The organism is Streptomyces sp. NRRL S-378 (genome assembly GCF_000720645.1).
Lineage (GTDB): Bacteria > Actinomycetota > Actinomycetes > Streptomycetales > Streptomycetaceae > Streptomyces.
In genome coordinates this window covers 56,214-113,884 of sequence record NZ_JOBX01000006.1, presented here as the reverse complement: position 1 = coordinate 113,884, position 57,671 = coordinate 56,214, and the positions used below count along the sequence as shown (strand labels likewise).

At 72.2% G+C, this 57,671-nt stretch carries 46 protein-coding genes and 3 pseudogenes (2 of these 49 cut by a window edge); 24 read left to right on the top strand and 25 right to left on the bottom strand.

Translation table 11 applies throughout. The features are described from left to right. Positions 1-963, top strand: partial view of a sulfite oxidase gene (locus tag IH80_RS0106240; RefSeq protein WP_030958367.1) — the 3' portion only. The gene continues 159 nt to the left of window position 1, outside the view; 963 of the gene's 1,122 nt are visible here — the last part of the coding sequence; its start codon lies beyond the left edge, outside the window; the stop codon is at positions 961-963. Between the two features lie 88 nt (positions 964-1,051). Here IH80_RS0106240 and IH80_RS0106235 read toward each other — a convergent pair whose 3' ends face one another. Further along, positions 1,052-1,516, bottom strand: a complete 465-nt coding sequence (locus tag IH80_RS0106235) for a phospholipase (protein WP_030958365.1) — start codon at positions 1,514-1,516, stop codon at positions 1,052-1,054. A 239-nt stretch (positions 1,517-1,755) separates the two neighbouring features. Between IH80_RS0106235 and IH80_RS0106230 the strand changes: the two genes are divergently transcribed. Continuing rightward, positions 1,756-2,238: a hypothetical protein gene (locus IH80_RS0106230; protein ID WP_030958363.1), complete on the top strand. Its 483-nt coding sequence runs from the start codon at positions 1,756-1,758 to the stop codon at positions 2,236-2,238. Here the strand turns inward: IH80_RS0106230 and IH80_RS0106225 are convergent. Further along, a complete protein-coding gene (locus IH80_RS0106225) occupies positions 2,235-3,008 on the bottom strand; it encodes an alpha/beta fold hydrolase (RefSeq protein WP_030958362.1) in 774 nt (257 codons plus the stop codon). The two genes, IH80_RS0106230 and IH80_RS0106225, sit on opposite strands and share 4 nt — an antisense overlap. 145 nt (positions 3,009-3,153) lie before the next feature. Between IH80_RS0106225 and IH80_RS0106220 the strand changes: the two genes are divergently transcribed. From IH80_RS0106220 to IH80_RS0106195, 6 genes and pseudogenes are all read left to right on the top strand, one after another. Then, entirely contained in the window at positions 3,154-3,567 is a 414-nt protein-coding gene (locus IH80_RS0106220; RefSeq protein ID WP_030958357.1) for a GNAT family N-acetyltransferase, read from the top strand. A gap of 194 nt (positions 3,568-3,761) precedes the next feature. Then, positions 3,762-4,042: pseudogene (locus IH80_RS0106215) on the top strand (serine/threonine protein kinase); the annotation flags it as partial. 163 nt (positions 4,043-4,205) lie between these two features. Then, complete coding sequence (locus IH80_RS0106210; protein WP_078906352.1) at positions 4,206-5,483, top strand: S8 family peptidase; 1,278 nt, start codon at positions 4,206-4,208, stop codon at positions 5,481-5,483. 311 nt (positions 5,484-5,794) lie between these two features. Continuing rightward, complete coding sequence (locus IH80_RS0106205) at positions 5,795-7,090, top strand: hypothetical protein (RefSeq protein ID WP_234432141.1); 1,296 nt, start codon at positions 5,795-5,797, stop codon at positions 7,088-7,090. Between the two features lie 114 nt (positions 7,091-7,204). Next, positions 7,205-8,257 carry a WxL protein peptidoglycan domain-containing protein gene (locus IH80_RS0106200; protein ID WP_030958351.1) on the top strand — a complete coding sequence of 351 codons (1,053 nt, stop codon included), beginning with the start codon at positions 7,205-7,207 and terminating at the stop codon, positions 8,255-8,257. Between the two features lie 59 nt (positions 8,258-8,316). Then, the gene (locus IH80_RS0106195) at positions 8,317-9,489 is read left to right on the top strand and encodes a hypothetical protein (protein ID WP_030958349.1); all 1,173 of its coding nucleotides are present in this window, start codon (positions 8,317-8,319) and stop codon (positions 9,487-9,489) included. Between the two features lie 169 nt (positions 9,490-9,658). On the opposite strand, the gene IH80_RS0106190 is transcribed toward IH80_RS0106195, so the two are convergent. Genes IH80_RS0106190 through iolC form a run of 4 tightly spaced genes read right to left on the bottom strand, consistent with a single transcriptional unit; the run spans position 9,659 to position 14,879 of the window. Beyond that, positions 9,659-11,158 carry a CoA-acylating methylmalonate-semialdehyde dehydrogenase gene (locus tag IH80_RS0106190; protein WP_030958348.1) on the bottom strand — a complete coding sequence of 500 codons (1,500 nt, stop codon included), beginning with the start codon at positions 11,156-11,158 and terminating at the stop codon, positions 9,659-9,661. Positions 11,159-11,171: 13 nt separating this feature from the next. Next, entirely contained in the window at positions 11,172-13,055 is a 1,884-nt protein-coding gene (gene iolD / locus IH80_RS0106185; protein ID WP_030958347.1) for a 3D-(3,5/4)-trihydroxycyclohexane-1,2-dione acylhydrolase (decyclizing), read from the bottom strand. Beyond that, positions 13,052-13,906, bottom strand: coding sequence for a 5-deoxy-glucuronate isomerase (gene iolB / locus IH80_RS0106180; RefSeq protein WP_030958346.1), 855 nt, complete (start codon positions 13,904-13,906; stop codon positions 13,052-13,054). The genes iolD and iolB overlap by 4 nt, the downstream gene beginning before the upstream one ends. A gap of 7 nt (positions 13,907-13,913) precedes the next feature. Next, positions 13,914-14,879, bottom strand: a complete 966-nt coding sequence (gene iolC, locus IH80_RS0106175; RefSeq protein ID WP_037879018.1) for a 5-dehydro-2-deoxygluconokinase — start codon at positions 14,877-14,879, stop codon at positions 13,914-13,916. 41 nt (positions 14,880-14,920) lie between these two features. Between iolC and IH80_RS0106170 the strand changes: the two genes are divergently transcribed. The 5 genes from IH80_RS0106170 (at position 14,921) to IH80_RS0106150 (ending at position 20,078) form a co-directional block, all read left to right on the top strand. Then, positions 14,921-15,835 carry a sugar phosphate isomerase/epimerase family protein gene (locus IH80_RS0106170; RefSeq protein ID WP_030958342.1) on the top strand — a complete coding sequence of 305 codons (915 nt, stop codon included), beginning with the start codon at positions 14,921-14,923 and terminating at the stop codon, positions 15,833-15,835. Between the two features lie 20 nt (positions 15,836-15,855). Next, entirely contained in the window at positions 15,856-16,869 is a 1,014-nt protein-coding gene (locus IH80_RS0106165; protein ID WP_030958340.1) for a Gfo/Idh/MocA family protein, read from the top strand. Between the two features lie 242 nt (positions 16,870-17,111). Continuing rightward, positions 17,112-17,312, top strand: coding sequence for a helix-turn-helix transcriptional regulator (locus IH80_RS0106160; RefSeq protein ID WP_030958339.1), 201 nt, complete (start codon positions 17,112-17,114; stop codon positions 17,310-17,312). 140 nt (positions 17,313-17,452) lie between these two features. Next, on the top strand, positions 17,453-17,686 hold the full coding sequence (locus tag IH80_RS0106155) for a heavy-metal-associated domain-containing protein (protein ID WP_030958338.1): 234 nt from the start codon (positions 17,453-17,455) through the stop codon (positions 17,684-17,686). A 115-nt stretch (positions 17,687-17,801) separates the two neighbouring features. Further along, on the top strand, positions 17,802-20,078 hold the full coding sequence (locus IH80_RS0106150) for a heavy metal translocating P-type ATPase (protein WP_030958337.1): 2,277 nt from the start codon (positions 17,802-17,804) through the stop codon (positions 20,076-20,078). A gap of 381 nt (positions 20,079-20,459) precedes the next feature. Here the strand turns inward: IH80_RS0106150 and IH80_RS0106145 are convergent, their stop codons facing one another. Further along, positions 20,460-21,749, bottom strand: coding sequence for a citrate synthase (locus IH80_RS0106145; RefSeq protein WP_030958335.1), 1,290 nt, complete (start codon positions 21,747-21,749; stop codon positions 20,460-20,462). A 182-nt stretch (positions 21,750-21,931) separates the two neighbouring features. Continuing rightward, entirely contained in the window at positions 21,932-24,187 is a 2,256-nt protein-coding gene (locus IH80_RS0106140) for an ATP-dependent RecD-like DNA helicase (RefSeq protein WP_030958333.1), read from the bottom strand. Between the two features lie 279 nt (positions 24,188-24,466). Between IH80_RS0106140 and IH80_RS44550 the strand changes: the two genes are divergently transcribed. Then, positions 24,467-24,625 carry a hypothetical protein gene (locus IH80_RS44550; protein ID WP_158943295.1) on the top strand — a complete coding sequence of 53 codons (159 nt, stop codon included), beginning with the start codon at positions 24,467-24,469 and terminating at the stop codon, positions 24,623-24,625. Positions 24,626-24,759: 134 nt separating this feature from the next. Then, positions 24,760-25,257 (top strand): annotated as a pseudogene (locus IH80_RS38935) (GNAT family N-acetyltransferase); the annotation flags it as partial. Here IH80_RS38935 and IH80_RS0106130 read toward each other — a convergent pair. Further along, positions 25,208-26,134, bottom strand: coding sequence for an EamA family transporter (locus IH80_RS0106130; protein ID WP_037879016.1), 927 nt, complete (start codon positions 26,132-26,134; stop codon positions 25,208-25,210). The pseudogene IH80_RS38935 and the gene IH80_RS0106130 sit on opposite strands and share 50 nt — an antisense overlap. An 89-nt stretch (positions 26,135-26,223) precedes the next feature. On the opposite strand from IH80_RS0106130, the gene IH80_RS0106125 reads away from it, so the two are divergent. Further along, positions 26,224-27,123 carry a LysR family transcriptional regulator gene (locus tag IH80_RS0106125; protein ID WP_030958328.1) on the top strand — a complete coding sequence of 300 codons (900 nt, stop codon included), beginning with the start codon at positions 26,224-26,226 and terminating at the stop codon, positions 27,121-27,123. Between the two features lie 203 nt (positions 27,124-27,326). Then, positions 27,327-29,144 (top strand): glycoside hydrolase family 3 protein, encoded by a 1,818-nt coding sequence (locus IH80_RS0106120; RefSeq protein WP_030958327.1) that lies wholly within the window; start codon positions 27,327-27,329, stop codon positions 29,142-29,144. Between the two features lie 70 nt (positions 29,145-29,214). Here the strand turns inward: IH80_RS0106120 and IH80_RS0106115 are convergent, their stop codons facing one another. Continuing rightward, complete coding sequence (locus tag IH80_RS0106115) at positions 29,215-30,648, bottom strand: S28 family serine protease (RefSeq protein ID WP_030958326.1); 1,434 nt, start codon at positions 30,646-30,648, stop codon at positions 29,215-29,217. An 84-nt stretch (positions 30,649-30,732) separates the two neighbouring features. Further along, complete coding sequence (locus IH80_RS0106110; protein WP_030958324.1) at positions 30,733-31,134, bottom strand: hypothetical protein; 402 nt, start codon at positions 31,132-31,134, stop codon at positions 30,733-30,735. Positions 31,135-31,376: 242 nt separating this feature from the next. Here IH80_RS0106110 and IH80_RS0106105 point away from each other — a divergent pair, with 242 nt between their 5' ends. Further along, positions 31,377-31,931 (top strand): EF-hand domain-containing protein, encoded by a 555-nt coding sequence (locus IH80_RS0106105; RefSeq protein ID WP_030958322.1) that lies wholly within the window; start codon positions 31,377-31,379, stop codon positions 31,929-31,931. Between the two features lie 21 nt (positions 31,932-31,952). Here the strand turns inward: IH80_RS0106105 and IH80_RS0106100 are convergent, their stop codons facing one another. The 3 genes from IH80_RS0106100 to speB form a co-directional block, all read right to left on the bottom strand. Beyond that, the gene (locus IH80_RS0106100; protein WP_030958321.1) at positions 31,953-35,807 is read right to left on the bottom strand and encodes an ABC transporter ATP-binding protein; all 3,855 of its coding nucleotides are present in this window, start codon (positions 35,805-35,807) and stop codon (positions 31,953-31,955) included. A gap of 200 nt (positions 35,808-36,007) precedes the next feature. Continuing rightward, positions 36,008-37,693, bottom strand: coding sequence for a thiamine pyrophosphate-binding protein (locus IH80_RS0106095; protein WP_030958320.1), 1,686 nt, complete (start codon positions 37,691-37,693; stop codon positions 36,008-36,010). An 18-nt stretch (positions 37,694-37,711) separates the two neighbouring features. Next, on the bottom strand, positions 37,712-38,674 hold the full coding sequence (speB, locus tag IH80_RS0106090; protein ID WP_030655465.1) for an agmatinase: 963 nt from the start codon (positions 38,672-38,674) through the stop codon (positions 37,712-37,714). Positions 38,675-38,790: 116 nt separating this feature from the next. Here speB and IH80_RS0106085 point away from each other — a divergent pair, with 116 nt between their 5' ends. Continuing rightward, positions 38,791-40,191, top strand: coding sequence for a PucR family transcriptional regulator (locus tag IH80_RS0106085; protein WP_037879014.1), 1,401 nt, complete (start codon positions 38,791-38,793; stop codon positions 40,189-40,191). Here the strand turns inward: IH80_RS0106085 and IH80_RS0106080 are convergent. From IH80_RS0106080 to IH80_RS38930, 4 genes are all read right to left on the bottom strand, one after another. Then, entirely contained in the window at positions 40,188-40,970 is a 783-nt protein-coding gene (locus tag IH80_RS0106080; protein ID WP_030958318.1) for a M48 family metallopeptidase, read from the bottom strand. The genes IH80_RS0106085 and IH80_RS0106080 overlap by 4 nt on opposite strands. Positions 40,971-40,975: 5 nt before the next feature. After that, positions 40,976-44,527: a type I restriction endonuclease subunit R gene (locus tag IH80_RS0106075; RefSeq protein ID WP_030958316.1), complete on the bottom strand. Its 3,552-nt coding sequence runs from the start codon at positions 44,525-44,527 to the stop codon at positions 40,976-40,978. Positions 44,528-44,656: 129 nt separating this feature from the next. Next, a complete protein-coding gene (locus IH80_RS0106070; protein WP_030958314.1) occupies positions 44,657-44,977 on the bottom strand; it encodes a hypothetical protein in 321 nt (106 codons plus the stop codon). Beyond that, on the bottom strand, positions 44,977-45,201 hold the full coding sequence (locus IH80_RS38930) for a hypothetical protein (protein WP_030958312.1): 225 nt from the start codon (positions 45,199-45,201) through the stop codon (positions 44,977-44,979). The genes IH80_RS0106070 and IH80_RS38930 overlap by 1 nt, the downstream gene beginning before the upstream one ends. Before the next feature lie 206 nt (positions 45,202-45,407). Between IH80_RS38930 and IH80_RS0106060 the strand changes: the two genes are divergently transcribed. Next, positions 45,408-46,202 carry a helix-turn-helix domain-containing protein gene (locus tag IH80_RS0106060; RefSeq protein ID WP_030958310.1) on the top strand — a complete coding sequence of 265 codons (795 nt, stop codon included), beginning with the start codon at positions 45,408-45,410 and terminating at the stop codon, positions 46,200-46,202. After that, positions 46,195-46,416, top strand: coding sequence for a DUF397 domain-containing protein (locus tag IH80_RS41865; protein WP_078906347.1), 222 nt, complete (start codon positions 46,195-46,197; stop codon positions 46,414-46,416). The genes IH80_RS0106060 and IH80_RS41865 overlap by 8 nt, the downstream gene beginning before the upstream one ends. 48 nt (positions 46,417-46,464) lie before the next feature. Here the strand turns inward: IH80_RS41865 and IH80_RS40625 are convergent, their stop codons facing one another. The 4 genes from IH80_RS40625 to IH80_RS0106035 all read right to left on the bottom strand — a co-directional run bounded on the left by IH80_RS40625 (position 46,465) and on the right by IH80_RS0106035 (position 52,304). After that, positions 46,465-47,670, bottom strand: a complete 1,206-nt coding sequence (locus IH80_RS40625; protein WP_158943293.1) for a hypothetical protein — start codon at positions 47,668-47,670, stop codon at positions 46,465-46,467. Next, positions 47,660-50,257: a type I restriction-modification system subunit M gene (locus tag IH80_RS0106045; protein WP_030958308.1), complete on the bottom strand. Its 2,598-nt coding sequence runs from the start codon at positions 50,255-50,257 to the stop codon at positions 47,660-47,662. Before IH80_RS0106045 ends, IH80_RS40625 begins: the two co-directional genes overlap by 11 nt. A 95-nt stretch (positions 50,258-50,352) precedes the next feature. After that, positions 50,353-51,033, bottom strand: a complete 681-nt coding sequence (locus IH80_RS0106040; protein ID WP_030958306.1) for an RloB family protein — start codon at positions 51,031-51,033, stop codon at positions 50,353-50,355. Then, positions 51,033-52,304 carry an AAA family ATPase gene (locus IH80_RS0106035; RefSeq protein WP_037879012.1) on the bottom strand — a complete coding sequence of 424 codons (1,272 nt, stop codon included), beginning with the start codon at positions 52,302-52,304 and terminating at the stop codon, positions 51,033-51,035. The genes IH80_RS0106040 and IH80_RS0106035 overlap by 1 nt, the downstream gene beginning before the upstream one ends. A 142-nt stretch (positions 52,305-52,446) precedes the next feature. Between IH80_RS0106035 and IH80_RS45740 the strand changes: the two are divergent. Beyond that, positions 52,447-52,717: pseudogene (locus IH80_RS45740) on the top strand (helix-turn-helix domain-containing protein); the annotation flags it as partial. 36 nt (positions 52,718-52,753) lie between these two features. Here IH80_RS45740 and IH80_RS0106025 read toward each other — a convergent pair. Beyond that, a complete protein-coding gene (locus IH80_RS0106025; protein ID WP_051808849.1) occupies positions 52,754-53,614 on the bottom strand; it encodes a hypothetical protein in 861 nt (286 codons plus the stop codon). A 216-nt stretch (positions 53,615-53,830) separates the two neighbouring features. Here IH80_RS0106025 and IH80_RS0106020 point away from each other — a divergent pair, with 216 nt between their 5' ends. Both IH80_RS0106020 and tesB read left to right on the top strand, forming a co-directional pair. Next, positions 53,831-54,988, top strand: a complete 1,158-nt coding sequence (locus tag IH80_RS0106020) for an acyl-CoA dehydrogenase family protein (protein ID WP_030655469.1) — start codon at positions 53,831-53,833, stop codon at positions 54,986-54,988. A gap of 6 nt (positions 54,989-54,994) precedes the next feature. Beyond that, entirely contained in the window at positions 54,995-55,870 is an 876-nt protein-coding gene (gene tesB, locus IH80_RS0106015) for an acyl-CoA thioesterase II (RefSeq protein WP_030958300.1), read from the top strand. Between the two features lie 15 nt (positions 55,871-55,885). Here tesB and IH80_RS0106010 read toward each other — a convergent pair whose 3' ends face one another. After that, positions 55,886-56,746: a DUF4253 domain-containing protein gene (locus IH80_RS0106010; protein WP_030958299.1), complete on the bottom strand. Its 861-nt coding sequence runs from the start codon at positions 56,744-56,746 to the stop codon at positions 55,886-55,888. Between the two features lie 213 nt (positions 56,747-56,959). Beyond that, on the bottom strand, positions 56,960-57,671 hold the 3' portion of the coding sequence (locus IH80_RS0106005; protein WP_030958298.1) for a phosphatase. It continues 95 nt past the right edge of the window; the window shows 712 of its 807 coding nt (coding positions 96-807); the start codon falls outside the window, past its right edge — the gene reads right to left on this strand; it ends in the stop codon at positions 56,960-56,962.

Below are 57,671 nucleotides of genomic sequence, written 5' to 3'. Positions count from 1 at the left end.
CTGGTCCACTACGACATCCCTGCCGCCGACGCGGACGGCTGGCGGCTGACCGTGGGCGGCCTGGTCGACGCGCCGCTGTCGCTGGACCTCGAGGTGCTGCGGGCGTTCCCCGCCGTCACCCGCCGCGTCACGATGGAGTGCGCGGGCAACGGCCGGGCGCTCCTGTCCCCCCGGCCGGTCAGCCAGCCGTGGCTGGTCGAGGCGGTGGGCACCGCCGACTGGACCGGGGTCCCGCTGGGTCTCGTCCTGGAGGCGGCGGGGGTGCGGTCGGATGCCGTCGAAGCGGTGTTCACCGGGGCCGACCACGGTGTGGAGCGCGGTGTCGAGCAGGACTACCGGCGCAGCCTGCCCCTGCCGTACGCCATCGGGGAGGACTCGGGCGTGCTGATCGCCTACGCCATGAACGGCCGGCTCCTGCCGCCGCAGCACGGCTATCCGCTGCGGCTGGTCGTACCGGGCTGGTACGGCATGGCGCACGTGAAGTGGCTGCGGGACATCACCCTCGTCGACGCGCCGTTCACCGGGTTCCAGCAGTCCGTGGCCTACCGCTTGCGGTGGTCCGCCGACGATCCGGACGACCCCGGCGAGCCGGTGACCCGTATCGCGCCGCGCGCCCTGATGGCCCCGCCGGGCTTCCCCGACTTCATGTCGCGCACCCGCGTCGTGCACCCCGGCCCGGTACGCCTGGAGGGGCGGGCGTGGTCCGGCCACGGAGCCGTGGCCCGGGTGGAGGTGAGCGCCGACGACGGCCTGACCTGGGCACCGGCCGAGGTGGCGGCGCCGGGGGCGCATCCGTGGGCGTGGCAGGCGTGGAGCTGCGTGTGGACGGCCGTACCGGGCCGCCACACGCTCACCGTCCGCGCCACGGACACCGGGGGACGCACCCAGCCGCTCGAAGAGCCGTGGAACCGCGGCGGTTTCGCCAACAACGTGGTCCAGCGGGTCCCCGTGCTCTGCGTGTGATCGCGCGACCTGCGTGTGATCGCGCGCTCTGCGTTGATGACGCGGCCTGCGTCTGATCGCCTGCTCTGCGCGTGAACGCCTGTGATCGCTAGGAAATGCCGAGGAGCCTGACCGCCTGGTAGTACGTCCAGGCGGTGCCGTCGCACGAACGCTTGCGGCTGCCCGTGTAGTAGGCGCACACCCGCTTCATGTCCGCGTGGAACGCGTCGTCGAGCCGGGCCTTGGCGGCCGGGAACAGCCCGGCCGCCCGGTGGTTGCGGTAGCCGAAGTCGTGGCGGGCGCAGGCCGCCGCGAAGGGGTAGCCGAAGGGGTTGTCCGGGGAGGTCGTGCACTGGTCGGTCGACCAGTCGAAGCCGTACGCGGACCAGGCGGCGCGGTGTTCGCGCGCGTCGGCCCAGGCCTCGTAACTGGCGGCGCTGGGCTGCGTCCAGCGGCTCAGCACCTGCGGTTTGTCGGCCGGGACCCCGGGTGCGGCCCAGGCGGCGGGAGAGAGGGCGAGCACGGCGGTGGCCGTGGCGGTCGCGAGGGCGGGCAGGAGGCGGCGACGGCGCATGGGGGTCCTCGGGGGCCGGGCGGACGGTCATCCGGCCAACGGGGCCGGGCGCCGCCCGGTTACTGGGCGGCGCCCGGCTCCTGCGGCGCCCGGCTCCTGCGGGGCCCCGCTCACTGCGTGTCGCACGGCCGTCACCGGAGGCCCTCCCAGGTATGACGCCGTGTGAGACCTTCGGCTGGGGCACGGTTCGTTCTGAGGAGGGACGCGCGAGGGGCACCTCCCCGCCGAGACTGGAAGGCATGAAACGCCGCCCGCTCGTCATCGCCGCCGCCACCGTGGGAGTCCTCGCCACCGCCGCCTTCGCCCTGCCCAACCTGCCGCCCAACCCCGTGACGGACACCATCGACCACAAGGTGTACAAGGAGAAGGGCAAGCGTTTCGCGACCGCCGCCGACGCCCCGGCGCGCGCGCAAGCACCCTTCGCCCTGCCGTCATGGATACCCAAGGACGCCACCGACGTCCGTATACGCGTGCGTACCACCGGGGAGGCCCGGCTCATACGGTTCGACCTGGGCAAGACCCCGCTCGACGGCCCGCAGTGCACGGCGGGCACGCCGAAGCGGCAGGGCGCCCCGGAGCTCCACGCCAGGTGGTGGCCGAACGCCCTGCGGGCCGAAGTCCGCTCCGAGTGCCGGGACTTCCACCAGTACCAGGTCGCCGTGCGCGGCAAGCGGGTCTACGCCTGGACCGACGGCACTCCGTCGCCGCGCGCCCAGGGTTAGGCGGTGGCGTCCAGGGCTGCGGCGGTGGCCCTGGCGAAGGCCTCAGGGTTGTCCAGCATGATGTTGTGCCCGCAGTCGGGGACGGGCACGACGGCGACGCCCGCGGCCCGGAGGGCGTCGGCACCGGGAAGCGGGGCGTCCGCCTCGGGCAGCAGGAAGGCGCGCGGGATCTTCAGTTCCAGGAGCAGCTCGCGCATGGTGGGGGTGGTGCCCGCCGCGAGGTGGACGGCGCTGCGGTACAGGGCCGTACGGCCGGCCAGCCGCATCGTGGACCACCAGTGCGCGCCGGCCCTGTCGCGCACCTCGGCCCAGCCGCCGGCCAGGAACTCCTCCTCGGTGTAGGAGGCGATCCCGCTGCTCCCCGCGGCGCCCGGCCTGGGCGGCGCGGGATCCAGGTTGGCGTCGACGAGCACCAGGCGGGACACCAGGTGCGGGTGGCGGTCGGCCAGTACGACGGCCACGGCCCCGCCCATGCTGTGGGCGATCAGCTCGGCGCCCTGCGCACCGGCCTCGGCGAGGGCGGCCGCCAGCGCGTCGGCGTGCTCTTCGAGGGTGTAGCCGAAGCCCTCGGGCCGGTCGCTGTGCCCGTGGCCCAGCAGGTCGACCAGCAGGGAACGGCGGCCCGCCAGCAGCGGGTGCACGGCGCTCGCCGCGAAGTAGGCGGGCGAGGTGGCACCCAGGCCGTGCACGTACACCCTGGCCGGTGCCCCGCCCGGCAGCTCGACCCAGCGGATCCGGTCGCCCTCCGGCGTGACCACGGCATTCCTCACGAAGCTCCCCCTCGTCCCTCAAGTCCTCGGCGCCCCGGACAGGTTAGTCAGCGCCGCGCCCGCCCGGCGGGAGTTTCCGGGCCGCCCGCCACGCCGTGCCCGGCTACGCCCGCCCTGGGTCCGTGCACGCATTATCGTGACCGCCATGGACATCCGCCGGGCCCTCACACCCGCCGAGCTCTCGGCCGCCGAATCCCTCTTCGACGGGCCCGCCCGCGAGGAGTGGTCCGAGCGCTTCCTCACCGCCCCCGGGCATCTGATGCTCATCGCCTACGTCGACGGCGTGCCCGCCGGGATGGTCTCCGGCATCGAGATGAACCACCCCGACAAGGGGACGGAGATGTGCCTGTACGAGCTCTCCGTGGACGAGGGCTACCGGCGCCGCGGGATCGGGCGCGCCCTGACCCTGGCGCTGGCGGACGAGGCCAAGGAACGCGGCTGCTACGGCATGTGGGTGGGGGTCGACACCGACAACGAGGCCGCGCTGGCCACCTACGACGCCGCCGGTGCACGTGACGAGGGCGTGTTCGCGATGCGCGGCTGGCCGCTCGCGCAGTAGCCCGGACGGGCCACTCCCGGACCCGGTCCCCCGGTAGACCTCACCGCAGATCTCACCGACCACCTCACCGCAGCCTCACCGCAGGTCCCTTCGCACCGTGCACCGGCAACTGCCGTGCTCTGCAAGGCGCTTAGGGCGGGCCGCGGATCAACTCGCTCGTTGGTAAGGGCACCGGGGGATCGGGGGGGAGGGCGATGAACAGCGCCACCGAGGTGTTCGAGTCATTGCGGGCGGACCATCCGTCCACTGTGGCCGGTTACCGCGTCGCGGCCCGGCTGGGTGCCGGCGGCATGGGCCGGGTCTACCTGTCGCACACCCAGGGCGGCCGGCCGGTCGTCATCAAGGTCGTACGGCCGGACCTGGCGGACGACCCGGCGTCCGGCGGCGGTTCCGCCGCGAGGTGGAGGCCGCCCGGCTGGTCAGGGGCGCGTACACGGCCGAGCTGATCGACGCCGACGCCGACGGGACGCCGCCCTGACCGGCCACCCTCTACCTGATGGCCGATATGACGGCCTGGCGGACGGCCGGACCGGGCGGGGGCGGCTGCAGGCACGGAACCGCCCGGGCGGTGGCGTGTCGTGCGCCCACTCGGCGCACCCTCCGCGCGCCCGCACCACCCCTCGCAGAGCATCGGCCGCATGACCGCAACCGCATTCGCCGCGCTCCTCCCCGCAGCCGCGCTCCTCCCCGCCGCCCTGCTCTCCACCGCCGTCACGGGCCCCCCGCCGGTTCCCGAACCCGATGCGGGCTCGCGCTCCACCGCGCCCTACGTCGTCGTCCTCAAGGACACCGCCTCGCGCGCCCCGACCCGCGCCCTGGCCGCCGAGGCCGCGCGGGCGGGGGACACGGTCGGTCCCGTCTACGAGGCCGCCCTCGACGGCTTCGCCGTGCGCACGACCACCGCGCGGGCCGCAGCCCTGGCCGCCGACCCCCGGGTGGCCTCCGTGGAACCGGACGCGGTCTTCCACATCACCGGCACCACCAGCACCACGGACGCCACGGATACCACCAACACCACTGCCGCCACGGACACCACGGACACCCCCGATACGCCGCGCACCGTGCCGCAGACCCCTGCCCCCTGGCCCCTGGACCGGATCGACCAGCGCGAACTCCCGCTCGACGGCTCGTACACGTACGCCACGAAGGCCGAGGGCGTCACCGTCTACGTCCTCGACACCGGGATCAACACCCGCCACCAGGAGTTCGGCGGCCGCGCCCGCGCCGGCCACAACGCGGTGTTCATGGAGGGCTCCCGCGACTGCAACGGACACGGCACGCACGTCGCGGGGACGGTGGGCGGGCAGACGTACGGGGTCGCCAAGGGCGTCGCCCTCGTCTCGGTCAAGGTGGCCGACTGCCGCGGCGACGGGAGGCTGTCGGCCATGCTCAGGGGGATCGACTGGGTGGTGAAGGACGCCGCCCGCGCCCCGGCCACCCCGGCCGTGGCCAACATGAGCATGGGCGGCAGCCGCAGCCGCGCCCTCGAAGCCGCCGTCCTGCGGACCGTGTCCTCGGGCGTCACCTTCGTCGCGGCCGCCGGCAACGGGGGCAAGGACGCCTGCGGCGGCTCCCCCGCCTCCGTCCCGCAGGCCCTCACCGTCGGAGCGACCGACTCCGCGGACCGCCGGGCGGCGTTCTCCAACCACGGCGCCTGCGTCGACCTGTTCGCGCCGGGCGTGGCCGTCATCTCCGCCTGGAAGGACTCGGCCACCGGCACGGCCCGCTCCTCCGGCACCTCGATGGCCGCCCCGCACGTGGCGGGGGCCGCCGCGCTGCTCCTGGCCGGCGGTGCGGTGCGTACCCCGGCGCAGGTGGCCGAGGCCCTGGTGCGCCGCGCCGTACCCGGCCGGATCACCGGTCTGCCGGCCGGCACCCCCAACCTGCTGTTGCACGTCACCGCCACCACCCGCTGACGGCCGGCCGCTGCCTGCTGCCCACTGCCCGCTCCCCACTGGCCACGAGCCCGCACAGGGGCGAACAAGGCGGAACATGGCCTTGACCGACGGCCGGACCGGCCGCCGGGTCCCGCACGCGCCGACCGGCCGGTACCCGGTGGGTCATCAGCCCCTCCCTGATGGCCCATCAATTTCTGTGTGCTTCGGGCGAAAGCAAGTCATTGACTTCTCATCACCATGACGCGTCAATATCGGCCACCGCACCGGCTCGGCCTCCCCCACACAGCGGGTGGGGGGAGGGTTCGTCATGACGAAGGAGTCGCGACCCAGTGAGAACGAGAACGCATCTACGAAAGGTGCTGGCAGGGGCGGGGGCCCTGTCGCTGGCCCTGACCGGCGCAGTGGCGGGCCTGGCGGGCTCCGCGCAGGCCGCGACCAAGACCACGGCCGTCTTCGAGAACTGCGACGCCCCGGCGCCGCAGCCGGACGGCTCGGGCAACCAGAACTGGACGGTCACGCTGCCCGACGGCGCCAAGGCCGGCGACGTCGTCCCGATCACGATCGACCCGGGTGCGAGCCCGCTGATCCCCTCGTTCTCCGTCACGACGGTGAACACGTCCAAGATCACCCTCAAGGTCGGCGCGACCACCCAGGTGGTCACCAGCCCGCCGGAGACCGTGTCCGTCGTCGCGGGGCAGCCGCTCGACCCCAAGGCGTTCTCCGGAACCATCAAGATCCCGGACGGCACCGAGGGCACGAGCGTCCAGGTCGCCCTCGATCTGGCGGTGACCGACGCCGACCTCTCCGGTTCGGTCTTCACCACCACCTGCACCCCGGCGCCCCGCCCGAGCGCCTCGCTCGGATCGGTCGCGGTCGAGGCGCTGCCCAAGGACCCGGTCACCACGAAGCTGACGCCCAACAGCGGCCCGGCGGGCACCGCCGTCGTCGTGAACGGCGCCAACTTCCCGGCCGGCCCCGTCACCTGTTCCGCCCTGCTCGCGGGCGCGGCAACCGGTGACACCGGTACGGGCACGGCGGACGCGTCGGGCGCCGCCACCTGCAACATCACGGTCGGCAAGAAGGCCGACGCGATCCGGATCGACGGCTCGATCACCCCGTACAAGGCCTTCGTGTTCATGGAGGACCAGCCGGGTGTGAAGAACCCGGTCGACGTCGAGGTCCTCCCCGGACCGCTGGCCCTGGGCCCGAAGGACGGCCAGCCGGCCGTCAGCTTCGGCGCGGTCACCATCAACGGCAAGGCCCAGTCGGTGGTCGGCGTCTTCAACGCCGCGACCGTCCAGGACTTCCGCGGCGGCTCCCTCGGCTGGGACGTGACGGCGACGCGTACGCCGTTCCTGAACCAGACCACCGGCCACTCGATGCCGAAGGCGCAGATCGGCATCCAGCCGTCCTGCACCGTGACCAACCCGGACAGCCCGAGCACCTGCACCGCGGGCACGCCCGGCGCGATCTCCGACGTCCCGATGAAGGTGGCCTCCCAGGCCGCCGGGGGCGACGAGCTGACCGGTGGTGAGTTCGCCGTCGGCGGCGCCGGGATGATCCAGCTCCCGCCGTTCATGTTCGCCGACACCTACCAGACGGTCGTGACCTTCTCGATCGCCTGACCCGCACTCGTACGGCCCGCTCCACCAGGGTGGTGCGGCGCTCCGGCGCCGCACCACCCCTTCCCCTTTCTCCCCACCGCCCTTCCCCCCTGCCGCGCCGACTGGAGACCGCTCATGCGCACCCGCAGCAGCACGCCCGGCCGCACCCGCACCGCCCTGTACGGTCTGCTCCTCGGCCTGCTGCTCATGGGCGCGGGCCTGCTGCCGGCCGGCCCGGCGAGGGCCGCGGACAACGGCACGTGGGGGGTGTTCCCGACGCCCGCGGCCGGTGCGGCCATGACCGACCGCGCGTACTTCTTCCACCAGGGCGCGGCCGGGAGCACGCTCTCCGACAGCGTGACGGTCCTGAACTCCTCCGACCGGGAACTGACGTTCCAGGTCTTCGCCACCGACGCCGTGAACACCCCAGCCGGCGGCGCGTTCGCGCTCCTCCCGGTGGAGACGAAGCCGAAGGACGTCGGCGCGTGGATCACCCTGGCGCCGGAGACCGCGCGCACCGTCACCGTGCCCGCCAAGGGCCGCAAGGACATCCCCTTCACCGTGAAGGTCCCGCCGGACGCGACGCCCGGTGACCACGTGGGCGGCATCGTGGCCCTGGGCACCGCCGTGGAGGGCGTGCAGCAGGACGGCAAGGTGCAGGTCGGGGTGAAGCGTTCGGTGGGCGCCCGGCTGTACTTCCGGGTGCCGGGGCCCGTCACGCCGGGGCTGAGCGTGGAGGACGTGCGGGTCAGCCGGTCCGCGCCACTGCTGCCCTGGGTCAAGGACGCCCGCGCCACCGTCTCGTACACGCTGGTCAACCGGGGCAACGTGGTGGTCGAACCGAAGGTGGCGGTCTCCGCGGAGGGACTGTTCGGGCGCCGGGTGCTGGACCGGCCGGAGCGCGAGCTGAATCTGTCGCTGCTGCCGGGCCGGCGGATCGAGCTCACCGAACCGTGGCCGGACGCGCCCCAGTCGGACTGGGTCACCGTCAGGATCACGGCGGCCGCCACGGCCCATCCCGACCTCGTCTCCCGGTCCGGGACCGACTTCGTCGCCGTGCCCTGGCCCGCCGTGGGTCTGCTGCTGGTACTGACGGGCGCGGGCGTCACCCTGGGGGTGCTGCGACGACGCCGTCGCGCCGACAGCGAACAGGAGGAAACGCTCCCGGACTTGGCTGGAACGCGCTGACCGGCAAAGGTGTCCCCGGTGACGGTATTGGGCCATCACCGGCTCGAGGGGGGACACCTGTGAGGGAACGACAGCACGGCGACGCGGCCGGGGGCATCGGACTGCTGACCCGCATCGAGCGAGCCCTGGGCACCGGCACCGCCGCCTACCTGCCCGGCGACGGCTGGATCCGCCTCACCCTCCCGCTCGACGACGGCGGCGGCCCGGCCCCCGTGACCGTGGACGTGATCGCGGACGCGGCGCGGGCACCGGAGGGAATCGCGTACCTGCTGCCCGGCGGCGGGCTGAACTTCGCGGCGGAGTTCCTCACCCCGGGCGGCCGGGGCTGCCCCTCCCTCGCCCACGCGCTGCGCCGCCGGGGCCTGCTCGTCGTCGGGGTCACCCCGCGCGAGGACGCCGCCACGGCGGCCGGGATCACCGCCGAACGGGGGCTGGAGGCCCACCGCCGGGACCTGGCCGGGGTGGTGGGCGCGCTGGATTCCGTACTGGGACTGCCGTACCAGTACGTCGGGCACTCGGCCGGGGCCGCCCTCGCGCTGGACGCGGCCTCGCACGACACCTCGCCGCGGCTGCGCCGGGTCGTGGCCCTGGACACGACCGGTCCGTACACGGGCGACCTCGCGGTGCGGGCGGCCGAGACCCGGGACGCGTACGCCACCCGGCTCGCGCAGGGCTTCCCCGTCGTCGATCCGGGGCTCGCGGCCGTGATCGCCAAGGCGGTGGCGGATCCGGACGGCGTCTCCCCGGCGCCGTGGCCGCCGGACCGGGGGCTGCGCTTCACCCACACCGGGCTCGCCCACTTCGCGCTGGTCCGCACGGCCGCCCTCCCGGGACCGGCCAACTGGATCTACGCGCAGGGGCACAGCGCCGGGAGCTACGCCTTCGGGGCGACCCCCGCCGAGGACCGATTCGCTCTGACCCGGACGCCGCTGGCCACCTGGCACGCGGCGACCGCGGCCCTCGGCAGCGGCCTCCTGCCGACGGCCCTGATGCGGGACCTCGCCGCGGTCTGGGCGGGTGACGACGACACGTACCGGATCGCCTGGGACCGCATCACCGCCGAGGTGGTGTGGGTCAACGCCGAGCTGGGCCGCGGCGACCACCCGCGCGGTGCGGAGCTGATCCGCGCGGGCGGCAACGAGCGCGTCTCCTTCGGCGTGGTCCCGGGCTACGGCCACGGAGACGTCGTCTGGGCCGAGGCGGCCGCGTCGGACGTCTGGTCGCGCTTCTGACCCCGCCGGAGAAACCCCGCCGGAGAACCCCTGCCAGACCCAGCTGACCCAGCCGAATCCCGCCGAATCCCGCAGGTGAACGGAACCCGCCCCCGCGGTGAGGCGCGGGGGGCGGGCCGGTCCTGCGGGGTCCAGCGGGCGGGCCGGGCGGCGGCCCGGGGGGCGCCGGTCAGTGGTTGCGGGGGAAGCCCAGGTCCACGCCGGCGGGGGCGTCCGACGGGTCCGGCCAGCGGGTCGTGACGACCTTGCCGCGGGTGTAGAAGTGGATGCCGTCGTTGCCGTAGATGTGGTGGTCGCCGAAGAGGGAGTCCTTCCAGCCGCCGAAGGAGTGGTAGCCCACCGGCACCGGGATCGGGACGTTGACGCCGACCATGCCCGCCTGGATCTCCAGCTGGAAGCGGCGGGCGGCGCCGCCGTCCCGGGTGAAGATGGCGGTGCCGTTGCCGAACGGCGAGGCGTTGATGAGGGCCACGCCCTCCTCGTAGGTCTCCGTGCGCAGGACGCACAGCACCGGGCCGAAGATCTCGTCGCGGTAGGCGTCGGAGTCGGTCCGCACGTTGTCGAGCAGCGACAGGCCGATCCAGTGGCCGTTCTCGTTGCCCTCGACGGTGTAGCCGGTGCCGTCCAGGATCACGTCGGCGCCCTGGGCGGCCGCGCCCTTGACGTACGAGGCGACCTTGTCGCGGTGGGCGGCCGTGATCAGCGGGCCCATCTCGGAGGTCGGGTCGTTGCCGGGGCCGATCTTGATCTTCTCGGCGCGCTCGCGGATCTTGTCGACCAGCGCGTCGCCGATGGAGCCGACGGCGACGACGGCGGAGATCGCCATGCAGCGCTCGCCGGCCGAGCCGTAGGCGGCGGAGACCGCGGCGTCGGCGGCCGCGTCCAGGTCGGCGTCGGGCAGCACCAGCATGTGGTTCTTGGCGCCGCCGAGCGCCTGCACGCGCTTGCCGTTGGCGGAGGCGGTGGTGTGGATGTGGCGGGCGATCGGGGTGGAGCCGACGAAGGAGACGGCCGCGATGTCGGGGTGGGCGAGCAGCGCGTCGACGGCCACCTTGTCGCCGTGGACCACGTTCAGCACGCCCGCCGGCAGGCCGGCCTCGGTCATCAGCTCGGCCAGCTTGTTGGACGCCGACGGGTCCTTCTCGCTCGGCTTGAGGACGAAGGTGTTGCCGCAGGCGATGGCCAGCGGGAACATCCACATCGGGACCATCGCCGGGAAGTTGAAGGGCGTGATGCCCGCGACGACGCCCAGCGGCTGACGGATCGCGGACACGTCGACCCGGTTGGACACCGACGTCGACAGTTCGCCCTTGAGCTGCGTGGTGATCCCGCAGGCCAGCTCGACGATCTCCAGGCCGCGGGCGACCTCACCCAGCGCATCGGAGTGGACCTTGCCGTGCTCGGCGGTGATCAGCTCGGCGACGGCGTCGCGGTTGGCGTCGAGCAGCGCCCGGTAGGCGAAGAGCACCTTGGTGCGGGCGGCCAGCGAGGACTGGCCCCAGGACAGGAAGGCCTCCTTGGCGACCTGTACCGCGGCGTCGACCTCCTCGGCCGACGCGAGCGCGACCTGGGTGGTGACCTCGCCGGTGGCCGGGTCGGTGACCGGGCCGTAGTTGCCCGACGCGCCCTCGACGGTCTTGCCACCGATCCAGTGGTTGACGGTCTTCATGCCTATTGCTCCTTCACAGATGGCGACGTCGCTGCGCGGCTTGCCGGTCGTACTCTTCACGGGCCTGGGCCGCCGCCTTACGGGTCGCGGTCTCGGCCACAGGAACATCCCACCACGCCTGTGCCGGGGGTGGGCCCGACACAGTGTCGGGCGTTCGGGTCCGTACGTAGACACATGTGGGACGCGTTGCCGAGCGGGCCTCGGCCAGGGCTTCCCGCAGGTCACGTACGGTGCGGGCGCGGATCACGGCCATGCCGAGGGAGGCCGCGTTGGCCGCGAGGTCCACCGGGAGGGGGTCCCCGGTGTACGAGCCGTCGGGCGCCCGGAAGCGGTAGGCGGTGCCGAAGCCCTCCGCGCCGACCGCGCCCGAGAGGCCGCCGATGGAGGCGTATCCGTGGTTGTCGAGGACGACCACCCTGATCGGGACGCCCTCCTGGACGGCCGTGACGATCTCGGTCGGGTTCATCAGGTACGTCCCGTCGCCGACCAGCGCCCACACGGGCCGGCCGGGTGCGGCGAGCGCGACCCCGATGGCTGCGGGGATCTCGTAGCCCATGCAGGAGTAGCCGTACTCCACGTGGTACTGGTCCGTGGACCGGGCCCGCCACAGCTTGTGCAGGTCACCGGGGAGGGAGCCGGCCGCGTTGACCAGGATGTCGGTGCCGTCGACGAGGGCGTCGAGGAGCCCGAGGACCTGGGCCTGGGTGGGCGGGAGCTCCTCGTCGGTCGCGGAGACGGCGTGGGCCTCGTCGACGCGGGCCTCCCAGCGAGCCGCCTCCCGCCGGTACACCGTCTCGTACGCGATGTCCACGCGGTGGCCGGCCAGCGCCTCCCGGAGCTCGTCGAGGGCCTCGCGGGCGTCGGCCACCAGGGGGCGGGCGGCGAGCTTGTGGGCGTCGTACGGGTCCAGGTTGAGGCCGACGAACCGGACCGCGGGATGCTGGAACAGGGTCGCCGAGGCGGTGGTGAAATCGCTGAGCCGGGTCCCGGCGGCGAGGACCAGGTCGGCCTCCCGGGCGAGGCCGGCGGCGGTGGCCGTCCCGGTGTGGCCGATCCCGCCGACGTCGGCGGGATGCCCGTACGGGAGCACGCCCTTGCCGGCCTGGGTGACGGCCACCGGGATCCCGGTGGCCTCGGCGAGGGCGGCGAGGGAGGCGTGGGCCGCGCTGTGCCGGATCCCGCCGCCGGCCACGATCAGGGGGCGCGCGGAGCTCCGCAGTGCCTCGGCGGCCGCGGCGAGCTCGGCGCGGTCGGGCCGCGGGCGCCGGACGTGCCAGACCCGCTCGGCGAAGAACTCCTCGGGCCAGTCGTAGGCCTCCGCCTGCACGTCCTGCGGCAGGGCGAGGGTGACGGCGCCGGTCTGCACCGGGTCGGTGAGGACGCGTACGGCTTGGAGGGCGGCCGGGACCAGGGCCTCGGGCCGGGTGACACGGTCGAAGTGGCGGCAGACGGGCCGCAGGGCGTCGTTGACGGAGACGTCCCCGGCGTACGGGACCTCCAGCTGCTGCAGGACGGGGTCGGCGGGCCGGGTGGCGAAGGTGTCCCCGGGCAGCAGGAGCACCGGGATCCGGTTGATCGTGGCGAGGGCGGCGCCGGTGACGAGGTTGGTGGCGCCGGGCCCGATCGAGGTGGTGACGGCGTGCGTGGAGAGCCGGCCGCTCTGGCGGGCGTAGCCGACGGCGGCGTGCACCATGGCCTGCTCGTTGCGGCCCTGGAGGAAGGGCATGCCGTCCGGCCCGGCGCCGCCGGTCTCCAGCAGGGCCTGCCCGATGCCCGCCACGTTCCCGTGACCGAAGATCCCCCAGGTGGCGGCGACCAGTCGGTGGCGGCGGCCGTCACGCTCGGTGTACTGGGCGGCGAGGAAGCGTACGAGCGCCTGCGCGACGGTGAGCCTCATCGGTGGTCCTCCGCTCCTGCTCGGGGGAAGGGCAGCCGGGGATCGACGTCCTGCCCCTCCCAGCTGCCTCGGATCCAGCCGTGGTCGGGGTGGTCGCGGATCAGCCACTCCCTCGGCCCGCCGCCCGGTCCGGCCATCACGTTCAGGTAGTACATGTCGTGCCCGGGGGCGGCCATGGACGGCCCGTGCCAGCCGTCCGGGATCAGGACGGCGTCGCCCGTGCGCACCTCGGCCAGGATGTCGGTCTTCCCGGCCGGGGAGGGCGTGACGCGCTGGTAGCCGTAGCCCGGGGTGTCCCCGTGGGGGGCGATCTCGAACCAGTAGATCTCCTCCAGGCGGGACTCCTCGCCGGGGTGGTGCTCGTCGTGCTTGTGCGGCGGGTAGGAGGACCAGTTGCCGCCGGGGGTGAGGACCTCGACGGCGATCAGCCGGTCGCATGCGAAGCCGGCGGGGCCCGCGGCCGCGAAGTTGTTGACCTGGCGCGAGCAGGGGCCCGCGCCGCGCAGCTCGACGGCCACGGCTTCGGCCGGGCCGTACCGCGGGGGCAGGCGGCGCTCGCACCGGGCCCCTGCGAGGGCGAAGCGGCCGCCGCGCCTCGACGTGACCTCCGCGTGTGCGTCGCGGGGCACGTACGCGAAGTCGGTGGGCCCGCCGAAGACCCCTGTCCGCCCCCGGAGTCGGAACGGTTGCGGCTCGCTGCCGGGGGCTCCGTCCCCGGACTCCGGCTGGGCCCGGCAACGCACCTCGCACCCGCCGGACAGCGGAAGCACGATCCACTCGCACTCCCCCGACGGGAACGCGTACGCCTCCCCCGGCTCCAGCTCCAGCACCCGCAGCCGCGTCCACTCCATCCCCCACTCAGACACCACCGGCACGCCCCAGCACCTCCTCCACCTCGTGAGAGAACGGCATCGCGCTGGAGCACGCCAGCCGCGAGGCCACGATCGCCCCCGCCGCGTTCGCGTACCGCACGACACGCCCCAACTCCCACCCCGCCAGCAGCCCGTGGCACAGCGCTCCGCCGAACGCGTCCCCCGCGCCCAGCCCGTTGACCACGTCCACCTCGACCGGTGCCGCCTCGGCCACCGTCCCGTCGCGGTGGACCGCCAGCACGCCCTGCGGGCCCCGCTTGACCACCGCCAGTTCCACCCCGGCGGCGAGCAGCGCCCGGGCCGCCGCGTACGGCTCGGACTCGCCCGTGGCGATCTCGCACTCCTCCGGGTTGCCGACGGCCACCGTCGCGTGCGCGAGCGCCCGCTCGTAGTACGGCTCCGGTTTCTCCCGCCACAGCATCGGCCGCCAGTCGAGGTCGAACACCGTCGTCCCCGACCGGTCGCGGGCTTCCAGCGCCGCCAGCGTCGCCGCCCGCGAGGGCTCCTCGCTCAGGCCCGTGCCCGTCATCCAGAACACGCGGGCCGCCCGTACCGCCTCCAGGTCCAGCTCGTCGGCCGCGATCTCCAGGTCCGGGGCCTTCGGCAGCCGGTAGAAGTACAGCGGGAACCGGTCGGGCGGGAACATCTCGCAGAAGGTGATCGGGGTGGGGAGCCCGGCGACCTCGGTCACCCAGCGCTCGTCCACCCCGAACCTCCGCAGCTCGGTGCGCAGATACCCGCCGAAGGGGTCCGCCCCGGTCCGGCTGACCAACGCCACCCGCCGTCCCAGACGGGCCGCGGCGACGGCCACGTTCGCCGGGGACCCGCCCAGGAACCTGCCGAAGGTCTCCGCCTCGGCCAGTGGTACGCCGGTCGTCAACGGGTAGAGATCCACCCCGATCCGGCCCATCGTGATCAGGTCGAACGGATACGGATCGCCGGTGCCGGTCACAGTCAGTCCTCCCAGTCGCCCTCCACCCTAAGGTGGCCGTCATGACGTCATCCCCGCCCGCGTTGACCCGTATCCGCATCGGTTCGGCCCCGGACTCCTGGGGTGTCTGGTTTCCCGACGACCCGCAGCAGACCCCCTGGAGGCGCTTCCTCGACGAGGTGGCCGACGCCGGGTACGAGTGGATCGAGCTCGGCCCGTACGGCTACCTGCCCACGGATCCCGTCCGGCTCGCCGAGGAGACGGCGGCGCGCGGCCTGCGGGTCTCGGCCGGAACGGTCTTCACCGGACTCCATCACGGCCCCGCCGTGTGGGAGGAGACCTGGGAGCACGTGTCGCGGATCGCGGCGCTGACGCAGGCCATGGGCGCCGCCCATCTGGTCGTGATCCCCTCCTTCTGGCGGGACGACAAGACCGGGAAGGTGCTGGAGGACCGCACCCTCACCCCGGCCCAGTGGCGCGAACTGGCCTCGCAGACCGAGCGCCTCGGCCGTGAGGTGCAGGAGCGGTACGGGCTGCGGATCGTCGTCCATCCGCACGCCGACACCCACATCGACACCCCGGAGAACGTGGCCCGCTTCCTGGACGCCACCGACCCGGGCATGGTGTCCCTCTGTCTGGACACCGGCCACTACGCGTACTGCGGCGGCGACAGCGTGCAGGCCGTCGAGGCGTTCGCCGAGCGGATCGGCTACCTCCACCTCAAGCAGGTGGACCCGCGGATCCTCGCCGAAGTCGTCGCCGAGGAGCTGCCCTTCGGACCGGCCGTGGGCCGGGGGGTGATGTGCGAACCGCCGTCCGGGGTGCCCGCGCTGGAGCCCGTACTGGCCGCGGCGCAGCGCCTGGGGGTGGACCTCTTCGCCATCGTGGAGCAGGACATGTACCCCTGCCCGCCCGACCGTCCGTTGCCGATCGCCCGCCGTACCCGTGACTACCTGCGCTCCTGCGGCGCCCGCTGACACCCCGGAGGGAACACCATATGACCAGCACGCTCGGCATCGCCGTCATCGGCACCGGAAAGATGGGCGCGGACCACGTGCGCCGGTTCGGGCGGACCGTGGGCGGCGCCCGGGTGGTGGCCGTGGCCGACCCGGACGGGGACCGCGTCAAGGAGGTGGCGGGGGCACTCGACGGTGCGAGTGCGCACACCGATCCGGCGGCGGCGATAGCCGCGCCCGGGGTCGGGGCGGTGCTGATCGCGTCCCCCGGGCCGGCCCACGAGGAGGCGATCCTGCAGGCCCTGGAGCGGGAGCTGCCCGTGCTGTGCGAGAAGCCGCTGACGCCGGAGCCGGCGGGTGCGCTGCGCGTCATGGAGGCCGAGCAGCGGCTGGGGCGGCGCCTGGTGCAGGTGGGGTTCATGCGGCGTCACGACGCCGAGTACGAGCGGCTGAAGGAGCTGCTGGACGCGGGCGGGATCGGCCGTCCGCTCTTCCTGCACTGCCGTCACCGCAACGCGTCGTCTCCGTCCTTCTTCACCAGCGACATGCTGATCAGTGACTCCGTGGTGCACGAGGTGGACGCGGCCCGCTGGCTGCTGGGGCAGGAGATCACCGCGGTCACGGTGCTCTCGCCGCGGCCGACGTCGGCCGCGCCCGAGGGGCTGAGCGATCCCCGGATGGTGCTGCTGGAGACCTCCGGCGGGGCCGTCGTCGACGTGGAGATCTTCGTGAACTGCGGTTTCGGCTACCAGGTGCAGTGCGAGGCGGTCGGCGAGGCCGGGAGCGCCCGGATCGGCGACGGCCACGCGATGGTGGTACAGGCGGCGGGCCGCTGGGGCGGTGCGATCGACCAGGACTTCACGGTGCGTTTCGCCGACGCCTACGACCGGCAGCTGCGGCGCTGGGTGGCCGCGGCCGCGCGCGGCGGGGTGGCGGGGCCCGACGCGTGGGACGGCTACGCGGCGGCCGCCGTCTCGGAGGCGGGCCTCGCGGCCGCGCGCAGCGGCGTACGGACCGTGGTGGAGCTCCCGGACCGGCCGGCCCTGTACCGCTGAGCGCTCCCTTCTCCCGCGCTGTCCTCATCCGACCCCTGTGACTCTCCGGTCACAGGGGTCGCCCTCTTGTCACGCATGTCCGCGTTACGCGGGTCTTCCGTCACAGGGAGTACACAGCACCTCCCCGACCCCGGTCCTGCGTCGTTCGCCGGGCACAACCCGAGTGATCGTCAGCGTCCACGCGCCGGCTCCCCGGACGGCCTCCCGGCCGGCCCCGTGCCGTGGACCAGGAGGTGTCCCAGATGAGCGACCGACAGCTGTGGTCGTACAAGGAGATCGCTGCACACATCCGGGTCCAGCCGGACACCGTGCGCTCCTACCGCAAGCACGGACTTCTCCCGCCGCCCGACCACGTGGAGGGCGGCAAGCCCTACTGGTACGCCGCCACGGTCCGCGCGTGGGTGGCCCGGCGGCCCGGCAACCGGGGGCGCCGTGACGACTGACCCCCGCGTCGGCGGCAAAAGACCGGATGCCGATGTTCGCTTTATACCCCCCAGGGGTATAGTCTCGATTCATCGGGAGGACGGTGGAACCATCGGCCACCCTCCCGGTGACCGCACACGCCCCTGAAGAGGAGAACGACATGACCGCCGAGACGGACACCCAGACCACCACCGTCTACCGGGTGACCGGCATGACCTGCGGCCACTGCGAGGGTGCGGTGACCAGCGAGATCGCCGCCCTGCCGGGCGTCACCTCGGTCAAGGCCGTCGCCGCGTCCGGCGAGGTCACCGTGGTCTCCGCCGCCCCGCTCGCCGACGAGGACGTCCGCGCCGCCGTCGACGAGGCGGGCTACGAGCTGGCCGGACGGGTCTGAGCGGCACCCGCACCTCCTTCGGCAGCACCCGCGGCACTTCGCAGCACCCCGCCGGGCCGTGCCGGCCAGCTCATACTGGACCCGTACGGCCCGGCCATCCCCCTGGAGCCGGAACATGACCAGCACAGTGCACGACGGACCGATAACGGCGGTCGAACTCTCGATCGGCGGGATGACCTGCGCCTCCTGCGCGGCCCGCATCGAGAAGAAGCTCAACCGGATGGACGGCGTCGAGGCCACGGTGAACTACGCCACCGAGAAGGCCCACGTCTCCTACGGCGACGGCGTCCAGGTCGCGGACCTGATCGCGACCGTCGTGAAGACCGGTTACACCGCCGAGGAACCCGCGCCGCCCGCCCCGCCCGCCCCGGCACCCGGCGAGGAGCAGCCTGCCGACGCTCCCGACCCGGTGCTCTCCGGGCTGCGGCAGCGGCTGCTGGTGTCCGCCGCGCTCGCCCTGCCCGTCGTCCTGCTCGCGATGATCCCCGCCCTGCAGTTCGACAACTGGCAGTGGCTCTCGCTGACCCTGGCCGCGCCCGTCGTGGTCTGGGGCGGTTTCCCCTTCCACAAGGCCGCCTGGACCAACGCCCGGCACGGCGCCGCGACCATGGACACCCTGGTCTCGGTCGGTACGCTCGCCGCCTTCGCCTGGTCGCTGTGGGCCCTGTTCTTCGGCCACGCGGGCATGCCCGGCATGCGCCACGGCTTCGCCCTCTTCACCGTTCAGGGGGGCAGCATTTCCCGCACCGACGGTTCCTCCGCCATCTATCTCGAGGTCGCCGCCGGAGTCGTCACCTTCATCCTCCTCGGCCGCTACCTGGAGGCCCGCTCCAAGCGGAAGGCGGGCGCGGCCCTCAAGGCCCTGCTGGAGCTGGGCGCCAAGGACGTCGTCGTCCTGCGCGCGGGCAAGGAGGTGCGCATCCCGGTGGCCGCGCTCACCACCGGCGACCGCTTCGTCGTCCGCCCCGGCGAGAAGATCGCGACCGACGGCACGGTCGTCGAGGGCAGCTCCGCCGTGGACGCCTCCATGCTGACCGGAGAATCCGTCCCGGTCGAGGTGTCCGTCGGCGACTCCGTCACCGGCGCCACCGTCAACACCTCCGGGCGCCTGCTCGTCGAGGCCACCCGGGTCGGGGCCGACACCCAGCTCGCCCGGATGGCCAGGCTGGTGGATGACGCGCAGAGCGGCAAGGCCGAGGTGCAGCGCCTCGCCGACCGGATCTCCGGGGTCTTCGTCCCCGTCGTCCTGGTCCTCGCGCTCGCCACGTGGACCGGCTGGCTGCTCGCCACCGACGACGCGACGGCCGCCTTCACCGCCGCCGTGGCCGTCCTGATCATCGCCTGCCCGTGCGCCCTGGGCCTGGCCACCCCGACCGCGCTGATGGTCGGCACCGGGCGGGGCGCGCAGCTCGGCATCCTGATCAAGGGTCCCGAGGTGCTGGAGTCCACCCGCCGCGTGGACACCGTCGTCCTGGACAAGACCGGCACGGTCACCACGGGCCGGATGACCCTCGCCGGGGTCGTCACCGCCGAGGGCGTGGACGAGGCGGAACTGCTGCGCCTGGCCGGATCCCTGGAGCACGCCTCCGAGCACCCGATCGCCCGGGCCGTCGCCACCGCCGCCGCCGACCGGGCGGGCGCCCTGCCGGTGCCCGAGGGCTTCGAGAACCTCGCCGGTCTCGGCGTCCAGGGCGTGGTCGACGGGCACGCCGTCCTGGTGGGCCGCGAGCAGCTGCTGGCCGACTGGTCGATCCCCCTGCCGGACGGGCTCGCGCGGGCCAAGGCCGCCGCCGAGGCCGAAGGGAGCACCGCCGTGCTGGTGGCCTGGGACGGCACCGCGCGCGGGGTCCTGACCGTGGCCGACGCGGTCAAGGAGACCAGCGCCGAGGCGGTCGCCCGGCTGCGGGAGCTGGGGCTGACCCCGGTCCTGCTGACCGGCGACAACCGGGCCGTCGCCGAGACGGTGGCCCGCGAGGTGGGCATCGACGAGGTGATCGCCGAGGTGCTCCCCCAGGACAAGGTGGACGTGGTGCGCCGGCTCCAGGCGCAGGGCCGTACGGTCGCCATGGTCGGCGACGGGGTCAACGACGCGGCCGCACTGGCCCAGGCCGACCTGGGGCTCGCCATGGGCACCGGCACCGACGCGGCCATCGAGGCCGGCGACCTGACCCTCGTACGGGGCGACCTGCGGGTGGCTGCGGACGCGATCCGGCTCTCCCGGCGGACCCTGGCCACCATCAAGGGCAACCTGTTCTGGGCCTTCGGCTACAACGTCGCGGCGCTCCCGCTGGCGGCGGCCGGCCTGCTCAACCCGATGATCGCCGGGGCCGCCATGGCCTTCTCCTCGGTCTTCGTAGTGACCAACAGCCTGCGGTTGAGGTCCTTCCGCTAGTGGATCGCCTTCGCATCGTTCCCACAGTTCCTTCACGGGAGACGCAGATCACAGTGACCTCAACGTAACCATCCGGGGTCGTGACAGGTCTAATGGGGCGATGCCAGGAACGTCTTGGGGGACGTTCCACGGAAACCTTGGGGGTTTTCCGTGGCATCCGCCGGCCGGGACACGTGCCCGCGGGAGGCTTTGAGCGGCCCTCCCGACCCGAACGGGTCCCGGCTCAAGGACGCCCCGATCCGGGTCCCGTGGGGGGAATCCGTTTCGGGGGGAAAAGGGAAGCGCCCCGACCGTCGACCCGTGGGGGGATCGACGGCGGGGCGCTTCTCGTACGCCTGGGGCGGCGCCGCGCAGATGTACGCGGCGCCGGGCGGCCTCGGGTCAGCGGGCCTCGACGGGAACGAAGTCGCGCAGGACCTCGCCCGTGTAGATCTGGCGCGGGCGGCCGATGCGGGAACCCGGCTCCTTGATCATTTCCTGCCACTGGGCGATCCAGCCGGGGAGACGGCCGAGCGCGAAGAGCACGGTGAACATCTCGGTCGGGAAGCCCATGGCCCGGTAGATCAGACCGGTGTAGAAGTCCACGTTCGGGTAGAGGTTGCGCGAGACGAAGTACTCGTCGGCGAGCGCGTGCTCCTCCAGCTTGAGCGCGATGTCGAGCAGCTCGTCGCTCTTGCCGAGCGCCGAGAGGACGTCGTGCGCCGCCGCCTTGATGATCTTCGCCCGGGGGTCGAAGCTCTTGTAGACGCGGTGCCCGAAGCCCATGAGGCGGACGCCGTCCTCCTTGTTCTTCACCTTACGGATGAAGGCGTCGACGTCGCCGCCGTCGTTCTTGATGCCTTCCAGCATCTCCAGGACGGACTGGTTGGCGCCACCGTGCAGCGGACCCCACAGGGCCGAGATGCCGGCGGAGATCGAGGCGAACATGTTCGCCTGCGAGGAGCCGACCAGGCGCACGGTGGAGGTGGAGCAGTTCTGCTCGTGGTCCGCGTGCAGGATCAGCAGCTTGTCGAGCGCGGAGACCACGACCGGGTCCAGGTCGTACTCCTGGGCCGGCACGGAGAAGGTCATGCGCAGGAAGTTCTCGACGTAGCTGAGGTCGTTGCGCGGGTAGACCACCGGGTGGCCCACCGACTTCTTGTACGCGTAGGCCGCGATCGTCGGGAGCTTGGCCAGCAGGCGGATCGTCGAGAGGTGGCGCTGCTTCTCGTCGAACGGGTTGTGGCTGTCCTGGTAGAACGTGGACAGCGCGCTGACCACGGACGACAGCATCGCCATCGGGTGGGCGTCGCGCGGGAAGCCGTCGTAGAAGCGCTTCACGTCCTCGTGGAGCAGCGTGTGCTGGGTGATCTCGTTGCGGAAGGACGCGAGCTGGTCGACGGTCGGCAGCTCACCGTTGATCAGCAGGTAGGCCACCTCGATGAAGGACGAACGCTCGGCCAGCTGCTCGATCGGGTAGCCGCGGTAACGCAGGATGCCCTGCTCACCGTCGAGGTAGGTGATCGCGGACTTGTAGGCGGCGGTGTTGCCGTAGCCACTGTCCAACGTGACGAGCCCGGTCTGGGCCCGCAGCTTCGAGATGTCGAAGCCCTGGTCGCCGACGGTGCTTTCGACCACCGGGTAGGTGTATTCACCGTCCGCGTACCGGAGTACTACAGAGTTGTCGCTCACGTCATCCCTCACCGACGTAGTGCCTCTTCTTCGAGGTGCCCTGACTGCCTCTACCTTCCCCCATTTGGCGCAGGAGAGTGCACTCGGGGTCGGCCTTTGGTCTTTCGGACGGCACTGAGTGCCGCCAACCTGCTCATCCTGCCCCCTCCGCACCGGTGCGGGAACCCCAAATGATCGATCATCTAGGTGATGTTTCCCACCGGTATCCGTCCGGAGAGCCTCGGCGCGACCGCCGTATACCTCCTGCCTGCGGAAACGGTACGCACCGCCTGGCCGAGGGCCTTCCTGGACCCGACGAGGACGACCAGTTTCTTCGCCCTGGTCACGGCCGTGTAGAGCAGATTTCGCTGGAGCATCATCCAAGCGCCAGTGGTGACCGGGATCACCACAGCGGGATATTCACTCCCCTGGGAGCGGTGGATGGTGACGGCGTAGGCGTGGGCCAGCTCGTCGAGCTCCGAGAACTCGTAGCCGATCTCCTCGTCCTCCTCCGTCCGCACCGTCAGGCGCTGTTCGTCCGCGTCCAGGCCGATGACGACGCCGACCGTGCCGTTGAAGACGCCGTTGGCCCCCTTCTCGTAGTTGTTGCGGATCTGGGTGACCTTGTCGCCCACGCGGAAGACCCGGCCGCCGAACCGCTTCTCCGGCAGGTCCGGCCGGGCCGGCGTCATCGCCTGCTGGAGCAGCCCGTTGAGGTTCCCGGCGCCCGCCGGGCCGCGGTGCATGGGGGCGAGCACCTGGACGTCCCGCCGCGGGTCGAGGCCGAACCGGGCCGGGATCCTGCGGGCCGCCACGTCCACGGCCAGCACGCCCGCCGCCTCGGTGTCCTCCTCGGGGAAGAGGAAGAAGTCCGGCAGTCCGTCGGTGATCGGCGGCAGCCCGGTGTTGATCCGGTGCGCGTTGGTGACCACGCCGGACTGCTGGGCCTGCCGGAAGATCCGGGTCAGGCGCACCGCGGGCACCGGGCCGCCCTCCGCGAGCAGGTCCCGCAGCACCTCCCCGGCACCGACCGAGGGCAGCTGGTCCACGTCCCCCACGAGCAGCAGGTGGGCACCCGGCGCCACCGCCTTGACCAGCTTGTTGGCCAGCAGCAGGTCCAGCATCGAGGCCTCGTCGACCACGACCAGGTCGGCGTCCAGTGGCCGTTCCCGGTCGTACGCGGCGTCCCCGCCCGGCTTGAGCTCCAGCAGCCGATGCACTGTGGAAGCCTCGGCCCCGGTGAGCTCCGAGAGCCGCTTCGCCGCCCGGCCGGTCGGCGCGGCCAGCACCACCTTGGCCTTCTTGGCCCGGGCCAGCTCGACGATGGAGCGCACGGTGAAGGACTTGCCGCAGCCGGGGCCGCCCGTGAGGACGGCGACCTTGCGGGTCAGCGCCAGCCTGACCGCGTCCCGCTGCTCGGGGGCGAGCGTGGCCCCCGTACGCCCGGCGAGCCAGCCCAGCGCACGGTCCCAGTCCACGTCCTGGAAGGAGGGCATCCGGTCGTCCTCGGCGTGCAGGAGCCTGCGCACCTGCCCGACCAGGGACAGCTCTGCCCGGTGGAAGGGCACCAGGTACACGGCGGTCAGCGGGTCGGGCCCGCCCTGCGGGTCCGGCACGGGCTCCCGTACGACGCCCTCCGGGTCGGCGGCGAGTTCGGCCAGGCACTCGATCACCAGTCCGGTGTCCACCTGGAGCAGTTTGACCCCGTCGGCGATGAGCTTCTCCTCGGGCAGGAAGCAGTGGCCCTGGTCGGTGGACTGGGACAGGGCGTACTGCAGTCCGGCCTTGACCCGCTCGGGGCTGTCGTGCGGGATCCCGACGGCCTGGGCGATGCGGTCGGCGGTCAGGAATCCGATGCCCCACACGTCGGCCGCGAGCCGGTAGGGCTGGTTGTTGACGACGGAGATGGAGGCGTCGCCGTACTTCTTGTAGATGCGCACCGCGATGGAGGTGGAGACGCCGACGCCCTGGAGGAAGACCATGACCTCCTTGATGGCCTTCTGTTCCTCCCAGGCGGCCCCGATCAGCTTCGTCCGCTTGGGGCCGAGCCCCGGAACCTCGACCAGCCGCTTCGGCTCGGACTCGATCACGTCGAGGGTGTCGGTGCCGAAGTGCTCCACGATCCGGTCGGCGATCCTCGGGCCGATGCCCTTGATCAGGCCGGAGCCGAGGTACCGGCGGATGCCCTGGATGGTCGCGGGCAGGACGGTGCGGTAGTTCTCCACGGTGAACTGCTTGCCGTACTGCGGGTGAGAGCCCCAACGGCCCTCCATGCGCAGCGATTCGCCGGGCTGCGCCCCCAGCAGCGAGCCGACCACGGTGAGGAGGTCACCGCTGCCGCGGCCGGTGTCGACCCGGGCGACCGTGTAGCCGCTCTCCTCGTTGGCGTAGGTGATGCGTTCGAGCACGCCCTCGACCACCGCCAGTTGCACCGCCGCCCGTGCCCCGTCCGTTGCCATGACCCGAAACTACCGGGCGGCGCCGACATCGCGTCAGCCCTGTGGACAGCGCGAAGGGGGTCCCGCCTCACGGCCGGACCCCCTCACGGTTACCCCTCCCTCGTCGGACTTCCCGATCCCCCCGGATCCCTCCCCGGAAGTCCCGACGCACCATACGACCCGCGGTCCTCCCGGAGGGTTGCATCCGGAGTCGCAGATTTACGTTTCCGTTACCCAACGCCTACTCGAGGTGCTGGCGAATCGGTACACAAGGAGCGTTCCAGGCATGAGTGAATCGTCATGGCCGGTGTCCTGGCCAAGCTGAGCAGGCCGGTGGCCGTCGGCAGGTCCGCCGGCGGTACTGCGGCGGGCACCCCCGCGACACCCGGCGCGGCCCCCGCGGGCGACGGCGGACTCGGCGACCTCCTGGGCCAGATCCTCGGCGGCGGCCGGAAATAGCCCTCCGGAACACCCGTACGGCCCAGCGCGGGCCGGCGGCCGCGGGGCATCCCCCGGCCCGGCCCGCGCTATCCTCGAGCGCCATGGACACGCCCGCGGCACCCCGGACACCTGAGGACCCCGCGGCCAAGGGAGTCCGCCTGCGCGACCCGGCCCCCGGCGACCTGGGCTGGATCGTGCAGCGGCACGGCGCGCTGTACGCCGCCGAGTACGGCTGGAACGCCGAGTTCGAGGGCCTGGTGGCCCGAATCGTCGCCGACTTCGCCGAGGACCACGACCCGTACCTGGAACGGGTCTGGATCGCCGAGCTGGACGGCCTGCCGGTGGGCTCGGTGATGTGCGTGCGGGAGGACGGCGCACCCGGCACCGCCCGCCTGCGGCTGCTCCTGGTCGACCCCGAGGGGCGCGGCCGCGGCATCGGCGGGCTGCTGGTCGACACGGTCGTCGCCTTCGCCCGCTCGGTCGGCTACCGCGAACTGGTGCTGTGGACCAACGACGTGCTGGCCGACGCCCGCGAGCTCTACCTGCGGGCCGGGTTCACCCTGGTCGCGGAGCGCCCGCACCGCTCGTACGGGGCCTCCCTCATCGGGCAGGACTGGCGCCTGCCGCTGCAGGACGGCTCCGCGCACTGACGGCCGCGGTACCGGCCCGCGGCCGCGCGGGCGCCAGTGACGTCAGCGCCACCCCGCCCACCAGCAGCACCGCCGCCACCCAGCGCAGGCCCGACACCTGCTCCCCCAGCACCAGCGCCGCCGAGGACATCCCGAAGACCGGCACCAGCAGGCTGAACGGAGCCACCGACGAGGCCGGGTAGCGGCGCAGCAGGTAGCCCCACGCCCCGAAGCCGAACACGGTCGAGATCCACGCGACGTACGCGATGACGCCCACCCCGGACCAGTCCAGGGCCCGCAGCGCGGCCAGGTCCCGCTCGGGCCCCTCCAGCAGCAGCGACAACCCGAACAGCGGCAGCACGGGCACGGTGCACACCCACACCATGAAGTTCAGCGCGTCGGGCGGGGAGGCCTTGCGGGTGAGCACGTTGGAGACGCCCCAGCAGGCGGCGGCCGCCACGACCAGGGTGAATCCGAGCACCGGCCCGGAGGTCCCGCCGTCCACGGCGGCGACGGCGATCCCGGCCAGCGCCACCGCCATCCCGGTCACCCGCACCCGGCCCGGCCGCTCGCGGAGCACGACGGCCGCGAGGACGGCGGTGAAGACCGCCTGGACCTGCAGGACGAGCGAGGACAGCCCTGCGGGCATCCCCGCGTCCATGCCGGTGAAGAGCAGTCCGAACTTGGCGATGCCGAGGGCGGCGCCCACCCCGAGGACCCACTTCCAGGCGACCTTCGGCGGCCCGACGAAGAACACGGCGGGCAGGGCGGCGACGAGGAAGCGCAGGGCGGACAGCAGCAGGGGCGGGAAGTGGTCGAGGCCGATCTCGATGACCACGAAGTTGAAGCCCCAGACGGCGGCGACGAGCACGGCGAGTGCGGTGTGTACGGGACGCATGGACCGAGCATCCGCCCGCTCCACCGTGTAGCACCAGCGCGGATCTCTTCACCCATGGATGAAGCAGCGCTAACGAATAGGATGGGGGCATGCTCGATCTCGCCCGGCTGCGCGCCCTGCACGCCGTATCCGTCCACGGCTCGGTCGCGGGCGCGGCGGCCGCCCTCGGTTACACCCCCTCCGCGGTCTCGCAGCAGATCGCCAAGCTGGAGCGGGAAACCCGTACCACCCTGCTGGAACGGCGCGGGCGCGGCGTCGCCCTCACCGAGGAGGCCCGCCATCTGGCGGACACGGCGCAGGAGTTGCTGGCGATCGTCGAACGCGCCGAGACCACCCTGGAGGAGCGCCGCGGGCAGCCGAGCGGGCTGCTCACGGTCGCCGCCTTCGCCTCGGCCGCACGCGGCCTGCTGCCGGGGGTACTGGCCGACCTGGCCCACCGCCACCCGGCCCTGGACGTGCGCCTCACCGAGGTCGACCCGCACCTGTCCGTGGACCTGGTGGCCCGGGGCGTCACCGATCTGGCCGTGGCCCACGACTGGGACATCGCCCCGCTGCCCGCGCCCGAGGGGGTGGAACAGGCCCTGATCGGGGACGACCTCTGCGACCTGGTGGTACCCGCCGGCCATCCCTTCACCACCCGTGCTGCCGTCCGCCGCTCCGACCTCGGCGGTGAGCGCTGGGTGTGCCAGCCGCCCGGGCGGGTCTGCCACGACTGGCTGATGCGGACGCTGCGCACCGCGGGCTTCGAGCCGGACATCGCGCACGTCGCCGAGGAGAACCACACCATCGTCGCCCTGGTCGCGGCCGGACTCGGGGTGGCGGTCGTCCCCCGGCTGGGCACCGGCACCCTCCCGCCGGGAGCCGTGGCCGTACCGCTGGAACCGGGCCCCGTCCGCCGGCTGTACGCCCTCTGGCGCACCGGAGCGGCCCGCCGCCCGGCCATCACCGAAACGGTCCGCACCCTCCAGCAGCACTGGGCCGCGCAGTAGGCCTGCCGACCGGGCCGGGCCGCGTGCCGCCCCCGCACCGCCGCCCCGGGACTCCGCACCGCCCCGGCCCACCGGGCCGCCCCGCACCGCCGCCCCGGCCCACCGGGCCTCCGCCCGAACCGCCGTACCGCCGCACCGCCCCACGGGGCGACACGCAGCGACACGCCCGGCCGCCGCCGGACGGCACCGGTAGGGTCCGGCGCGTGCCGAACCACGCCTCCCGCCGGAACCTGCTCGCCGCGGCCGTCGCGGTCGCCGCCACGGCCGCGGGTGCGGCCGCCACCGCATCGGGCCCCGCGCGCACCGCCACCGACGACGCCCTCAACGCGGACGGGCCCGTCGGCCGCCGCCCCGACCGGGCCCGGCTGCGGCGCGCCATCGACCGGATGAGCCTCGCCGAGAAGGTCGGGCAGCTCTTCGTCTCCCGCGCGTACGGACACTCCGCGACCGACCCCGACCCGGCGGACGCCGAGCAGAACCACGCGGCGTTCGGCGTGCGCACCGCCGCCGAGCTGGTCTCCCGCTACCACCTCGGCGGGATCGTGTACTTCGCCTGGGCCCACAACACCCGCGCCCCGCAGCAGATCGCGGCGCTCTCGGCCGGTCTGCAGCGGAGCGCCCTCACCACCGGCGCCCGGATCCCGCTACTGCTCTCCACCGACCAGGAGCACGGCGCAGTCGCCAGGATCGGCAAGCCCGCGACCCTGTTCCCGGGGGCCATGGCCCTCGGCGCCTCCGGTTCCGCCACCGACGCCCGGCGCGCCGCCCGCATCGCGGGCAAGGAACTCGCGGCCATGGGCATCCGGCAGGACTACGCACCGGTGGCCGACGTCAACGTCAACCCGGCCAATCCGGTCATCGGCGTCCGTTCCTTCGGCTCCGACCCGCGCGCCGTCGCGGAGCTGGTCGCCGCCCAGGTGCGCGGCTACCAGGGCGCCGGGGTGGCCGCCACGGCCAAGCACTTCCCCGGCCACGGGGACACCGAGACCGACAGCCACGTGGGCCTGCCGGTCATGCGGCACACCCGCGCCGCCTGGGAGAAGCTCGACGAGCCGCCCTTCCGGGCCGCGGTGGAGGCCGGGGTGGACGCGATCATGACGGCGCACATCGTGTTCCCCGCCCTGGACCCCTCGGGCGACCCGGCGACCCTCTCCCGGCCGATCGTCACCGGCCTCCTGCGCGAACGCCTCGGCTTCCGGGGGGTGGTGGTCACCGACGCCCTGGACATGGCCGGGGTCCGACAGAAGTACGGGGACGACCGCGTGCCCGTACTGGCCCTCCTGGCGGGCTGCGACCAGTTGCTGAACCCACCGGACCTCCCCCTGGCCCACCGCAGCGTGCTGGCGGCCGTCGCGTCGGGCGAGCTGACCGAGGAGCGCGTCGAGGAGTCGGTGCTGCGGATCCTCGAACTGAAGTCCCGCCGGGGCCTGTTCGACGAGGCGTACCCCTCCGCCGCGACGGTGGGCGCGGTCGTCGGCGCACGCGGACACCTGGACGCCGCCGACCGGATCGCGGCCGCGACCACGACCCTGCTGGCCGATCCCGGCAAGCTGGTGCCGATCGACGCCAAGGCCGCGCCCCGGCTGCTGGTCACCGGCACGGACCCGGTCTCCCCCAGCGGCACGACCGGCCCGCCCACCGTCGTACTGGCCCGGGAGCTGACCGCGCTGGGCTGCCGGGCCACGGCGGTGGCGCCCTCGCGCGCGGTGGCCGCGGCGGCCGGGCACGCGGCGGTGCTGGTGTGCACGTACAACGTTCCGGAGGGGGACGGCCCGCAGCGCACCCTGGTGACGGAGCTGATCGCCACCGGGGTGCCGGTGGTCCTGGTGGCACTCCGCAACCCCTACGACCCGGCCCGGCTGCCGGCCTGCGCGGCGGAGCTGGCGACGTACTCCTGGGGGGACGCGGAGATGCGGGCGGCGGCCCGCGTCCTGACAGGGGCGGCGCGGCCCTCGGGCCGTCTGCCCGTCCCGGTCCCGGGCCGCTACCCGCTCGGCCACGGGCTCTCGCTCGGCACCTGAGGATCCGCAACGGCGGAGGGCGTGCCCGCGGAATGCGGGCACGCCCTCGTCGTTCACCGGCGTTGCGTCCTTACGGGCGCAGCTGCGGCTCGCGCTCCAGGTCGCGCCGGTCGAGCTCGGCGTCCGGGGCGGCCAGCGGCGCCGCCCGGCCGGTGTCGGCGAGCGTCGCGGCCGGGGCGACGCCGGCCCACTGGAGGATCTTGGCGGTCGCGAGGGCCTTCTCACCGTCGAGGAGCTTGGCGACGTTCGCCCCGTGGTTGGCGCCCGGAGCGGTCATCACGTAGCTGTCGCGCGCCGAGTACCCGATGCGGAACGGCTCGGCACCCCACGGGTCGTTCTGGCCGTACACGAACAGCATCTGGTTCGCGTTGTCACGCACCCACCTGTCGATGTCCGCCATGGCTCCGGACTGGAAGGTCATGGGGATGTCGCGGGGCACGAAGTTGCGCGGCGGCTGGTAGCCGTAGCGGCTCAGGTTGCCCAGGTGCGGCTGCTTGATGTCCGGGGAGCCGAGCTGGGTGCCCGCCTGGTAGTAGTACGGCGTGTACGTCTCCAGGCCCTGGTCGGTGTAGGCGGAGAAGCCGGAGATCGCGTCGATCGAGTCCCAGATCTCCTGGTCGGTGGCGGTGGCGGCGGCCGGGATCGAGGCGCAGTCGGCCAGCAGGCTGTACTGCCAGAAAGCCCACACGTAGTCGAGGACGACGGCCTCGTAGGCCTTGTCGAGGCTGCCGACGGTGGTGAAGGTCCAGCCGTTCTCGGCGGCGGCCGCAGCGTACTTGGCCTCCAGCGGCTCGCGGCGCACCAGCGCCTCGCGCTGCACGGCGTTCAGCCTGTCGCGGCACTCCTTGGTGCCGACCTTGGCGAAGAACCGGTCGTAGGCCGAGTCCTCCTTGTCGGCGACGTCGTTGGGCGCGACGTACGCCACGACGCCGTCCATGTCGCGCGGGTAGAAACGCTCGTAGTACGTCGCCGTCATGCCGCCCTTGCTGCCGCCCGTGGCCAGCCAGTTCTTCTTGTAGATCTTCTTCAGGGCGGTGAAGATGCGGTGCTGGTCACTGGCCGCCTGCCAGATGTCCAGGTTGGCCCAGTTGGCCGGGTCGGGCCGGGAGGGCGTGAAGAATCGATACTCCATGGACACCTGGTTGCCGTCGATGATGGTCGTCGGCTCACTGCGGCGCGGGTTGGTGTTGACGTTGTAGCCGGAGGTGAAGAAGACCGACGGCCGCGAGACGTCCTTGTGCAACAGGGTCAGGCGCTGCTTGAAGGTGCCCTTCCACGGCTGCCGGTGGTCGACCGGCTGCTCGTAGTTCAGCACGAAGAATCGGTAGCCGGGGTACGGCTTCTCCTCGATCAGGCTCATCCCGGGAATGCCGAGGATCTGGTCCTTGATGTCCGCGGCCGCCGCCGGCTCCGCGGCGGTGGCCGCTTGTGCCGTGGAGCCGGCCGCGCCCATGGTGCCGATGAGCACCACGAGCGACAGCAGCCATCCGAGCGTCTTGCGCATTCGCCCTCCCCTTGAGTTCACTTCGGTCGCCGTGAACCTAGCCGGGCCAACACGCCACTGAACAGACCCAGTTGGGACTGTCCCTCAGCAAAGGATCCAGCCGGAGTCGGCCGAACCGCCCCCTACGCTCCCCTTTACATACACACAGCGGCTGATCGCCCCGACGGTGACGGGCCCGGCATGTCGGGTGAATCGCCCGGCGTCGCGCACCGGAGCGCCGCCGCGCGGCTGGATGCTCACCGCGATCCGCCGCCGCTCGCCCGCGGTCCGGGTCACGGCCATGGCACAGGCCCGGGTGCGGCTCTTGTAGACGCGCAGCTCACCCGTGTCGAACGGCACCGTCCGCGCCAGCCGGCCCGTACAGCCCCCGCTCGCGGCCTGGACGGGCGGCCCGGCGAACAGGCCGCCGACACAGAGCCACAGGGCCCCTGTGAGCGCTCCCAGTGATGCGGCCCGGCGGCCCGGCCCGCCCCGCTCCTTCGCCATCCAGTCCCCCGATCGGCCGTGCGCACGGACGACGTGCGCACGCACGTACGACGCCCGGACGCCCCGAAAGGTTGCCGTCGCCAAGGACCCGGCCACCCCTGCGGCGAACGCGCCTCCCTCGTACGGATGCATCCACAACTCCCCGGCGGCGGTACGGAAGTTCGCGATCGGCGGGGAGATTACGCTGGGTGATCACAAGTCCGCTCGACGTAACCGCAGATGCAGCCGTGAAAGGCACTCACATGACGAACGACCTGCTCGACCGCAAGCTGGAGCGCGCCTTCACGCACCTGGACGCCGACCGGAGCGGGGTGATCGACGCCGACGACATCATCGCGCTCGGCTCCCGGCTGCTGACCGCGCTCGCGGAGCCGGCCGACGCCCCCAGGGCCGCCCTGGTGATGGGTGGGCTGGCCGACTTCTGGCAGGACCTCTTCACCGAGCTCGACCTGGACCGGGACGGCAAGGTCACGCCCGAGGAGTACAAGCTGGGCATGACCCGGCTGTACGCGCAGGGCGGGCCGGCCTACGACCGTTCGTTCCGCCCGATGATGCGGGCGATCCTCACGATCGTGGACACCGACGGCGACGGGGTCATCAGCCCGGAGGAGTTCCACCGGGCGCAGGAGGCCTTCGACACGGACCTGAGCCCCGCCCACACCGAGGCGCTGTTCCGGCGGATCGACGCGGACGGGGACGGCTCCCTGACGGTGGACGAACTCCTCGGCGCCGTACGCGAGTACTACACCGGCACCGACGAGGACGCCCCGGGGAACCTGCTGTTCGGCGAGTTCTGATCCCCGGGGCCCCGCCGCCGCTCAGGCCGCGGCGCGCTCGTCCTCCCCGACGAAGGTGCGCCACAGCTCGGCGTACCGGCCGCCGCGCGCCAGGAGTTCGGCGTGGGAGCCGTCCTCGACGACGCGGCCGCGGTCCATGACCACGACCCGGTCGGCGCGCGCGGCGGTGGTCAGCCGGTGCGCCACCACCAGCGTGGTGCGCTTGCCCGAGAGCCGGTCCGTCGCCTGGTTGACCTGGGCCTCGGTGGCCAGGTCCAGGGCGGCGGTGGCCTCGTCGAGGAGCAGCACGTCCGGGTCGACGAGTTCGGCGCGGGCCAGCGCGATCAGCTGGCGCTGGCCCGCCGAGAGGTTGCGGCCGCGCTCGGCGACGGTGTGCAGGTAGCCGCCGTCGAGGGTGGCGATCATGGCGTGGGCACCGACCGCGCGGGCGGCGGCCTCCACCTCGGCGTCGCTCGCCTCCGGCCGCCCGTAGGCGATGGCGTCCCGGACGGTCCCCGGGAAGAGGTACGACTCCTGGGGGACGACGCCCAGCCGGTGGCGGTACGCCGTCAGGTCGAGCTCGCGCAGGTCGGTGCCGTCGGCGGTGATCCGGCCGGAGGTCGGGTCGTAGAACCGGGCCACCATCTTGACCAGGGTGGACTTCCCGGCTCCGGTCTCGCCGACGAAGGCAACGGTCTGACCGGCGGGTATGCGCAGGCTGATGCCCGCCAGGGCCTCGCCCTTCTCACCGCGTTCGGCGGCCGTCCCGTACTGGAAGCGGACGTTCTCGAAGGCGATCTCGCCGCGCAGCTCCGGCAGCTCGCGCGGGGCCTCGGGCCGCGGGGTGGTGGTGGGCTCGCGCAGCAGGTCCTGGATGCGGCGGAGGGAGACGGTGGCCTGCTGGTAGCCGTCGAAGACCTGGGAGAGCTGCTGGACCGGGGCGAAGAACAGGTCGATGTACAGCAGGTACGCGACCAGCGCGCCGGTGGTGAGCGTCCCGGCCTCCACCCGGCCCGCGCCGACGATCAGCACGGCGGCCGCGGCAGCGGAGGACAGCAGCTGGACGAACGGGAAGTAGACCGATATCAGCCACTGGCCGCGGACCCGGGCCTCGCGGTAGGAGTCGCTGCGTTCGGCGAAGCGGGTGGCGCCGGAGCCCTCGCGGCGGAAGGCCTGGACGATGCGCAGACCGGAGACGGACTCCTGGAGGTCGGCGTTGACCAGGCTGACCCGGTCGCGGGCGAGCTCGTAGGCGGCGACGGACTTGCGGCGGAACACCATCGTCCCGATGACCAGGACGGGGAGGGCCGCGAAGACGATCAGCGCGAGCTCGACGTCGAGGACGAGCAGGGCGACGAGGATCCCGAAGAAGGTGAAGACGGAGACGACGGCCGTGACCAGTCCGGTCTGCAGGAACGTGGACAGCGAGTCCACGTCCGTGGTCATCCGGGTCATGATCTTGCCGGTGAGTTCGCGCTCGTAGTAGTCGAGGCCCAGCCGCTGGAGCTGGGCGAAGATCTTGACGCGGAGGGAGTACAGGACGCGCTCGCCGGTGCGGCCCGTCATCCGGGTCTCGGCGAACTGCGCGCCCCACTGGGCGACGACGACCGCGAGGGCGAGCCCCGCGGCCGCCCAGACGGCGCCGAGCACGGCCTGCTCCACGCCCTGGTCGATGCCGTGGCGGATCAGGACCGGCAGCAGCAGTCCGGCGCCCGCGTCCACGGCGACGAGGGCGAGGCTGATGGCGAGCGGCGCCCAGAACCCCTTGAGGAGGCGCCGTAGCCCGTAGCTCTCCTCGGCGGCCGCGGCGCGGGCCTCGTCGACGTCGGGCCGGTCGTCGGCGGGCGGCAGCGCGGCCACCTGCGCGAGGAGTTCGGGGGTGGCGGGCGTCCCGGCCACCGCGCCGGCCATGGAGTGACCGGCGCCGGGCGCCCCACCGGCCGCGGGCGCGGTGCCGGTGCCGGGGGCTCCGTCGGTCTCCTCGCGGCGGCGCCACAGCTCGGGGGTGATCCCGGCCGGGACCCTGCGCTTGGCGTTGACGGGCTCGGAGTCGATCTCGGCTTCCAGCTCGATGTCGCGTTCGAGGTCGCGGTCGAGCTCGCTCTCGAACTCGGCCATCGCGAGGGCGTCCGGGGTCCGCGGCGAGCCGGCGCCCAGTGCGTCGGGGTCGGTCAGCAGCCTGCGGTAGAGCGGCGAGCGCTTCTGAAGCTCCTCGTGCGTCCCGATCTCGGCGAGCCGCCCGCGGTCGAGTACGGCGATCCGGTCGGCCAGCGCGAGCGTGGAGCGGCGGTGGGCGATCAGCAGGGTGGTCCGGCCGGCCATGACGGCGCGCAGGGCCTCGTGGATCTCGTGCTCGACGCGGGCGTCCACGGCGGAGGTGGCGTCGTCGAGGAGCAGCAGCCGGGGGTCGGTCAGGATCGCGCGGGCCAGGGCGATGCGCTGGCGCTGGCCGCCGGAGAGGGTCAGGCCCTGCTCTCCGACCTTGGTGTCGTACCCGGCGGGCAGGGCCCGGACGAACCCGTCGGCCTGGGCGGCGCGGGCGGCGGCCTCGATCTGCTCGTCGGTGGCGTCGGGGTGGCCGTAGGCGATGTTGGCGCGGATGGTGTCGGAGAAGAGGAAGGAATCCTCGGGGACGAGTCCGATCGCGCCGCGCAGGGACGCGTACGTCAGCTCGCGGACGTCGTGGCCGCCGATGCGGACGGTGCCGCCGTCGGCGTCGTAGAAGCGCGGCAGGAGGAGCGAGACGGTGGACTTCCCGCTGCCGGAGGCGCCGACGACGGCGACGGTCTCGCCCTCCGCCACGGACAGCGAGAACCCGTCGAGGACCGGCCGCCCGGGGTCGTAGCCGAAGCGGACGTCCTCGAACTCGACGGTGGCGGGCGCGTCGGCGGGCAGTTCGTGCGTGCCCTCGCGGATCGCGGGCTCGGTGTCGATGAGCTCGAAGACCCGCTCCCCGCCGGCGCGGGCCTGCTGGGCGACGGTGAGGACCATGGCGAGCATGCGGACCGGGCCGACGAGCTGGGCGAGGTAGGTGGAGAAGGCGACGAAGGTGCCGAGGGTGACCCGCCCCTCGGTGGCCAGCCAGCCGCCGAGCGCCAGCATGGCGACCTGGGCGAGCGCGGGCACGGCCTGCAGGGCGGGGGTGTACCGGGAGTTGAGCCGGATGGCCCGCATCCGCCCGGCGAACAGCCGGCGTCCGGCGTCGCGGAGCTTGGCGGTCTCCTGCTCCTCCTGGCCGAAGCCCTTGACGACGCGTACGCCGGTCACGGCCCCGTCGACGACGCCCGCGACGGCGGCGGCCCGGCTCTGCGCGTACCAGGTGGCGGGGAAGAGCTTCTTGCGGCTGCGCTTGGCGATGAACCAGAGCGCGGGGGCCATCAGCAGGGCGACGACGGTCAGCAGCGGCGAGAGCCACAGCATGATCCCCAGGGATATCCCGAAGAGCAGGAAGTTCCCGATCGTCATCGGGAGCATGAAGAGCAGGCCCTGGATGAGCTGGAGGTCGGTGGTGGCGCGTCCGACGACCTGGCCGGTGGACAGCTCGTCCTGGCGGCGCCCGTCGAGGCGGGAGATGGTGTCGTACATGTCGGTGCGCAGGTCGTGCTGCACATCGAGGGCGAGGCGTCCGCCGTAGTAGCGGCGTATGTAAGTGAGGACGTACACGAGCAGGGCGGCGGCTATGAGCATCCCGGCCCAGGGGCCCATGGGCCTGGTGTGGTCCCCGATGACGTCGTCGATGATCACCTTGGTGACCAGCGGCACGAGTGCCATGACGGCCATGCCCGCCAGCGAGGAGCCGAGGGCGAGCAGCACGTTGGCCTTGTACCGCCACGTGTAGCCGGCCAGCCGCCTGCCCCAGCCCTGTTTCTCCCCCGCCGCTGTCTCTGCCGCCGCCACGTAGGCCTCCCCGTTCGGTCCTGTCCTGCCGGAAGCGGGAACGCCCCGACCGGCGGATTTCATCCCGCCGCAACAATTCGAACGTGTACGCCGGTGGCCTCCGGCGCACGCGGGGAGCCCCGCACTGTGCGCCGTCCGGGTCGCCCGCGCCCCCGCCCGAGGCTCCGGCGGGGCCGCGGGCGGGCGGCGCGCGGCGGGGCTCAGAAGTGTGTCGGGGCGAACATCCTGAGGGTGGCGGGGAGGACGAGGACCGAGGGGCCCGGGGTGGCGAGGGCCTTCCTGAGGTCGGCCGTCAGGGAGTCGGGGGTGGTCGTGGCGGCCGGGACGCCGAAGGACTCCGCGAGGGCGACGAAGTCGGGGCGGGTGAGCTCCGTGCCCGTGGTGCGGCCCTCGAAGGCGTCGGTCATGTACTCGCGCAGGATGCCGTAGCCGCCGTCGTCCACGATCAGCCAGGTGACGTCGAGGTCGTGCTGCCGGGCGGTGGCCAGCTCCGCGAGGGAGTACATCGCGCCGCCGTCCCCGGAGACGGCGAGGACGGGCGTGCCCGGCTCCGCGACGCAGGCGCCGAGGGCCGCCGGGAAGGCGTAGCCGAGGCCGCCCGCGCCCTGGGCCGAGTGCATGGTGTTGGGGTGCTTGGCGTCGAAGGCCGACCAGGCCCAGTAGGACAGGATCGTCATGTCCCAGAAGGACGGGGAGCGGGGCGGCAGCGCGGACCGGATCGAGGCCAGGAGGGACTGTTCCAGGGCCAGGTCCTGGTCGGCGAGGCGGGCGGCGACGTCCTCCAGGACCATGCGGACCCGCTCGGGGGCGTGGTCGTCCTGCCGCTCGGTCACCGTCTCCAGCAGGGCCTGGAGGGCGAGGCGGGCGTCCGCGTGGATGCCCAGGGCGGGGTGGTTGGACTCCAGCTTGCCGAGGTCGGCGTCGATCTGGACGACCCGGCCCGTGGGGAAGAACGTGTGGTAGTTCGACGAGAGTTCACCGAGGCCCGAGCCGACGACGAGGAGCACGTCGGCGTCCTCCAGGAAGTCCGTCATGTGACGGTCCTCCAGCCAGGACTGCAGGGACAGCGGGTGCGTCCAGGGGAAGGCGCCCTTGCCGCCGAAGGTGGTGACCACGGGGGCGTTCAGGCGCTCCGCCAGCTGCCTGAGCTTGCCGGACGCGTCCGCGCGGACGACCCCGCCGCCGGCGATGATCACCGGGCGGGAGGCCCGTGACAGCCAGTGCGCCGCCACCGCCGTCAGCTCGGGGCGGGGGGCGAGCTCGTGCGGGGTCGCGTCCATGCCCGTGACCGGCGGGACAATCGTCTCCGAGCGGAGGACGTCCTCCGGGATCTCCACCCAGACCGGGCCGTGCGGGGCCGTGAGCGCCGATTCCCAGGCCTCCGCGATCACCGAGGGGATCTGGGAGGGGGTGCGCGCCTCGTGGACCGACTTGACCACGTCCCGGAAGGACGCGGCCTGGTCGCGCAGCTCGTGCAGGTGGCCGCGCCGCCCGCCGCCGAGGCCCGCGACGGGGACCTGGGAGGAGATGGCGAGGACGGGGGCCGAGGCCGCCGCCGCCTCGGCGAGGGCCGGCAGGGCGGTGAGCGCGCCGGGGCCGGTGGACAGCAGCAGGGGCGCGGCCTCACCGGTGACGCGGCCGTACGCGTCCGCCGCGAAGCCCGCGTTGTTCTCCACCCGGAGGGTGACCAGCCGCAGGTCGGAGCGCCCCACCGCGTCGAAGAGGCCGAGGGCGTGCTGCCCCGGCAGTCCGAACACGGTGGTGGCGCCCAGCGAACGCAGCGTCTCCACGACCAGGTCCCCGCCCGTCCGCCCCGGCGGCGCGGCCAGGGCGGCGGCCGTCTGGGCCTCGGTGGGACGGAGTACCAGGTCGTGGTCGTGCGTCACGGGTGTGCGGTGCCCTTCTTACTTCGCCTTCGCCGCCGCGATCTGGCGGCTCATGATCGTGGTGAGCTCGTACGCGGTGTGCGAGGCCGCGACGGAGGTGATCTCCGCGTGATCGTACGCCGGGGCCACCTCGACCACGTCGGCGGAAACGAGGTTGCAGGAGGACAGGCCGCGGATGATCTCCAGGAGCTCGCGGGAGGTCATGCCGCCCGCCTCGGGGGTGCCGGTGCCGGGCGCGTGCGCCGGGTCCAGGACGTCGATGTCGATGGAGATGTAGAGCGGGCGGTCGCCGATGCGCTGGCGCAGCTGGTCGGCGACCTCGTCGGCGCCGCGGCGGTAGACGTCCGCGGAGGTGACGATGCCGAAGCCCATCTTCGCGTCGTCGTCGAGGTCCTGCTTGCCGTACAGCGGGCCGCGGGTGCCGACGTGGGAGAGGGCCTCGGTGTCGAGGATGCCCTCCTCGACGGCGCGGCGGAACGGGGTGCCGTGGGTGTACTCGGCGCCGAAGTAGGTGTCCCAGGTGTCCAGGTGCGCGTCGAAGTGCAGCAGCGCGACCGGGCCGTGCTTCTTGGCGACGGAGCGGAGCAGCGGGAGGGCGATGGTGTGGTCGCCGCCGAGGGTCATCAGACGGGAGCCGTTGCCGAGGAGCTCGTCCGCCGCGGCCTCGACCGTCTCGACGGCCTCGTTGATGTTGAAGGGGTTCACCGCGATGTCACCGGCGTCCGCGACCTGCGCGAGGGCGAAGGGGGAGGCGTCCTGCGCCGGGTTGTACGGGCGCAGCAGGCGGGAGGCCTCGCGGATCGCGTTGCCGCCGAAGCGGGCGCCGGGGCGGTAGGAGACGCCGGAGTCGAAGGGCACGCCGACGACGGCGACGTCGGCGGAGCCGACCTCGTCGAGGCGGGGCAGCCGGGCGAAGGTCGCCGGGCCCGCGTAGCGCGGGATGCGGGAGGAGTCGACGGGTCCGCGCGGCTGCGTGCTCATGGCTGTGCCTCTTTCTCTGGCCTGACGTGTGCGGTACTTCGAGCGTAAGCGGGCCGCACAGGGGTGGGGAGTGTACGTTTCATCCATCTGGCCCCACTGATGTGTACGGAGTATCCATGCCCGCCGCTCCTCGTGATCCGGAGTACGGCAACGGTCCCGCCGGGGAGCCGCTCACCCCGCCGGTGCTCCTCGCCTCGTTGCTCGCCGACCGGGAACTCGGCCTGCGCCACCTCGCCGGGCCGGCCACCGCCGGGGTGCACGGCGTGCACGCCTCCGAAATGCCCGATCCCTCCCCCTACCTGCTCGGCGGCGAGCTGCTGCTGACCGCCGGGGCGGGCCCCGCCGAGGACCCCGACGGGTACGTGGCCCGGCTGGCCGGGGCGGGGGCGGCCGCCCTCGGCTTCGGCGTGGCCCCGGTGCACGAGGAGGTCCCGGCCGCGCTGGCCGAAGCCTGCGCCCGGCACGGACTGCCGCTGCTGGAGGTTCCGCCGCGGACCCCGTTCTCGGCGGTCGCCCGGGCGGTGGGACGGCTGACGGCGGAGGCCCGGACCCGGGAGCTGCGCCGGACCACCGAGGCCCAGCAGGCCCTGGCGGCGGCCGCGGCCCGGCCCGATCCGGTCCCGGCGGTGCTGGCCCGGCTCGCCGCGAGCCTGGGCGGCTCGGTCGCCCTGTGGCCGGGCGGCCGGGCGGCGGGCCCGGAGCTGCCCGCCCCGGCCCGGGAGGCGCTGTCCGCGCTGCTGGCCCGGGTCGGCCGCGAGGGCGGGCCCGCCACGGCCACGGACCGGGCGGGCGGACACCACCTGGCGGCCTACGCCCTGGCCGGGCGGGCCGCGCTGGGCACCGCGACCCCGGCCCGGGCGCCCGGCGACCACACCGTGGCCTCGGTGGCAGCCGTACTGCTGACCCTGCTCACCGCCGAGCGGCCTGCCGGGGCCGAGGCCGCGGCCCTGACCCGGCTGCTGCTCGACGGGGATCCGGCCGCGGCCCTGCCGGCCGGGCCGTGGTACGCCGTCCACGCCCGCGGCACCGGAGATCCGCAGGCCCTCGCGGCCGCGCTGGGCACCGTACTGCTGGACCCGCACGAGGGCGGCGTACGGCTGCTGACCGACCGGGAGCCGGGCGCGCAGCCGGGATGGCGGCTGGGGGTGAGCGCACCTGCGGCGCCCGACGCACTGGCCGCGGCCGACGCCCAGGCGGAGCGGGCCCTCCAGCGCGCGGAGGCGGCCCGTACCCCGCTGGCCCGGCACGCCGACGCCGGCTTCGCGGGCCTGGTCGGGGAGGCCGAGGCCCGCGCCCACGCCGAGGCCCTGCTCGGGCCGCTCTCCCCCGCGCTGCGCGAGACCCTGCGGGCCTGGCTGGCGCACCACGGCGGCTGGGACCGTACGGCGGCCACCCTGGGGCTGCACCGCAACACCGTGCGCCAGCGCGTGGCGCGCTGCGCGGTCCTGCTGGACCGTGACCTGGACGACCCGGACGCCCGGATGGAGCTGTGGTTCGCGCTGCGCACGGTGGACTAGGCGATCTCGCCCATCCACATGCGGCGGCCCAGTTCGTCGAGCTCGTTCTTGCGCTCCTGGTACTCGGGCAGCGCCTGCCCCAGCAGCCGCCAGAAGTCGGCCCGGTGTCCGGACACGCGCACGTGGGCCAGTTCGTGGGCGACGACGTAGTCCACGAGGTGCATCGGAAGCTGGAAGAGCGGCCAGCCGAGGCTCATCCGTCCGCATCCGGCTCGCTCACCGTCGTGACGAAAGCTTCCCCACCTGCTTCCGAGGTCGCGCACGTCGAGTTCCGGCTCGGCGACGGCCATGCGTGCCGCCCATGGCTGCAGCCGCCCGGACGCCCACTTCTGCCCCGCCCGGCAGTACCAGTCGACGAGAGCCGCTCTCCCCAGGTCCGGATCGGCTGCCGTCCCCTCGCCCATGACGAGACGGCCGGCGATCAGCCGGACCCTTCTCCCGGTGGGCTGGTCCCCGGCCAGGGTGAGCCGGTAGGTCCGGCCCAGATAGCGGAAGACCTCCCCCTCTGCGAGTCGTTTCGTCGGGTTCAGCGGGCGGGTCGCCTCGCGTAGCCCGATCTTGCCCACCAGCCAGGAGCGGTGGGCACGGACGAAGTCCTCCGCGTCGGCGACCGGCCGGCCCTCGGGTGTGTGGAGGGTCAGACCGGCGTCCGGCTCCACCGTGAGCGCGAAGCGCCTACGGCGCGCGCTGACCCGCACCCGCAGCTCCAGGCCGTCGACGGCCAGAAGGCTCCCTTCGGCCATGGAGGGGGACCGGCTGTCTTCGGCAAGGGCGCTCACGCGCCCTATTCTCCCCGGGACCGGGCCAGGAACTGCTGCTTGTGCGCCGCCGCGTACGCCGCGAGGCCTTCCGCGACGGCACGCAAGGGGGCCCAGTCGCCGCCGGCCGGCTTCAGCCCGCCGCCCAGCAGCCGGTTCTGAATGCTGCTCGCCAGCGCCGTGACGTCCTGATGCTGGCCCTGGTAGGAAGCCTTGGCCATGGCTTGCCCGGCCGTATCGCACACCGCTTCCACCAGCGGGCGGGCATCGGCGGCGGCCTGACCCCGCGCGACGCCGGGGTTCTCGTCCAGGAGCTTGTCCAGCAGCCGGTACACCTTCTGCTCCAGTGGGCTGAGCCCCTCCGTGGCAGGGTCCTCCGCATCCTCCCCACGAGCCTTGTCGATCAGGTCGCCGAACTCCCGGACCTGATCCTCGAAACGTCCGGGGAGATCCCGCAGGATCTCCTCCAGGCGCTCCGAGAGCTCCTTGTACTTCCCCGGGTCCTCCCGCTTGACCCGTTCCTCCAGGTGGAAGCGGAGCGCGTGCCCCATCTCCGCGGCGGCCTCGCGTGTGGGGAGCGTGCGGACGTGGTCGTCGAAGGCGGGAGCGCCCAGCGACACGGGGGCGATGACCTGGTCGATCTCCGGCCCCTCCAGATGGTCGGCGATCATCGCGCGTACCTTGCGGCCGTAGCGGCGCAGGGTGAACGTCCCGCCAGGCGCGTCCCGGTAGAGCCTGCGGACGCGCTTTTGCAGCATGCCCCAGAGCCGGGCGTGGGCCACGTACTCCAGACCGTCCTCGTGCGGGAGTACGCGTTCCAGCACGGCGAGGAACTCGTACAGCGCGGTGTCGAACGCGAACCGGGCAGGCTCGGGGTCGAAGGCCTCCAGCTTGCCGCCCAGCGTGGCCGGGTCGGCGAGGTCCGCATCGCTGAGCCCATAGGCGAGCAGGAGATCGCGCACCGCGTCAGCCGCCGGCTTCAAACCGTCGAGCTCCGCGGACAGGCCACGCATCGTGTCGTCGACGTCCGCCTGGTCGTACGCTGCGAGCGCGCCCGTCAGGTGCTCGAAGACGCCGTAGTAGTCGACGACGTATCCGACCTCCTTGCCCGGCGCGGGCCGGTTGACCCGGGCCACCGCCTGGAGCAGCTCGGCGTCCCGGATCGGCCGGTCCAGGTAGAGCGCCTGCTCGCGAGGGGCATCGAATCCGGTGAGCAGCATGGACTTCACGATGAGGAAGGCGATGGGGCTGTCGGGGTGCACGGGGTCGGGCACGGCCGTCGGCTGTGCCTCGGCGGCGTCCTGGGACCAGGGGTGGTCGCCGGCGCCGCCGTCCGGGCCCGTGAGGTCCTGTGCGGGCGGGTCGAACGGCACGGCGGTGAGCCAGTCCGCTTCCGCTTCCAGGAGCGGGAAGGCCTGGTGGAAGCGTTCGATGTACGCGTCCTGCCGGGTCTTCTCCGTCCAGTGCAGCCACTGGCGCCGCTTCTTCTCCTCTCCAGGGGAGACGACCGGCACGAAGTCGATCCGGCGCAGCAGTGCGCGGTACTGGTGGGCCTGGTAGAGGTAGCGCTCGCGCCGAGGCAGCTTGTCCAGCGGGGTCCCGGCCAGCGACTCCGGGTCAAAAGCGGCGAGGTCGGCCAGCAGGGTGTCGCGCGCGAGCCGGAGGGCGTGGTGGTACTCCACGGCCGCCCTGCGGCTGACGGCGGCGACCTGGGCCTTGAAGCCGCCGCCGGGCAGCACCCAGGTGACCCAGTGTTCCAGCATGTCCTCGGCCTTGGCCCGGATCATCGGCTGGGACTCGGCCACGTCGCGCTCGGAGGGCGTGCGGTTGAGCAGTGTCCGGGTCTCCTGGGCCGTTCGGTCGCGGACCAGGTCGGCGAAGTTCCGGTCCAGGCCTTCCTTGTCGAAGACCTTGCCCTTGCCGGTACGGCCCTCGTAGCGGATGCGGACGACGACACCGTCGCGTTCGGCCTCGGCCATCCGGTAGGTGTCGAGGAACGCGCCGAAGATCCGGCGGGTGTCGTCCGCCCGTTCGGTCATGATCGGCGTACCGGTGAATCCGATCTTCGCCGCGTTCGGGATCGCCTTGCGCAGGGCGGCGTGGAGCACGCTGGTGTGCGAGCGGTGGGCCTCGTCGACCAGGACGAGGATGTCGGAGGACCTGTTGCACTCGGGGAAGTCCACCACGGGCGGCGCGGCCTTGGCCTTCGGCTTGGGCTGCTTCCTGGCCCGCTCGGCGTCCGCGTACTCCCCCGCGAGGTCCCGGCCGTCCCCGTCACCCGAGCCGTCGCCGTCCCCGTCTCCCGCGAAGTTGAGTCCGGTGCCGTACTTCTGGATCATCGCGAAGACGACCCGCCGCCCGCCGTCCCTCAGCAGGCCCTCCATCTGGGTGCGGGTCTCGGCGGTCTGCACGTCCGACTCGCTGAGCCTGAGCGTCTTGGAGAGCTGGGTCTGGAGCTGCGTCCGGTCGGTGACCACGACCACCGTGAACTCGCTGAGATCGTGGTGCAGATGGATCCGGCGCACCAGGAACGCCATGGTCAGGCTCTTGCCGGAGCCCTGGGTGTGCCAGATGATCCCGCCGCGCTCGTCGTCCGGTACGAGGGGGCCGCGGCAGCGCCCGTTCCGCAGCTTGTGCACCGCCTTCTCGGCCGCCCGGTACTGCTGGTGACGGGCGACGGCCTTGACGGTTCGGGTGCCGCCGGACTCGCTCTCGACGGGGAGCGGGATGACGTAGTGGCGTACGAGGTTGAGCAGCGCGGCGGGCCGCAGCACGACGCCGACGAGCTTGTGCCGTTCGTTGAGCTTGCCAGTGCCCTTGGGCAGCCCGGCCCTGAGCGTGGCCTCGGTCTGCGGCTCGATGCTGCGCCAGGGGTGGAAGTGGTCGGGGGTGGAGGTGATGGTGCCCAGGTACGCGGTCTGATCGGTCGCGGCGACCAGCAGCTGGACGGTCCGGAACAGCTCGGGCACGCCGGCGGGCGGCGGCAGGTCGGTGCCGTCGCGCTCGTCGTCGGCGAGCGGGTCCCCCGCGTAGTGCCGCAGGTCGAGGACGGCGCTGCGGATGGGGTCGGACAGCTCGGGGCTCTTGCACTCGACGGCGACGAGCGGGATGCCGTTCACGAAGAGGACGATGTCGAGTATCGACAGCTCCCCAGAGCTGTTCGTGACACGCAACTGGTCGACGACCGTGAACGTGTTGAGGTCGACGCGTTCCTCATGCCACTCGATGTACTGCACGGTGGCGGAGGCCCCGCCGTGCCCGGCGGAGGGGTTGCTGAGGACGGCCCCGCTGAGCAGCAGGTCGGTGGCGGCGAAGTTGGCGTGCGCAACGCTCTTGCCGCCGGTGCCTGCGGCGAGCTCGGCGATGGCGCGGGCCGCGTCGGAGTCACTCATCCACGGCTTGCCGTCGGCGGCCCGGACGTTGATGTGGCGCAGGGCGTCACTCAGCTTGTCGGCGAGCAGCGGCATGCCTGCATTCAGCGCGCCGACCTGCTTGCCGGGGATGTGGGTCCAGCCCATCGCCACCAGCTGGTCGACGATGGGCCGCTCGACCTCGTCCCGCTCGATTTGAACCACCATGCCCCCGCGCCCTCCGCCCACCGCCCGCTCAGGTGATCCATTGTGCGGGGCAGCGGGGGTGAGCGGGAGGGATCAGGCCGTACGGGAGCGGGTGGAGACGGTCACGTACCAGGACATGCGGGGCACCCTCTACATTCCGGGAGCCGGCTCGTCCCCGTCATGGACCGGGACGGGCAGCCGGGCACCCCGGCTGCGGGCGATGCGGTGGACGTCACGCAGCGCCTCGGCCATGCGGGCGGCGAGGTAGTGCAGCTGAGCGGAGGTGGCACGGCAGTCGGAGAGCATGTCGTGGGCGTGGTCGAGCAGTTCGACGGCCATGCCGAGCTGCACGCTCTCGACGTTGTCGGCGACGCGGGAGAGGTATCCGCTCCCGTCGCCCATCAGGTAGCAGGGCTTCCCGTCCGGACTGGCCCAGGGCAGCAACCGCCCCTCGTCGGCACACCGGCCCATCACGCGGCCACCACCCGGCCATGGATGACACGTGGCCCGATATCGACCCCGTGCAGGGCCAGCCACAACGCCACCCGCCTGGCCCGCTGCCGGCGGGCGCGGGCGCGGCGTGCGCGGGCGGGACGGTACGGGGTGCCGGGCCGGGCGGGCACCACCCGGGAATCCGGGTCGGCCCAGAGCAGGTACAGCAACGCCTCGAAGAGGCGGGCGATACAGTGCAACACGTCGTCAACTCCAGTTGGTTGGCGTCCACGCCCCCGGACCGTTCAGAGCGGTCGCGGGGGTCCTTGCGTGCACGGCCAGGAACGACCGGGCGCAGGGACATCACGGGACATCGCTGAGTAGCGATCCCCTCACAGGGTGAGACGAAGCGGAGTAGCCTCGCCAGTGGGTGGCGTGTGACAACGCCTCTGTCACATGGGAGTTGACCGTGAGCAACATCTATGGGGACTGGTTGAAGGCGCAGCGCGAGACGGCCGGGCTCACCCAGCAGCAACTGGCCGACGCGGCGATCATGACCCGCTCGCACATCTCCCACATCGAGGCGGGCCGCCGCGCGCCGTCGAAGGAGGACGCGCGACGCCTGGACAGGGCACTGAACACGGGGAACGTGCTGAGCAGCTTCCTGCCGGAGGAGGACGCGGCGGTAGCGGACCGCTTCGAGGTCGCGCGACAGCTCGAACAGCAGGCGAAGATGATCCGCGAGTTCGCCCTGTCGCTCGTGCCCGGGATCCTCCAGACCGAGGCGTACATGCGCGCGGTTCTGCGCACCGCCTTCCCTCCATGGAGTGAAGAGGAGTGTGACAGGATCGTTGTCACACGGCTTGAGCGTGGAAATCTGCTGGCCAACCCGACAACACCCCTAGTCTGGGCGCTGCTTGACGAGGCAGTACTGCGGCGAAGGGTCGGCAGTCCAGACGTCATGGCAGAGCAGCTCATGCACATGGTGGACTTGGCCGAGTCGCACCGCATCCGGGTCCACGTCCTGCCCCAGGACTTGGGGGCTCACCCACTCCAGCAGAGCATGCTCACGCTGATGTGGTTCGAAGACCAGCCTCCGGTGGCTTACACCGAGGCCATCTACACGGCCAAGCTCTACGACAACCCGGCCATGGTCGAACGCATCCAAGCCGCCTACGATCTTGCACTGAGCGACGCGCTGTCGCTGAAGGAGTCAATTGCCCTGATGCGGGCAACGGCGAAGGACTACGGACACCATGATTGAGCACACCATCCGCAACGCTGCCGCACTGACTGGCTGGCGCAAGTCGTCCTACAGCGGCAACGACGCGGACAGCTGCATCGAAGTCTTGGACGGCCACCCGTCGGGCGTCCCGATCCGCGACTCCAAGGTCCCGCATGGCCCAGCCCTGGTCGTTTCGGCAGCCTGCTGGTCCTCGTTCATCGCAGCCGCTAAAGAGGGACAGCTTCCCGCCTGAACGTCAGGGTTCACGAACACCCCACGCCTTCGTTAAACGCGGCTGACTTCAGCGTCCAGCGCCGCCCTCCAGGAGATCGCCCACGATTCCCTTCTTAAGGTCGTTCAACTTCGCGAGCTCGGCTGCCTCAAGCTGATGCTGATCTCTCACCGCTGCAAGGCGCAGCAGAAACTCCGCTTGCCCCGGAACGTCCAACCTTGGGAATGGACAGCTTCGGACATCAGAGCCGTTAATACTGGCCTGAGAAATCGCACTCTTCGCCCGCGTGCGGAAATGCGCCTTGACCGGCGAGCTCCCCAGCCACGTCTCAACAAAGCTGGGGACAGCCCTATCGGCACCCACCCTGCAACGCATCATGTTTGACTCGAACACAATCGGCTCCACCAGTTTACCGACGGCGGTGGCTTTTCCCACCAAGTCCGGCGTGTTCACGCGGTTGATGAGGATATCGCCGACATCGAGACTGTATCGGTCGACTTCCCCCTTGCCGAGCGTAACCCTCAGAAGGTTGCGCGTGAGGTCTGACGGCCCGCCCTTGAAGCTATCGATGCGGACAATCGGTGTCCCTTCAGGACCGTATGAGGACGCAGGTTTGTAGATACCGTTTTGAGGGCCAAAATCGAGGACGTCTTCGAACGCACCACATTCTAGGCCTTCGAGTTCCGCCATCACGCCGGACCTAAGCTTGTCCAGCTTGACAATCGAAGCCTTTAGGGCACGCTCTTGTTCCGACACCGCGTCAATCACCTCGACGATTCGCCGCTGATCACTCACAGGAAGGCTCGGAATCGGCATGGCATTCAATTGCGACGAGCTGATCGTCGCGAGATTTGTCGTCTGCTTGGCAATCCGCAAGAAGTAAGCTCGCCCTTCCGGCGACGCCATATACAACGCCAAGAACTCAGGAAGAAGGACAGCTTCGAAGCATCGGACCCTGAACACATGGTTCTGGTGAAGACATGGGTCGATTCGACCATCCCAAACGGCACCACGCCCCAACTTGTCGAAGTCGCCGCCCTCGGTCAGCAGCACATCGCCATGGTTCAGCCGGAAACGCTCTACCGATGCAGCCGGAACTCGCAAGGTCTTAACTTCGGCCGTGGAGATGTGTCCGTCCTGAACATTGGCGACTCTCAGGTACGGCAATTCGACACTTGAGCCACTTGGTGCGCTGCCGCCGAGAGCAACACCTCCCGCAACCTCGGCCAGGCTGTCGAGACGTCGGTACTGACGTTCACCCCGCTCAGTCTGCATAGCCAAGCTCCTTCAGGAATCCGTCCAACTTCTCAGCCGCTTGCTCCCCCTCGGCGCGGATCTCCCTCAGCGAAACGGCGTACTTGTCCGCCCACACCTCATACGCGTCGGCCAACTCCCGCCGCCTGCGAACCACATGCCCCGCCAGCTTGCCCGCCAAGTCGTCCCGGAGGAGCTCCAGCACCACCCGCCGTTCGGCCTCCGGATCCAGCGCCAGTTTCTGCCGCGCCGCGAACAGGCCCGGCGGGTCCTCGCCCAGCTTGGGCGGGTCGCTCGGCCAGGGGAACCAGAAGTCCGCCTCCAGGCGCTTGATCAGGGCGGCGGCCTTGGTGCGCTCCTTCCTCACGTGCGCCAGCTCCGCCAGCTGCTCCACGCTCAGAGCGACCGCCTCGCGGGAAGGCGCGTCCTCGTCGTCCGCCTCGCCGTCCTCCGACGGCTCCGGTTCCGCGTTGAGTTCCTTCCACCGTGCGTCCAGCTCCGCCTTACGCGCGTCCGCCGCCGCCAGCTTCTCCAGGAAGTCCGGGGCGATCGCCGCGACCACCTTGTGGTCGTACGCCTGGCGGCGTTCGGCGGCGGTGCGCTTGCGGAGCTTGCGTGTCTTCGGGTCTTGTTCCGGGGCCAGCAGGGTGTCCACGTTCTCGACCCAGCCGTCCAGGACGCCCGCGAAGCCGTTCTCCGACAGCGCGAGCAGGTCGTACTTGGCCTCGTACCACCAGCCGGCCACCGCGCCCGCGAGGGCGTAACGGTCGAGGAGGTCTACCTCTCCCAGCCGCTCGACGAACGACTCGATCAGCTCGCCGCGTACCGCCATCAGCCCTGCCTTGCGCTCCGACGCGGTCAGGTCGGCCAGACGCTCCGGGGTTGCGGCCACCGCCTCCAGGTGGCGGGCCTCCTTCTCCCACCACCGTCCGAACGCCGCCCGCAGGGCTTCCTCACGCGGGCGGGCCAGCTCCGCCAGCCGGGCCGCGTCCGGGCGGCTGCCCTCCGGTAGGAAGTCCACGTAGTCGGGGTCCGCCGGGGAGCGCTCCGCGAAGAGGTCGGTCAGCTTCACCCCGTAAGCGTCCAGCAGTTCCTTCTTCGCCTCGATCTCCGCGCGCGGCACCCCGCCCACCAGGTGGGCCCGCACGTCCTGCGGCTCCGGCGGCGGGGTGTTGTCCACGTAACGGCGGATGTTGAGGTTGTCGTCGTTGGCCGCCAGCTCCTCGCGGGTCACGATCCGCGAGAAGCCCGGCACCTCGGTGTAGCCGTGGAAGGTGGTGACGATCTTCTCTGCATGTTCCGGCAGCAGGACGTTCTGGGCGCGCTCCGAGTGGTATTCGCGGTCCGCGTTGATGAACAGCACCTTGCCCGCCCGCGCCGGGTCCTTGCGGCCCGGCGGGCGCAGCAGGAGGATGCAGGCCGGAATGCCGGTCCCGTAGAAGAGGTTGGGGGCCAGGCCGATGACGGCCTCGATCGCGTCCTCGTCGAGCAGCTTGGTGCGGATCTCCTGCTCGCCGCCGCCCCGGAACAGCACACCGTGTGGCATGACCGTGATGACCATGCCGCCGCGCCCCTCCCGCTTGGTCTCCCACAGCATGTGCTGGAGGAACATCAGGTCGGCCTTGCCGCGCTCGCTGGTCATGCCGTACGTCGTGCGCTGGGCGGCGTACTGGAGGTCGGCGGCCACGTAGTCCATGGAGAACGGCGGGTTGCTGAGAACCCCGTCGAAGCGGTCCGCGTCGGACTTCGGAACGTGGGTCGGTTCGGCCAGGGTGTCGCCGGTGGTGAGGTCGAAGCGACGTACGCCGTGCAGCACCATGTTCATCGTGGACATGATCCAGGAGCCGCTGTTGGCGTCCTGGCCGGCGAAGAACATGTCCGAGGTGTCCCCGCCGTGCTCCTCCACGTACTCCTTGGCGTGGATGAGCATGCCGCCCGAACCGACGCACGGGTCGTAGATCCGCATGCCCTGCTTGGGGCCGAGCAGCTCGACCATCATCCGGACCACGGCGCGCGGGGTGTAGAACTCGCCGCCCTTGCGGCCGGCCGAGTCCGCGAACTCCTTGATCAGGTACTCGTACGCGGCGCCGATCAGGTCGGGGAACTCGAAGTCGTCGGTCCGCAGCCGGACCCGCCCGAAGTGCGCGATCAGCAGCTTGAGGCGCTGGTCGGCCAGCTTTGCTGCGCCGCCGGAGTTGCCCGAGCCGCCGATGCGGTTGAAGTCGAGGTGGTCGAAGAGGCCCTTGAGCTTGCTGTTCTGGCCTTCCAGGGCTTGGAGGGCGGGGCGCAGCCGGTCTTCGTTGATGTTGTGGGTGGCCGAGGAGATCCACTTCCAGCGGGCGTTCCTCGGGACGAAGAGCACGTCACGGTCGCTGTACGCGGACTCCTGCTCCAGGTAGCCCTCCAGCAGCTCGCCGTCGAGCCCGAGCTCCTTGGCGGCGTACTCGCGGATCTGGTCCCGCGCGGCCTCGAACTCGTCGTTGGCCCGCTTCAGGAAGAGCAGCCCGAAGATGTAGTCCTTGTACTCGGAAGCATCCATGGTGCCGCGGAGGATGTCCGCGGCGGCGAACAGATGCCGCTCCAGTTGCGCGAGCGTGAGCTTGGCCACGAATACGACTCCCTACGACCCCGATGCGACGTAGGAAACAGTACGGCGACAGTGGACACCGGCGAAAACCGTGTATCCGGCCGAGGCCGGGCCCGTCAGTAGGCGGTGATCCCCAGCCCCTTCTCAACGAACTCGAAGACGTCCGTGTAAGGATCGCGATGGAGCCAGGACACGTGCTCACCGTACGCAGAGTTGATCTTCTGGGCGCGCTGTTTGGCCAGCTTGAAGCTGTTCTTCGGGATCTGGTCCGACTCCACGTGCTTGATGTTGTCGGTGTTCTTGGCGAACGGCAGGCGGGCGGTCACCTGGTTGCATGCCCCGCCGAACTGCGCGTCCACGGTCTTGACGTGCAGCAGTCGCCACAGCTCGAAGCAGGGGTGGGAGAAGGCGATCTGTACGCCCGCTTCCTTGGCCTGCTTCCGCGCCGCCTCGATCTGCTCGTGCTCGTCCCGGTCGAACAGGCACCAGACCTGCGGCCAGAACTCCGACTCGGGGTCCAGCTTGCTGCGCTTCGCGGCCCGGACCTCCTCGCGCATCAGCCGGACGGCGTCCTCCACCAGCTTGATCGGCTTGCGGTGGGAGCCCGCCGCCGAGTCGTTGGCGATGTGCACGTCGACCTGCACGCCCGGATCTTTCAGGACGCCCCTGGCCTGGACGATCCTGATGTATTCGGGCTCGGTGACCTTGCCTTCCGTGAAGACATGCACCACCCGGCGCCGCTTCCCGCCCTTCGGCTTGGCGGACGTCAGCGAGTCCTTCCCCCTCGTACGCGCCATCAGCTCCGCTCCACCCCGTGCTCCCGTTCCTGTGCGGTCGCGGCCGTCAGACGCCGCGCGATCTGGCCCTCCAAGAGGGCTGGGACTCCGCCGAAGGCTCCCGCCAGGTAGGACCGCATGAGGTCCTCGTCCTTCCCCGGGGACGCGGCGGTCAGCGGGTAGAGCTCGGTCGCTCCGTCCTTGTCCTTCTCGGTCAGCCACACCTGGCCCGGCTCCAGCAGCCGCCCGCCGCTCGGGGTGCTGAGCACCGAGGGGGCGTGCGAGGTGAAGACCAGCTGGGCTCCGCGGGGGTTCGCGTCCGGGTCGTGGAAGAGCCGGACGACCTCGGCGGCGAAACGCGGGTGGAGGCTGGAGTCCAGTTCGTCGACGAGGAGGACGGCTCCTTCATCGAGTGCGAGCAGCATGGGTCCGAGGAGGGCGAACCAGGAACGGGTGCCGAAGGACTCGTGCCGCCAGTCGAGGGCGACGTCTGCGCCGCCCGACCGGTGGGTGAGACGGACCGTCGCAGGGCCCTTGCCTTGTCCTTCGTCGACGACCTCGGCGCCGGTGATGCCGAGGTCGGCGACCTGGAGCAGCTCGTTGATGCGACGCGCACGGCTGCCGGCCAGCTCACGCGTCGTGTACTGCTCGCGCTCCACCCGCTCGGTCTCCGGGCCGATCAGCCACATATTGCGGCGGAACCAGTGGTAGAGCGCCGACAGCTGGGGGTGGTTGTCCGTACCCGCCGTGGACAGGAGCAGGGCGTTGGGACGGGTCCGCCGCGCCAGCTGGGTGCGGTCCTTCACGCGGGCGCCGGGCCAGTCGTAGACCTCGGCGCGGGAGGCGTCCCGGTCGAGCCACACCTGGCGGTGACCGCGCGGGTAGCAGTGCAGCCATTCGGCCTCGACGCGTGCAGTGCCCAGCTCGAAGCCGTAGGTCCAGCGCACACCGTCGAGGACGATGTCCGCCTCGAAGAAGCTCGGCTCGCCCCCCTCCTTGGCGTCGAGCGCGAAGGGACGGCGCGGGACGGTGTCGTGCGAGGCCCACCTCCCGTAGGAGTGCAGGACTGCGGTACGCATGTCCGTCATGGCGGCGAGCACGTTCGACTTGCCGGAGGCGTTGGCACCGAAGATGCCGATCAGGGGGAGAACCCCCACGGTCTGCCCACCGGCGAGCTCCACCGGCCGGGCGGCCTCGCTCGGCTCGCCCTCGTCGTCCCCGGACACGACGAACGACAGCTCCTGCTCATCGCGCAGGGACCGTACGTTCGCGGTGCGGAACCTCAGCAGCATGCTGCCCCCTCTCCGCGGCCAGGGTAATGGTCATCTAAGACAGCGGCTCGCGTCGGGCGGCATCGGGGCGTGCCGACGGCCTTATGGACTGGGCGGATATCTCTGCAGTGACTCACTATGTGCAAGCCCTCCACTTCAGGCCGCGGACCTTCTCGACCCGGCGGAGGCCGACGCCCTCGCCGAGACGCTGCCGGCGCCGCTGGGGGCGGCCCACCGGGAGAGGCTGCCGTGTGGTGCGCGCACCACACGGCAGCTGGGACCGCACGGCCGCCGCCCTGGCCGTGCACCGCACCACCGTCCGCCAGCGCGTCGCCCGGGCGGCGGTGCTGCTGGGGCGCGACCTGGACGACCCGGACACCCGGATGGAGCTGTGGTTCGCCCTGCGCCGCCTTCCCGGGGCCGGGAAGCGGTAGCCGGCCCCTCACGGGCCACCGGCCCCGCGCGCCGGGTCAGGGATTGGCGGTCACCTGGAAGCCGGCGCCGTAGACGTCGGCGGGGTCGGCGGTGTCGCGGGCACGCAGGTCGGCCAGGATGTTGGCCGAGCTGGTGTACACGTACCAGGGGTACGAGATGATCATCCCCTTGGTGATGCCCGCCCAGGGCCCCTCGGCCTTGAACCCGTTGGCCTCGGAGGGGTATGCCGTCCCCGGCACGTGCCAGATGGCGGGACCGCCCGAGTCACCGGCCTTGTGCTGGGGGTGGGCCTGGTAGACGCCCCTGTCGTTGTTGGTGATCCGGCCGTACCAGACGCCGAGCTGGCCGGAGACGACCAGCTCGTTGTTGTTGAACCAGGCCGCGCCGAGCAGCCGCTCCCGGTTCGGGGCGGGGCTGAGGGCATTGGGGCTGGGGGTCCCGCCCGGCACCTCCAGCACCCCGGTCTGCTTCAGGTGCGGGCCCTGGGAGGACGGCGTCACGGCCGCGACCAGCTCGATCACCATGTAGTCCTTGGTGAGGTGGCCTGTCATGGACCCCTCCGGGTCCTTGAAGTACCGGACGTACCCGATCGGCCCGAAGCCGATGTCCTGCCGGTGGAAGACGGGTATGAGGTCCTCGTGGATCTCACGGTCGGCATATTCGGGGGCCGAGATGCAGTGCCCGGCCGAGAGGGCGATGTTCCGCCCGTAGCCGTCGCTGCCGACGGCCCCGATGGTGCAGAAGCTGTCCGGGGTGGAGGCGTTGAAAACGATCTGCATCGCGTTGTGGACCCGCTTGGCCTGCGGCGACTCCTGCGTCTCGGCGTGGACCGTGCCCGCGCCGAGCGCAAGGGCCACCACCGTCGCCACCGCAAGGCTGAACAGCCTCCTGAGCATCTGGGATTCCTGTCCTGTCGGGGGAAGGGCCGGGCGTACCGAGTCAACCGGCACGGCCCGGGCGACAGAAGGAGGTATCCGGCCAGCCGCCCTCGGGCGCCGGTGTGACGTACGCGCGTGCGACCACATCTGGACAGCCTGGCCAACTCGTCGGTAACTTAGTCTGAGCAAGCGCTTAATTTAGGCGGCGGACCGCCGCGACGAAGGGAGCCGGCCGTGCGCCGTACGGTGTTCAACGAGGACCACGAGGCGTTCCGCGAGACCATCCGCGCCTTCATCGAGGCCGAGGTCGTCCCCGTCTACGACGAGTGGTTCGCCGCCGGCCAGGCGCCGCGCGACTTCTACTACAAGCTCGGCGAGCTGGGCGTCTTCGGCATCAACGTGCCCGAGGAGTTCGGCGGCGCCGGCCTGGACACCCACAAGTTCGAGGCCGTCCTCTACGAAGAGACCTCCCGCGCGGGCGTGAACTTCGGCGGCTCCGGCGTGCACGTGCTGCTCGCCCTCCCCTACATCAAGATGCTCGCCGACGACGAGCAGAAGAAGCGCTTCCTGCCGAAGTTCGTCTCCGGTGAGGAGATGTGGGCCCTCGCCATGACCGAACCGGGCACCGGCTCCGACGTTGCGGGCATGAAGACCACCGCCAAGCTCTCCGAGGACGGCACCCACTACGTCCTCAACGGCTCCAAGACCTTCATCACCGGCGGCGTCCACGCCGACCGCGTGATCGTCTGCGCCCGCACCTCCGCCCCGAGCGCGGACGACCGCCGCTTCGGCATCTCCCTCTTCGCCGTGGACACCAAGTCCGAGGGCTACTCCATCGGCCGCAAGCTGGACAAGCTGGGCCTGAAGACCTCCGACACCGCCGAGCTGGCGTTCGTCGACGTGAAGGTCCCGGTCGAGGACCTGCTCGGCGAGGAGGGCAAGGGCTTCTACTACCTCGGCCACAACCTGGCCTCCGAGCGCTGGGGCATCGCCTTCGGCGCGTACGCCCAGGCCGCCGCGGCCGTCCGGTTCGCCCAGCAGTACGTGACGGAGCGCACCGTCTTCGGCAAGCCCGTCGCGCACTTCCAGAACACCAAGTTCGAGCTGGCCGCCTGCCAGGCCGAGGTGGACGCGGCCCAGGCCGTCGCCGACCGCGCCCTGGAGGCCCTGGACGCCGGCGAGCTGACCCCGGCCGAGGCCGCCTCGGCGAAGCTCTTCTGCACCGAGGTCGCGCACCGCGTCATCGACCGCTGCCTCCAGCTGCACGGCGGCTACGGCTACATGAACGAGTACCCGATCGCCCGCCTGTACGCCGACAACCGCGTCAACCGCATCTACGGCGGCACCAGCGAGATCATGAAGTCGATCATCGCCAAGTCGATGGGCCTGTAAGTCCCCTTGAACGAGGCACTGACGGATCTCCTCGATCTGCTCGACCTGGAGCAGATCGAGGAGAACATCTTCCGCGGCACCAGCCGCACCTCCCTGGTGCCGCGCGTGTTCGGCGGCCAGGTGGCCGCGCAGGCCCTGGTCGCCGCCGGGCGCACGGTGCCCGCGGACCGTCTGCCGCACTCGCTGCACTCGTACTTCCTGCGGACCGGCGACTCCGGCGCCCCGATCGTCTACTCCGTGGACCGGATCCGCGACGGGCGCTCCTTCACCACCCGGCGCGTGGTCGCCGTCCAGCACGGGCAGCCGATCTTCCACCTCTCCGCGTCCTTCCAGACGTACGAGGAGGGGCTGGAGCACCAGGTCCCGATGCCGGCCGCCCCGGACCCCGAGTCCCTGCCGACGGCCCTCCAGGCGCTGCCCCCGTACCGCGAGATCTTCCGCGACCCGGGCACCGTCGAGCGGCTGCTCGAAGCACGCGGCGCGGTGGACCTGCGGTACGCGACCACCCCGCCCTGGGGCACGGTCGGCGAGCCGCTGGAGCCGCGCTCGCAGGTCTGGTTCCGCACGCAGGGCAAGCTCGCGGACGACCCGCTGCTGCACACCTGCCTCGCCACCTACGTCTCCGACATGACCCTGCTCGACGCGGTCCTGCTCGCGCACGGACGCGGGGGCTGGGCGGTGGGCGACGTGGTCGGCGCCTCGCTGGACCACGCGATGTGGTTCCACCGGCCCTTCCGCGCGGACGAATGGCTGCTGTACGACCAGGAGTCCCCCTCGGCCCACGGCGGCCGGGGCCTCGGCCAGGCCCGCATCTACACCCAGGACGGCCGCCTGGCGATCACGGTCATCCAGGAGGGCGTGGTCCGCACCCCGCGCGCCTGACCCGCGCCCGGCGGCTCAGTCCCACCAGAACGACCAGTGGCCGCTGCCGGTGACGGCCTCTTCGGTGTAGGCCCGGACGCTGCCGGAGCCCTGCCAGATGTTGTCGGGCGAGAAGGCGAAGTGCTCCGCCGCGACGGGCAGGGCCCGGGCGGTCGTGGAGGGCGGGTACGCGACCGACAGGTGGAGCTCGTCGAATCCCAGGGCGACGAGCCGGGCGCCGAATCGGTCCTCCCAGGACCGGAGCACCGCACTGATCAGGGCGGTGTCGTTCTCGTAGTTGGCCGGTCCGCACCAGCCCAGCGCGGTGGGTACGTCGGCTCCGCGGCGTGAGGGGACCAGCGCGAGCCGGGGGCCCGGCAGCCATCCCCGCTCGGTGAGCTCGTCCGCCAGCTCGCAGGCCGCGGCCTCCGGATCCGGCACGTCCGGACCGTCCGACGGGCCGGGCTCCGCGAGCCCGGGCCAGTCCCTGCCGAAGGGCGCGATGATCTCCTCTCCCTCCTCCCCCTCCTCGGGGTCGGGAACCACCCTGCTCCAGAACTCGCGCAGCACGGGCTCGGCGTGGTGGTCGTCGGGGTCGGACATCCGCTCCGGCGCGAACTCCCTGTCCCGCCACCAGCGTTCCAGCCCGGGGCGGTCCTGCAGCAGCACCGCCTGCAGTCCGGCGGCCGCGAGGTGCGGGCTGCGGTGCGCGGCGAGCGCGCCCACGCCCACCGCCTCGTCGGACACCCACACCAGCGGCTCGGGGATCTTCCCCCACCGGCGCCGCCCGGACCTTCGGACGACCCCGCCCGGCGGCAGGTCCAGCCCCAGGGAACGCCCTTGGGGATCACCGGCCAGCATGGACAGCGGATCGCGCCGCTTCGGAGGCTTCGCCATGCGGCGACCGTAACCGCGACCACTGACAGCGGGTGCGGCCGTCCGTGCCGACGGCCGCACCGCACATCGAATTCCCGATGAGGATGGAACGCCTGGTCTCCGGTCCGGCCCGGAGCGTCAGGGACGGGGGCAAGGACCGGTAGCAGGCGGCGGCAGGACCCCGGTCCGGTCGACGCCGGCCGGGGGCTCACCGCCGTCTGCGCGCCGGCACCGTCAGAGCAGGCCCGCCGCGTTGAGCAGGTACGCCACCATCGGGTCGTAGTAGCGCGGGTCGCGGACGTGGTCGTCCAGGGGGATCGCGACCTGGAGGGTGCCCTCGGCCTCGCCGAGGAAGAGGGCCGGGTCGTTGCAGTCGGCGTAGCCGACCGCGTCCAGGCCGCGCTGGGCCGCGCAGCCCGCCCAGCCGTGGTCGGCGACGACCAGGTCCGGCTGCGGGCGGCCCTCGGCCGCCAGGGTGTCCAGGATCGCCGCCATCGGCGCCGGCGAGTGGGTGTGCCACAGGGTCGCGCCCCGCTCCAGCACCGCGACGTCCGCGAACTGCCACACCGAGCCCTCGTCCGCGACCAGGCCCTGCGGGATCACCACGATCTCGCAGCCCGCGGCGCGCAGGGCCGCCGCCGTCGCCCGGTGGACGTCCAGCAGGCCGCCGGGGTGGCCGGTCGCGAACAGCACGCTCTGCCGGTCGGCCGCCGCCTTGCGCAGGCGCGCGGCCAGCCGGTCCAGGCCGGCCACGGTCAGCTCGGGGTCGATGGTGTCCTGGCCGTGGCGGACCTCCGGGTCGTCCACGACGCCGCAGCGCTCCGCCATCACGGCGAGCACGTCCTGCTCGTCGCTCCAGCGGTCGCCCAGTTCCAGGCCGAGCCAGTAGTGCCGGTCGCCGTTGGCGAGCTTGCGGTAGTGGGAGAGGTTGTTCTCGCGCGGCGTC

What these genes read in the sequence shown, in the direction of transcription:
- IH80_RS0106235 (WP_030958365.1), bottom strand. Translation starts at nt 1,516, where the DNA reads ATGCGCCGTCGCCGCCTCCTGCCCGCCCTCGCGACCGCCACGGCCACC.
- IH80_RS0106230 (WP_030958363.1), top strand. Translation starts at nt 1,756, where the DNA reads ATGAAACGCCGCCCGCTCGTCATCGCCGCCGCCACCGTGGGAGTCCTC.
- IH80_RS0106220 (WP_030958357.1), top strand. Translation starts at nt 3,154, where the DNA reads ATGGACATCCGCCGGGCCCTCACACCCGCCGAGCTCTCGGCCGCCGAA.
- IH80_RS0106210 (WP_078906352.1), top strand. Translation starts at nt 4,206, where the DNA reads ATGACCGCAACCGCATTCGCCGCGCTCCTCCCCGCAGCCGCGCTCCTC.
- IH80_RS0106200 (WP_030958351.1), top strand. Translation starts at nt 7,205, where the DNA reads ATGCGCACCCGCAGCAGCACGCCCGGCCGCACCCGCACCGCCCTGTAC.
- IH80_RS0106190 (WP_030958348.1), bottom strand. Translation starts at nt 11,158, where the DNA reads ATGAAGACCGTCAACCACTGGATCGGTGGCAAGACCGTCGAGGGCGCG.
- iolD (WP_030958347.1), bottom strand. Translation starts at nt 13,055, where the DNA reads ATGAGGCTCACCGTCGCGCAGGCGCTCGTACGCTTCCTCGCCGCCCAG.
- iolB (WP_030958346.1), bottom strand. Translation starts at nt 13,906, where the DNA reads ATGGAGTGGACGCGGCTGCGGGTGCTGGAGCTGGAGCCGGGGGAGGCG.
- IH80_RS0106170 (WP_030958342.1), top strand. Translation starts at nt 14,921, where the DNA reads ATGACGTCATCCCCGCCCGCGTTGACCCGTATCCGCATCGGTTCGGCC.
- IH80_RS0106165 (WP_030958340.1), top strand. Translation starts at nt 15,856, where the DNA reads ATGACCAGCACGCTCGGCATCGCCGTCATCGGCACCGGAAAGATGGGC.
- IH80_RS0106160 (WP_030958339.1), top strand. Translation starts at nt 17,112, where the DNA reads ATGAGCGACCGACAGCTGTGGTCGTACAAGGAGATCGCTGCACACATC.
- IH80_RS0106155 (WP_030958338.1), top strand. Translation starts at nt 17,453, where the DNA reads ATGACCGCCGAGACGGACACCCAGACCACCACCGTCTACCGGGTGACC.
- IH80_RS0106150 (WP_030958337.1), top strand. Translation starts at nt 17,802, where the DNA reads ATGACCAGCACAGTGCACGACGGACCGATAACGGCGGTCGAACTCTCG.
- IH80_RS0106140 (WP_030958333.1), bottom strand. Translation starts at nt 24,187, where the DNA reads ATGGCAACGGACGGGGCACGGGCGGCGGTGCAACTGGCGGTGGTCGAG.
- IH80_RS44550 (WP_158943295.1), top strand. Translation starts at nt 24,467, where the DNA reads ATGGCCGGTGTCCTGGCCAAGCTGAGCAGGCCGGTGGCCGTCGGCAGG.
- IH80_RS0106130 (WP_037879016.1), bottom strand. Translation starts at nt 26,134, where the DNA reads ATGCGTCCCGTACACACCGCACTCGCCGTGCTCGTCGCCGCCGTCTGG.
- IH80_RS0106125 (WP_030958328.1), top strand. Translation starts at nt 26,224, where the DNA reads ATGCTCGATCTCGCCCGGCTGCGCGCCCTGCACGCCGTATCCGTCCAC.
- IH80_RS0106115 (WP_030958326.1), bottom strand. Translation starts at nt 30,648, where the DNA reads ATGCGCAAGACGCTCGGATGGCTGCTGTCGCTCGTGGTGCTCATCGGC.
- IH80_RS0106110 (WP_030958324.1), bottom strand. Translation starts at nt 31,134, where the DNA reads ATGGCGAAGGAGCGGGGCGGGCCGGGCCGCCGGGCCGCATCACTGGGA.
- IH80_RS0106105 (WP_030958322.1), top strand. Translation starts at nt 31,377, where the DNA reads ATGACGAACGACCTGCTCGACCGCAAGCTGGAGCGCGCCTTCACGCAC.
- speB (WP_030655465.1), bottom strand. Translation starts at nt 38,674, where the DNA reads ATGAGCACGCAGCCGCGCGGACCCGTCGACTCCTCCCGCATCCCGCGC.
- IH80_RS0106085 (WP_037879014.1), top strand. Translation starts at nt 38,791, where the DNA reads ATGCCCGCCGCTCCTCGTGATCCGGAGTACGGCAACGGTCCCGCCGGG.
- IH80_RS0106075 (WP_030958316.1), bottom strand. Translation starts at nt 44,527, where the DNA reads ATGGTGGTTCAAATCGAGCGGGACGAGGTCGAGCGGCCCATCGTCGAC.
- IH80_RS0106070 (WP_030958314.1), bottom strand. Translation starts at nt 44,977, where the DNA reads ATGGGCCGGTGTGCCGACGAGGGGCGGTTGCTGCCCTGGGCCAGTCCG.
- IH80_RS41865 (WP_078906347.1), top strand. Translation starts at nt 46,195, where the DNA reads ATGATTGAGCACACCATCCGCAACGCTGCCGCACTGACTGGCTGGCGC.
- IH80_RS40625 (WP_158943293.1), bottom strand. Translation starts at nt 47,670, where the DNA reads ATGCAGACTGAGCGGGGTGAACGTCAGTACCGACGTCTCGACAGCCTG.
- IH80_RS0106040 (WP_030958306.1), bottom strand. Translation starts at nt 51,033, where the DNA reads ATGGCGCGTACGAGGGGGAAGGACTCGCTGACGTCCGCCAAGCCGAAG.
- IH80_RS0106035 (WP_037879012.1), bottom strand. Translation starts at nt 52,304, where the DNA reads ATGCTGCTGAGGTTCCGCACCGCGAACGTACGGTCCCTGCGCGATGAG.
- IH80_RS0106025 (WP_051808849.1), bottom strand. Translation starts at nt 53,614, where the DNA reads ATGCTCAGGAGGCTGTTCAGCCTTGCGGTGGCGACGGTGGTGGCCCTT.
- IH80_RS0106010 (WP_030958299.1), bottom strand. Translation starts at nt 56,746, where the DNA reads ATGGCGAAGCCTCCGAAGCGGCGCGATCCGCTGTCCATGCTGGCCGGT.